The following is a 46458-nucleotide window of genomic DNA, read 5'->3' on the forward strand; positions in this document are numbered from 1 at the left end:
GGCCCGGCCGGCACACCGCCGCCCTCGCCGCCCGCGGCCGCCGCGTCCTCGGCGTCGACGTGAGCCCGCAGGCGGTGCGCTACGCCCGGCGGCGCGGCGCCCCGGTGTTGTGCCAGGACCTGTTCCAGCCGCTGCCCGGCGAGGGCGCCTGGCGGGGCGCGCTGCTCGCCGACGGCAACATCGGCATCGGCGGAGACCCGGTCCGGCTGCTGGGCCGGTGCCGCCACCTGCTCGGCCCGGCCGGCGAGGTGCTGGCCGAGCTGGACCCGCCGGGCGCCGGCAGCTGGAGCGGCCCGGTCGCCCTCGCCGGCCCGGGCCGGACCAGCGCCCCGTTCGCGTGGGCGTTCGTCGCGGCCGACGACATCGCCGCGGTCGCCCGGCGGGCCGGGCTGCACGCCACCGAGACCTGGACGGAGGCCGGCCGATGGTTCGCCCGCCTGACCCCGGCGCGCTGATACGCCGCAACCTCGTGCTGCTGCTGGCCCTCGTCGCGGCGGCCGGCGGCGCCTGGGCCACGGTTCGCGTCGCCCGCGAGCGGCGGTGGGCCGATGACGCCGGTCCTCCCATCGCCGGGCCGCGGTCCCTGTCGCCCGCGTCCGGGGGTGGCGGATGATGCCGGTCCTCGGCCCCGCGTCGCCCGGGGGCGGCGGTGCCGATGACGCGGGTCCTCCCGCCGCCGGGCCGCGGTCCCTGTCGCCCGCGTCCGGGGGTGGCGGATGATGCCGGTCCTCGGCCCCGCGTCGCCTGGGGGTGGCGGTGAGCCGATGACGCCGGTTGTCGGCCTACAGCCGGGCCGCGGTTCGCGTCGCCCGCGAGCGGCGGCGCCGAGGAGCCCGGTCATCGTGGCCGCGGCGCTGTGCCTGGCCGCGATCCTGGGCGCGCTGCTGCTGCCGGGCCGCTGGTACCTGCTGTCGTGGCTGCCCTTCGCCGTGGGCGCCCGGCTCGTGCCGCGGGTGGACCGCCGGGCCGCGCTGGTCCTCGTCCTGCTCGGGGCGGTCGTCCTGCCCCTGACCGCCGCGAGCCACCCGCCGGACAGCAGCGACGACGTGTACCGCTACGTCTGGGACGGCCGGGTGCAACTCGCCGGCGTCGACCCGTACCGGTACCCGCCCGCCGCCCCCGAGCTGCACCGCTTCCGCGAGCCCGGCCTGTGGCCGCCGTCGTCGCACTGGTGCGTCGCCGACGGCTGCACGCTCATCAACCGTCCCGCCGTACCGACGATCTACCCGCCGGTGGCCGAGGCGGTGTTCGCCGGCGTGGTCCTGCTGTCGCCGCGATCGGCTCGGCAGCACCCGATGCAGCTCGCGATGGCGCTGTGCGCCGCCCTCGTCGGCGCGCTGCTGTGGCGGGCCCTGGCGGCGCTGGGCCGGGATCCGCGCCGGGCGGTGCTGTGGGCGTGGTGCCCGGCGGTCGCCCTCGAGGCCGGCAACAACGCCCACGTCGACGTCGTCGCGGCCGGCCTGGCCGCCGCCGCGGTCTGGGTGCTGGCCGCCGGTCGCCGCCCGGCCCTCGGCGGTGCACTGCTCGGCCTGGCCGTGGCCACCAAGCTGACCCCGGCCCTGCTGGCCCCCGCCCTGTTGCGCCGCCCGCCCCGCCCGGCGGCGATGGTCGCGCTGTGCGCCGCGGGGGCGCTGGCGGTGGTGTACCTGCCGCACGTGCTGGCCGCCGGCCCCGCGGTGCTGGGGTACCTGCCGGGTTACCTGCACGAGGAGGGCTACGCCGACGGCTCGCGCTTCGCGCTGCTCGATGTCGTCCTGCCCCCGGCCCTGGCCCCCGTGGCCGCGGCGCTCATCGTGGCCGCGACCGCCGTGCTGGCCTGGCGCCGCGCCGGCCCGGACCGCCCGTGGGACACCGCGGCGGCGACGGTGACCGTCACGCTGCTGGTCGCCGCGCCCGCGTATCCGTGGTACACCTTGCTGCTCGTCATGCTCGTGGGCTATGGCGCCCCGGCCGAGTGGCTGGCGGTCGCCCCGGCCGCGTACCTGGCCCAGTTCGCCCCGGACCTGGGCCTGGCCACGGCGACCGCCCAGCGCACCGGCTACGGCCTGGCCCTCCTGGCCATCGCCGCCGGCCTGCTGCGCCGCCGGCCGCGGTCGCTCACGCCATCTCGCCGGGTCACCGGTGGCGGGTCGTGGTGTCGGCGTAGCGCAGCAGCGTGGCGACGCTGATGTCCCCCGGCAGGTCGTCCGGGGCGACGAAGAGCAGGTGGGCGTCGGAGCCGACGATGGCGCGGACCAGGGCGGCGTCGGCGCGGGCCCGCTGCGGGGCGGGGACGCCCATGCCCTCGAGCTCGGCCCGGTCGAACGACAGCTGCAGGGGCTCCGGGCCGATCCACACCCGGCCGGTCGCGGACGGGTCGTCGGCGATCAGGACCGTGTCGGCCTGGCCGCGCTGCAGGGCGTGGACCACGGCCGGGAGGCCGTCGGCGGCGGCGCCGCCGGTGCCGCGGTGGCTGTGGTAGCGGTCGAGCACGCCCGTGGCGGCCTCGGCGGCGCGCTCGGCGACGGCCTCGGCGGTGGCGTCGTCGAGGGCGGCCAGGTCGGCGCCGGGGGCGCGGGCGCCCTCGGTGGTCTGCACGACGCGCTCCTGCCAGTGCTCGGGCAGCTTGGCGACGAGCATGGGGCGGGCCTGCGGGTCGCCGGCGACGACGATGACCTCGGCGCCGCACTGCCAGGCCGCCTCGGCGACCGCGGCGGCCACGTCGCCGGCGTTGCGCTGCCAGGTCACATGGGCGGCCCGCTGGTAGCGCGGGGCCGACCAGCCGCCCGGCTTGCTGCGGTGCATCGGGAACACCTCGCCGCCGGCCACGCTCTCGCGGTGCACGACCCGGCCGGTGCCGACCGCCTCGACGTCGCCGCCGGTGCGGTCCAGCAGCACCCGCACGTACGGGATCCCCTCGCCCAGCTGCGCCAGCAGCGGCATCGCGTGCGGCAGCGGCTCGAACACGGCGATCTGGCGGCGCGGCGGCCCGTCGAGCACGCGCATCAGCTCGACCCGGCCCGCGCAGGCGAACCCCGCAACGCCGCGCGGACCCTCCCGGCCGCGCTCGGCGAGCAGGGCGGCCCCCAGCGCGTCCGCCGTCGCGCGGTCGCACCCGGCCCGCTCCAGCCCGGTGCGCGCGTTGCGCCAGCGCAGCTCGACGGCGGCGGTCACGTCTTCGCGCTGCCGCGTCCCGTCCAGGTACACCGAGGCCCACCGCCCCGGCCGCTCGTACAGGGGGCGCAGGAACGACACGTCCATCTCGTCCTCCTAGCTGGGCTGCACCCGCGAGCCCGCGAGGGGGCGAGCCGGCGGGCGGCGGCTGGACGGCGGCCCTCCCGGGTCACGGCTCGGAGATGTCCGGCACCGTCCGGCCGTGCATCTCTGAGTACCCTCTCCCACCGGCCGCTACCCAAAAATCGCGGCGCGGGGCGGTGGTTAGACTGCCCCGGTGTTCGTCATCACGCTGCGCTACCTGGCCCCGATGGAGCAGATCGACGCCGTCCTGCGCGAGCACCAGGACTGGGTCGACGCGCAGTACGACGACGGGGTCTTCATCGCCTCCGGGCCGCTGGTCCCGCGCACCGGCGGGGTGATCCTGGCCGCCGGCCTGCCGCGGGAGCGGCTGGAGGCACTCCTGGAGACGGACCCGTTCCGGCGGCTGGAGCTGGCGGAGTACTCCGTCGTGGAGTTCGCGCCGCGCCGGGTGGCCGCCGGGCTGGAGCGCCTGCAGGGGTGACGACGCCGGAGTACTGGGGCGCGCGGACCGTCCGGGTCGAGGGCGGCCTGCGGGCCCGCAGCACGCGCGGGGCGATCGGCGAGAGCTGGTGGTCCAAGCGCTTCCTGGCCGTGCTCGAGTCCTTCGCGCTCGGCACCCGCCTGACCCGGGGCCGCAACTACGCGCGGGCCGGCCAGGTGCTGCGCCTGGACGTCGCGCAGGGCCTGGTGACGGCCAGCGTGCAGGGCTCGCGCCCGAAGCCGTACGAGGTGTCGATCGGCCTCGCTGCCTTTCCCGACGCCGTCTGGTCCGCGGTCGAGCAGGCCCTGGCGGCCGAGGCCCTCGGCGCCGCCAAGCTGCTGTCCGGCGAGCTCCCGCCGCACGTCGAGGACGTCTTCGGGGCGGCCGGGGCCCCGCTGTTCCCGGCCCGCTTCGCCGACCTCGCGATGCGCTGCTCGTGCCCCGACCAGGCCGTCCCGTGCAAGCACCTGGCCGCCGCGTGTTACCTGCTGGCCGAGCGTTTCGACGCCGACCCGTTCCTCATCCTGCTCTGGCGCGGCCGCACCCGCGACGCCCTCCTGACGGCGCTGCGCACCCTGCGCGGCGGCGGGGAGGGCGAGCCCGACCCCGGCGAGGCCTCCGCCGCCGACGTCGTTTCCCCCGTCGGTACCGCGAGTGCCCTGGCCGGCCTGACGGAGCCGGACGTGGAGATCGAGCGCTTCTGGCTCCCGCCGGTCCCGCTGAGCGACCCGGCCCCGTCGTACGTCACCGAGCGCGACCTCCTGCTGCGCCAGCTCCCTACCCCGCCCCCGGAGCTCGGCGGCCCGGAGGTCCTGCGCACCCTGCGCCGCTGGTACCGCTGATCCGCCGCCGCGGCGCTCAGGAGCCCGATCGCGGCGAGCCCAGCGCGGCGAGCGCCGCCAGGTAGCGGGGCGGGACCACGTTCGGGGCGTCACCGCGGAACGCGGCGCCGACCTCGGCGTCGGCCGGCAGGCTCGGCACCTCGGCGGCGAGGGCCTTCACGATCGGGGTGTCGCGCCAGTCGGGGTGCTCGGTGAGCAACCGCAGGGCGACGAGGGACTCCTCGATCTCGCCGACGCACTCGAAGGGCTTGTGCGCGGTGAGGCCCATGAGTTCGCGGTACCCCGGCAGCTGCGTCAGATCCGAGAACACGTCGGCGCCGAAGATGTGCAGCAGGCGCTCCCGGCCGGTGAAGGGGGCCAGGGCCAGGAAGACGAACCGGCACTTCGGGCAGTGCCCGCACCACCGGTCGCTGGCGCCGGTCAGCTTGAACGCCGCGTTGCAGCTGGTCACCACCTCGTCGTAGGCGGTGAACTTGGCGAACAGGGCGGCGATGTGCAGCTCGGACAGGCCGCGCAGCAACGAGAAGTACGCATCCTGGAGCCCCGCGTGCGACAGCAGCGCCTCCCGCAGGTGCACCTCCGCCGGCAGCCCCTTCGACCACTGGTGGTTGATGTCGCGGCCGAGCCAGTTGAGATTCGGTACCGAGGCGGAGCTCTCGTTCGACATGACCACCGGGCCGAGGCCGTGCATGAGCGAGGCCGCGACGGCGATGAGCGAGTTGATCGCGGTGACCGGGATGTGCCCGTTGTAGGCGCCGGCCTCGTTGAGCTCGCGCATCCGCGGGTCGAGCCGGCGGCGCACCTCGCGCACCGGCTGCGGCGACACCGCCATCACGCTGCGGATGATCGCGTTGGGGTTCACGGCGAACAGCACCGGGTCGAGCCCGGCCCGCTGCAGCGCCTCCATGGTCACGATCGAGTCCTTGCCGCCCCCGACCGCGGCCAGCGGCGGCCCGGACGGCACGTGCCGCCAGTCGGCCGGCTCGGCGAACCGGGCCGCCTCGATCGGGAGCTCGAGCACGTACTCCAGCTTGTTGCGGTACGCGAACTCGCCCAGCCCGTCGTGGTAGAGCGCCCGGACCCACGGCAGCGCGCCCTCGGCGAGCGCCACCCCGTCCAGCTCGACCCTCGGCGGCGCGGCGATCTTGTAGTAGGACGTGGAGGCGGCGACGTACAGCAGGTCGAGCACCCGCTCCAGGGCCGGGTGCGCGACGGACGGCGGCCCGAAGTCGACGGTCTCGGTGAGGACCAGGTCGCCGAGCGCGTAGTGGAAGCGCGCCACGCCGGTCGAGGGGTCGAACTCGCGCCCCGGGAACCGCAGCGCCTCGACCTGCTCCCACGCGTTCAAGCCCTGGCTCCGTCCGATCGGATGTCCGTTACCAACGCGCAATGGTAACGTTCGGCCGGCCGCGATCCGTTTTGCGCCGATATGTGATCGGTGCCGGTCCGGTCCGGTGTTGCCGGCCCCGGTGCGGTGGTCAACGGGTGATGCCGAGGGTGGCGATGAGGTCCTCGTGCAGCTCGAACCAGACCTTGTGGCACGAGTCGACCTCGATGCCGGTGATCCATGCCGGGTCGTCGGAGGCCCGGGCCAGCGCGGTGGTGAACCGGTCGTGATAGCCGGCGAACCGGCTCAGGCGCTCGGCGAGGGGCCGTTCGAGGTCGCGCAGTTCGCCGGCGAGGCCGGCGAGATCGTGGAAGGTGCCGGCGGGGCTGCCCGGGCTCAGCTGCCACGCGGTGAAGATCCGCGACGCTCGGGCGTTGCGCGGCAGGAACTGTTCGTGCACGGCGGTGACGGTCCCGCGGGCGCCGGTGCGGTCGAGCTCGTCGCGCAGCTGTGCCTCGTTGTGCCGGTACCCGGCCTGGGTGAGTGACCATCCGGCCAGGTCGGCGAAGGAGGATCGGCTGACCCGGCCGTGTGCCTGGGCGTCCAGGAGGTCCTCGCGGGTCCGGTCGGTGTCGAGGCCGAACCGGCCGGCGACGGCGGCGGTGCCGGCGAACCCCTTGAGCCGCACCGCGTGGAGCACGAGCAGGTCGGCCGGGGACGGGTGGGTCATCAGGCAGATCCTTCGGTGACGGTGCCGGCGGTGCCGTCGACGGTGACGATCGCGCCGTCGGTCAGGGTGGCCATCGCCCGGCCGGCGCCGACGACGGCGGGGATGCCGAACTCCCGCGCGACGATGGCGGCGTGGCTGAGCACGCCGCCGGTCTCGGTGACGACGGCGGCGGCGAGGCGGAACAGCGGGGTCCAGGCCGGGTCGGTGGTCCGGCACACCAGGACGTCGCCGCGCCGGACGCTGGCGAAGTCGTCGACCGAGCGCACCGGCCGGGCCGGTCCCTTCGCCCGGCCGGGGCTGCTGGGCACGCCGGTGACCAGCGGGGGTGCGCAACGCCGGCCATCCGGGGCCGCCGGCGGGCCGAGGGCGGTGATCGGCCGCGACTGCAGCAGCCAGATCCGGTCGCCGTCGATGGCCCACTCGACGTCCTGGGGCCGGCCGAAGAGCTCCTCGCATCGCCGGCCGAGCGCGACGAGGCGGTGCACCTCGTCCGGCGTCAGGCAGTGGCGGTCGCGGTCCGTCGCGGGCACGAGCGTGCGGACGAGGCCTTCCTCGCGCAGGTCGAGCCGGGTCTGCTTGGCCCCGACGCCGACCCGGACGGTGTCCGCGGGTGCGGTCACGACGACCTCGTCGGGCACCACGGCGCCGGCGACGACGGACTCGCCGAGGCCCCAGGACGCGTTGATCACCACCGCGTCGGCGCCGGTGCGCGGGTCGCGGGTGAACAGCACGCCCGCGCGGTCGGCGGCGACGAGCTCCTGGACGATCACCGGCACCTCGGCCTCGGCGTCGAGGCCGAGGTGGGCCCGGTAGCTGCGGGCCCGGTCCGTGCGGGCCGAGGCCGCGCAGCGCCGGACGGCGGCCAGCACCTCGTCGCGGCCCCGGACGCCGAGGACGGTCTCCAGCTGCCCGGCGAAGGACGCCGCCGCGGAGTCCTCGGCCAGCCCCGACGAGCGCACCGCGACGGCCGGGCCGCGCAGCAGGCCCAGGTGATCCCCGATCGCCTCGGCGTCGCCGGTCGGGTCGACGACGACGAACCCGGCCGGGACGGGCAGGCCGGCGCGCAGCAGGACGGCGAGCCCGTGGGCCTTGCCGCCGCACGCGGGGCCGGCGTCGGCCAGCGCAACGACGCTCACGGGCCGGCTTCCTCGCCGAGGCGGGCCAGCACGCGCTCGTGCCGCTGCTGTGCCGCCTGGGCGGTGCGCAGCCCCAGCGGCTGCGCGACCTGGGCCCAGGTGAGTCCCTCGGCGCGGGCGACGAACAGCAGCCCCGCCTCGAGCTGGTCGAGCTCGGCGCGGGCCGACGCGAGCAGGGTGATCGCGGCCAGCAGGTCGTCGGGCAGCTCCAGCGCGCCGCGGTCGGTGCCGGCCCGCCACAGCGCCTGGCGGATCAGCGTGAACGCGTCGTGTGGCTGGCCGTCGGCAAGCCAGGGCAGCCGCGGCAGGTCGTTCCCGCCGCGGCCGGTCAGCCGGGCCAGGGCCCGCCGCTCGTCCGATCCTTCGTCGTGCATGGCCCCAGCCTGGTCTTCAACAATCTGTTTGTCAACAAGCTGTTGAAGTGCTCGGCCGTGGCGGGTTATGGTCGGGCCTTGCACACCGCTCTCGTGCTCGACATCGATGGCGTCGTCTGCCCGGCGTCGGGGTCCAGCCCGTTCGGCGCCCTCGTCGAGGTCGGTGTCGTCCTGCGGCCGGTGCGCGTCGCGCCGGCCCTGTGCGCGGCGCTCGCCGGCCTCGGCGCCTTGCCCGGCGTCACCCCGCTCTGGCTCACCAGCTGGCTGCCGCAGGCCCGCCGGGCCATGCGCGGGCCGTTCCCCGGGCGGGACTGGGAACAGGCCGAGGTGCTCCCGGCCGGCGACGCGTGGCCCAAGCTGCCGGCGCTGCTCGCGTGGCTGGCCCGCAACCCGCATGTCACGCGGGTCGCCTGGGCCGACGACGACCTTGGCGGCACCGCACCCCCGGACCGCGCCCGGCACTGCGCCGGGGAGCTGTCCCGCCTCGGCGTCGACGCCCTGCTGATCGCCCCCGCTGCCGCGCACGGGCTCGGCCCGGATCACCTCACGTGCCTGCGACGCTGGTTGCCGCGCGACGGCACCCCCGAGCCGCGGCGGCGGGCCCGCGGCGTTACGGGGCGGCCAGGAACGGGGTGATCACGTCGACCGGGCCGGTCGCCGGGGACTCGTCGCCGTTCGCGTCGAGCGCGGTCAGGCGGTACTGGTGGCGCTCGGCGCCGCGGGTGCGCAGGGTCACGGCGCTGCCCTGGTACGTGCCGACCACCGCGGCGCCGTCGTACAGGCGGTAGGCCAGGCCGGGGGACGGGGTCCAGGACAGCGGGACGTCGGCGTCGTAGGTGCCGGCGATCGTGGGCTGGGCCGCGTGGAAGCCGGCCGGGGCCGCCGGGCGGCCGGCCTGCCCCGGCAGCGTGGTCACGGTCAGCGGCGCCGAGGCGGGCGTGTCGGCGCAGCCGGGCAGCGAGCCGACCACGCGCAGGGTGTGCTGGGAGGCCGGCGCGAGGCCCGTGAGCACCGCGGCCGGGTCGGTGACCGTGGCGACGGCGACGGCGCCGTCGAGCACCGTGTAGGAGCCGGCGGTCGACTCGAGGGTCCAGTCCAGGCGCAGGGTCGAGGCGGTGACGGCGGTGGCGGTCACCCGGGAGGGCGGCGGCGGGCCGGCCGGGCACGGGGTGGTCGAGGGGGACAGGACGGTGCTGTGGTCCGACTCGTTGCCGGCCACGTCCAGCGCCGCCACGGTGAAGCGGTGCGCGGTGTTGTGGAACAGGCCGGTGACCGTCGCCGACGGGGTCCAGGTCGTGGCGACCAGGTAGGCGCCGTCGTAGACCGCGTACTGGTGGATGTAGGAGCCGTCGGACGGCCCCGACCAGGTCAGGCCGATCGAGCGGTCGGCCTGGGCGGTGACGGCGAGGTTGCGCGGCGCGGCGGCCGCGTTGGTCGCGCCGGGCAGCGTGCGGGTGGTGGCGTAGCCGACCGTCGGGTTGCGCGGGTCGCAGTTTACGCGGCGCAGGGCGATCGCGTAGGCGGTGTCGGGGGTGAGGCCGCCGACGCGCAGGCTCGTGCCGCCCACCACGCCGTAGTCGCGGCCGTTGACCGCCAGGGCGAGCTGCGGCGACGACCGGCCCACCGACCAGCGCACCGACAGGGCGGAGGACGTCACGTCGAAGACGGTGAGCGGCGCGGGCTCGTCGCACTGGGGCGCCATGCCGGGCGTCCACGTCGTCCCCGTGAACGGCGCCGACGGGGGCGACTCCACGCCGGTCGGGGAGACCGCGGTCACCGTGTAGGTGTGGGTGGTGTTGACGCCGATGTACTGCATCGGGGCCGACGTCGTCGCCGTGCGCCGCACGACCGCGCCGCCCTCGTGGACGCGGAACGACGCGACCGCGGGGCCGCCCGCCGGCTGGCGCCAGGACAGGGCGATGCCGGTGGCGGCGACCGAACCGGTCAGGTCGGCCGGCGCCAGCGGAACCGGGCCGGCAGCGGCGGCCGCGGTGCCGGTGCTCACGACGAGCACGGCCAGGGCGGCGACCGGGGCGACGAGCATGCGCATCGACGATCCTCTCTGCGGGACGCCGAAAAACGGTAAACAAAGTTACCTGTTCATGTCAACGTCCCGAACCGGACCACTCGCTGCGGCAGGCTTCCTGGTGGGGTCGGCCGAGGTGGCGCCGTGCGTGGGGCGGCGGGTCAGGACCCGGGGGCCGGACGGCGTGACGGCGACCGTGTGCTCGGAGTGGGCGGTGCGCGAGCCGTCGGCGGAGCGGATCGTCCAGCCGTCCTTGTCGTACCTGATCTTGTCTGTGGAGCGGCAGAACCAGGGCTCGATGGCGATGGTGAGGCCGGGGTCGAGCTTCATGCCGCGGCGGGCGCGGCCGTTGTTGGACACGTGCGGGGCCTCGTGCATGGTGCGGCCGATGCCGTGGCCGCCGAACTCGGCGTTGACGCTGTAGCCGTAGGAGCGGGCGACCTCGCCGATCGCGGCGGAGATGTCGCCGAGGCGCCCGCCGGGCTGGGCGGCGGCGATGCCGGCCTCCAGTGCGGCCTCGGTGGCCTCGACCAGCTTCAGGTCGGCCGGGTCGGGGGTGCCGACGATGACGGAGAGCGCGGAGTCGGCGACCCAGCCGTCGATGCCGACCGCCATGTCGATGCTGAGCACGTCACCGTCGCGCAGCACGTAGTCGTGCGGCAGGCCGTGCAGCACCGCGTCGTTGACCGACAGGCACAGCACGTTGCGGAACGGGCCGCGGCCGAACGACGGGGCGTAGTCCCAGTAGCAGGACTGTGCGCCGCGTTCCTTGATCCGGCGGCGGGCGTGGTGCTCGAGGTCCATCAGGTTGACGCCGACCGCGGCGACGCCGCCGAGCTCGGCGAGCAGCTCGCCGACGAACTGGCCGGTTACCGCCATCCGGCCGATCTCCTCGGCGGACTTGAGCTCGATCACGACAGCCTCCCGTTCCATGCGAGGTATTTTTATACCACGCCGGGCCGGGGCCGCCGCGGGGGGTTGAGAATAAGTCTTTGCATAGATATCTTCTCATGCGTGCGAATCCTGACTGATGTCGATGCGCTCAAGGCGCTCGCGCATCCGCTGCGCCAGCAGATGCTCACGCGGCTGCAGCGGGCCGGTTCGGCCACCTCCGCGGAGCTGGCCGTCGAGTTCCAGGTCGACCGCGGGGCGGCCAGCTACCACCTGCGGCAGCTGGAGCGGTACGGGTTCATCGAGGAGGACGCCGGGCGCTCGGCCGGGCGGCGCAGGTACTGGCGGGCGATCCCCCAGGACGTGCGGCTGCCGCGCCGGGCCGAGGACCCCGAGGTGGCGGCGGCCGCGGACGAGATCGGGCGGCAGTGGCTGGCGCGGGCCGAGCGGGAGCTGGCCGGGTACCTGGCCGACCGGGACGCGTTCGGCGCGTTCGCCGATGCCGCCCAGCACTCGTTCGGCAGCACCGTGCTCACCGAGGCGGAGCTGACGCAGTTCGCCGAGGAGTACATCGCCCTGCTCTCGAAGTGGCACCGCGAGCCGGACCGCGCCTCGCCCGGCGGCCGGCCCATCTCGGTGGTCTTCCACGCGTTCCCGACGCCGTGACCGCGCTGTGGCGCAACCGGGACTTCACCGTCCTGTGGGGTGGCCAGGTCGTCTCCACGCTCGGCGCCCAGGTGAGCGGGACCGCCATGCCGCTGCTCGTGCTCGCCACCACCGGGTCGCCGGCCGACGCCGGGCTGGTCGGGGCGGCCGGCACGCTGCCGTTCCTCGTCGCCAACCTGCCGGCCGGGCCGCTGGTGGACCGGTGGGACCGGCGGAAGGTCCTGCTGGTCAGCGAGGTGGTGGCGGGGCTGGCGATGGGCAGCGTGCCGGTCGCGATGTGGCTCGGGGTGCTCACCGTCACGCAGCTCGTGGTGGCCGCCTTCGCGCAGGGGCTGTGCCTGGTGTTCTTCGGGCTGGCCGAGCGGGCCGCGCTGCCGCTCATCGTGCCGGCCGCGCAGCTGCCCACCGCGATCGCGCAGAACGAGGCGCGCGGGCGCGGGGCGGGGCTGGCCGGGCCGCCGCTGGGCGGGCTGCTGTTCGGGCTCGGCGCGGCGCTGCCGTTCCTGGCCGACGCCGTCTCCTACGCGCTGTCCGCGATCGGGCTGCTGTTCGTGCGCAGGCGCCTGAACGGCGGGGCGCCGCCCGAGGACGGCGGCGCGCCGCCCGAGCCGTTGCTGCGGGCCGCCCTCACCGGCCTGCGGTGGGTCTGGCGGCACCCGTTCGTGCGGACCGCGATCCTGCTCATCGCGGCGAGCAACCTGGTCTTCCAGGCGCTGCTGCTGGTCCTCGTGGTGCTCGCCCAGCGCCGTCACGCCGGGCCGGGCGGCGTGGGGCTGATGCTCGGCATCTACAGCGGCGGCGGGCTGGCCGGCGCGCTGGCCGCGGCCCGGCTGCACCGACACCTCACGGCGCGGACCGTCATCGTCGGCGTCAACTGGGTCTGGGCGGCGCTGCTGCCGCTGTTCGCCGTCGCCGCCGGGCCGGTCCAGATCGGCCTGGTCGGTGCGGCGTGCGCCTTCGTCGGTCCACTGTGGAACGTCGTGGTGGTCGCCGAGGCGACCCTCCTGGTGCCCAACGAGCTCCTGGGCCGGGTCACCGGCGCGGCCATGACGATGTCGTGGGGAGTCATGCCGCTGGCGTCGCTGCTCGGGGGGTACCTCACCAGCTCCCTCGGCCCGGTCGGCGCCCTGTGGCCGCTCGAGGCGGTGCTGATCGCGGCCGCCGTAGCGGCACTCAGGACGAGGATGGCATGACGCGGGGGAGCGCCCCGTGCGCTCCCCCTGACACGGGATGGGCTCAGACCGGTAGCAGCGAGGCGTCGGCCTCGGTCAGGACGAGCACGTCGCTGGTCAGCGGCGCGTAGACGCGGCGCAGCAGGGCCGGGTCGCAGGCGCTGGCCACCACGGCGAACACGGCCCGGGCCAGGCGCTGCGCGGCGGCCGGCGCGACATCGGCGCGCGCCGCGACGTCGGCGAGGAAGTCCACGTGTACCTCCTGGTCGTAGAGGTGCTGGAAGGACCACAACGGCTCGGCCAGCGTCGGCGGCAGCTCGGCGGCCAGCTGGTGCACCCAGCCGTCGGGCAGGCGGTTGGCCAGCGCGTGCAGCACGCCGTGCAGGGCGCGCCGGGCGCGCTCGGGGTCGGTAATGCCGGTCTTGTCGCGTACCTCCGCGATGAACACGTCTTCGTACATGCCGCGAACGCTGCCGGGCGTCCAGGTGAGCGGCCATCACTCGGCGCGGACGGGGCGGTGGCGCGAGCCGGGTCACCCGCTCCGGGTGGGACCGCCTCACCCGCGCCTCGCCCAGCATTGCGGCGTACCTGCAGCTCAGCCTTGTGCTCAGCCGGCCGGGGCCCGCGCTTTTGGAGGCGTCACCATGACACTGCTGGTCACCCATCCCCGCCGGTCGCTGGGCATGCCCGTGACGGTCGGCGCGCCCGTCGACGTCGAGGAGACCGGCGACGTGTTCCGCATCGAGCTGGACCTGCCCGGCGTGGCCGCACACGACGTCCAGATCGAGCTGCGCGAGAGCGAGATCCGGGTGTTCGGCACCTTCGGCGAGCGGCGCCGGGAGGGGATGCTGCGCCACCACGCGCGGCGGACCGGCGAGTTCGAGTACCTCGTCGGCCTGCCCGGCGGCGTGGAGGCCGAGACGGTGACGGCGGACCTGGACGGCGGCGTGCTCACGATCGTGGCGCCCAAGGCGCGCGGCCAGCAGGCCCGCCGCATCGAGCTCGAGCCGCCCGGCGCCAGGAAGGCCCACACCAGGAAACCGGAAGCGACGGTCACCGACGCCACGATCCCCGACGAGGGCAGTCCCGGCATCGTGACACCCGACAATCCGGCGGCGGCGGCCAAACAGATGAAGGAGGGCCAGTCGCGGCCCGGTGCGGCCGGGCCGTCCGGCACCGGCAGCACGGGCCAGGTCGGCCGCACCTCGATGGGCTGACCCGACCGGCCTCCCGAGAGGACGGGCCGTCATGGCCGTCGGCGTCCGCGACCCCTACGAGGTGCTCGGCGTGGCCCGGGGCGCGGGGCGGGATGAGATCCAGCGCGCGTACCGGCGCCTGGCCCGGCTCCACCACCCGGACGTCAGCGCCGAGCCGGGCGCGGAGGAGCGGTTCAAGGAGATCACGGCGGCGTACCGGGTGCTGGCCGACCCGAAGCGACGGCGCGAGTACGACGCGGGGCGGCGCAGTCATCAGCGGTACCACGGCGGCATCGACATCGACCTGTCGGGCGGGCTGTTCCGTGGTGCGCGCGGCGCCGACGCCCGGGCCGAGCTCACCATCGGCGTGGAGACCGCCTACACCGGGGGGCGGCGGCGGGTCACGCTGCCGGGCCCCGCGGGACGGCCGAGACAGTACGACGTGGACGTGCCGGCCGGCGTCGTCGAGGGCGAGCGGCTGCGGCTGCCCGGCCAGGGCGCGCCCGGCACCCGGGGCGGGCCGTCCGGCGACCTTCTCCTGGTCGTACGGCTGGCTCCGCACCCCCGGTTCAAGGTGTCCGGCCGCGACGTCATGGTCGAGGTGCCGCTCAGCCCGTGGGAGGCCGCGCTCGGCGCGGTCGTGCCGGTCGGGCTGCCGACCGGGCCGCTGCGCCTGGACGTGCCTCCGGGCTCGTCCTCGGGCCGCCGCCTGCGCCTGCGCGGGCAGGGGCTGCCCAACCCGCACGGTCCGGCCGGGGACCTGTTCGCGGAGATCCGCATCGTAGTGCCGGAGCGGCTCACCCCCGGCGAGCGTGCCCTCTACCGGTCGCTCGCCCGCGAGTCGCCCTTCGACGCCCGCCTCACATGAACCCGCCGTCACACATGAACCCGCCTCATACATAACCCGCCTCACATAGAAACCCGCCTCACATGACCCGCCTTACATAGTTCGCGGAGCGAGCGGGACGCACCGCCCGCGAAGCGAGCGGGACGAACATTCTGGAGGGGATCACATGCTCAAGAGGGAAGCTTGGCTGATCGGCATCCGCGGTGTGCTGGCGATCCTGTTCGGCATCCTCGCGGTGATCTGGCCCGGCGTCACGGTGATCGCGCTGGCCCTGATCTTCGGCATCTTCGCCATCGTCACCGGGGTGGAGCAGCTCGTGCACGCCGTCCGCCCGACGCCCGGCCCGTCGAACGTGGTGACCGGATTCGCCGACGGCACCAGCCCGCGGCTGGCCCGGGGCGTGGCCGGCGTGGTCGGCATCGTGCTCGGCGTGATGGCCATCGTCTGGCCGGGCCTCACCGCCGTGGTGCTCGCCATCCTGGTCGGCGCCTGGGCGGTGGTGACGGGCCTGTCCGACCTGTGGCTGGCCACCCGCCAGCACGGCGGCTGGTCGCTCGCGCTCATCGGCGCGCTCGCCATCGTGGCCGGCCTGTTCATCATGATCCGGCCGGCCGCCGGTGCGCTGGCTATCGCCTGGGCGATCGGGATATACGCGATCGTCAGCGGCGTGCTGCTGCTGGTCGCCGCCTACCAGCTCACGCACCAGGGCACGGGCCGCGGGCACATGGCCGCGGCGCACTGACGGCCCGGGGCATTGCGGGCGGCGCGGCCGGCAAGCGCAGGCCGCGCCGCCCGCGAGCCGTTGCGGCGTTACGGTGCCGCCGGCTCAGCGGGGCTGTCCGCGGCGGGGCGGTCCATGGCGGGGCGCAGCAGGAGCAGGACGACCAGCCCGGCGACGCCGGCCAGGGCCGCGCTGGCCAGGAAGATGCGGTCCAGCCCGGCGGCGTAGGCGGCGCGCAGCGCGGCGGCCGGGGCCGTGCCGAGCAGCTCGCGGTAGCCGCCGCCGGTCAGGCGCCGGCCGGCCGGGTCGTCGCCGAGCACCTCGCCGGCCCGGCCGGCGACGACGGTGGCGAAGACGGGCAGGGCCAGGGCGTAGCCGAGCTGGCGGAACGTGTTCGACGCGCCGTTGGCCATGCCGGCCCGCTCCGGCGGCACCACCGACAGGGTCGCCGACGCCAGCACCGGCGTGCTCAGCCCCACCCCGACGCCGGTCACGCACAGGCCCGGGGCCAGCGCCGCCCAGCCGGAGTCCGGCCCGACCAGCATGCACAGCGCGGTGCCCGCGGCGACCAGCAGCAGGCCCCAGCCGATGCTGTGCCGCGGCGCCACCCCGTGCAGCAGCCGCCCGCCGGCCCCGGCGACCACGAACGCGACCACCGCCATCGGGGCCAGCACCAGGCCGGCGGCCATCGCCCCGAGGCCGAGGACGGACTGCGCCCACAGCGAGACGAACACCAGGTTGGCGAAGGCGGACGCGTTCATCGCCGCCGCCCCGAACATCAGCGCGGCGAAGGACGGCCGGCGAAACAGCCGCAGGTCCAGCATCGGCTCCGGGCGGCCGCGCTCGATCAGGACGAACCCGGCGGCCGCGGCGGCACCGGCGGCGAGCGCGGCGACGGTCCACCGGTCCGACCAGCCGTCGGCGCCGGCGCGGATGAGGCCGTACACCACCAGCGCCGAGGCCACCGTGAAGCTCACGACGCCGGGCGCGTCGACGCGGCCCGAGTTGCGGCCCCGCCCGCCCGGCAGCGCGGTGCGGGCCAGCACCGCGGCGACGGCCGCGATGGGCAGGTTGACCAGGAAGATGGAGCGCCAGCCGGCGTGCTCGGTGAGCAGGCCGCCGAGGATCGGGCCGGCCGCGGCGGCGGCCCCGTTGGCCGCGCCCCACACGCCGAAGGCCACCGAGCGGTCCCGGCCCGTGTACGTCAGGCCGAGCAGGGCGGCGTTCGTGGCGTACATGGCGGCCGCGCCCAGGCCCTGCACGCCCCGGGCGGCGATGAGCACCCCGGCGCCGGGGGCCAGCCCGCAGGCCAGCGACGCGGCGGCGAAGACCACCAGGCCGGTGACGAAGACCCGCCGGTGGCCGAGCCGGTCCGACAGCGAGCCGGCCGCCATGAGCAGCGCGGCCAGCACCAGGACGTACAGGTCCACGGTCCACTGCAGCGCGGCGAACGACGAGTGCAGCTCCCGGGCCAGGTCCGGGGCGGCGACGCTGACGATCGTCAGATCGATCAGCAGCATGAAGGTGCTCAGCGAGACCGTGAGCAGGGGGAGCCATTTGCGCATGATCGCCACCGTGCCGTTCGCCCGGCCCGGGCGGCGGTTCCGCGACCGTTTCCGGCGGAATCCGGCACACTGCTACGGTCTGGCGGTGGATCCACTCACGATGGACGAGCTCGACCGCGCCCTCGCGCACGCGCTGCAGGTCGACGGGCGGGCCCCGTTCAGCCGGATCGCCGAGGTGCTCGGCACCTCCGAGCGCACCCTCGCCCGCCGGTACCAGCGGCTGCGCTCCGCCGGCGCGCTGCGCGTCGTCGGCCTGCCGCACGCCGCCGCGATCGGCGCCGTGGACTGGATGGTGCGGATGCGCTGCACGCCCGACGCCGCCGGCCCGGTCGCGCACGCCCTCGCGCGGCGGGCCGACACCTCCTGGGTGACGATCATGTCCGGCGGCACCGAGATCAACTGCATCACCCGGACCCGGCGGGCGGCCCGCGAGAGCGAGCTGCTGCTGCAGAAGCTGCCCCGCGCGCCCCGCGTCACCGACGTCTCCGCGCACTGCATGCTGCGCGTGGTGGCCGGGGTGGGCGGCTGGCCGGGCCGCACCGCCGCGCTGGATGCGGCCCAGATCGCCGCACTGCGGCCGCAGGACGGACCGCCCGCGCGCCCGGTCACGCCCAGGGCGGCCGACGAGGCCCTGTTCGCGGCCCTCGCGCGCGACGGGCGGGCCGCGCTGCCGGCCCTCGCCGCGGCCACCGGCTGGTCGGAGACGACGGTGCGCCGGCGCCTCGAGGAGCTTCGCCAGGGCCGGATCCTGTACTTCGACGTCAACGTCGATCCGGTGCTGTTCGGCTACACCGCGCAGGCCGCGCTCTGGCTCACCGTCGCCCCGTCGGCGCTCACCCCGGTGACCGAGGCCCTCGCCCGGCACCCGCAGATCGCGTGCGCCGCCGCCGTCACCGGGCCGGCCGGCGTCGCCGCGGTCGTCGTGTGCCGGGACCTCGACGCGCTGTACGAGTACCTGGCCGAGGGCGTCGGCGGCCTCGACGGCGTGCTCTCGGCCGAGCTGGCCCCGATGATGCGGCTGGTCAAGGGGGCGGGCGCGCTGCTGCTGCCGTGACGGGGCAGTGGTGGCCCGCCGCCGGCGCCGCGGCCCTGGAGGGTGGCCTCGCCCGCTGCGAGTCCGGAAGCCGGCCACTGCGTCGGCCCGGACCTCGGCCGGCCGGTCATCTCGTATTCATCCGGCCCGCCGGGGTGGGCGACGGCCCGCCGGGTCGGTGACGGGCCGGCGGCAACCGTCAGTTCGGGCGCAGCGGGCGGCCCTGGCCGTCGACCGGGCGGCCGGCGAGGATCATGATGCCGTCGATGACGAACCACAGCCACAGGCCGCCGGTGACCAGGAACGGGACCAGCAGGAAGAAGCCGCAGATGAAGGCGACCCAGCCGACCGCGATGCTCAGGATCAGCTGCGTCACGCCGAGGGCGATGTTGCCCGCGTAGAGCCGGCCGATGCCGCCGATGGCGAAGAACAGGGCCGGGAGCAGCTGCAGCAGGCCGGCGATGAGCTTGGTCTTGTCGGAGTACGGCTGGCCGGTCAGCGGGTCGTAGGCGGGCGCCATGCCGAAGGGCTGGGCATAGCCGGGCTGGGCGTAGCCGGGCTGCGCGTAGGGGTTCTGACCGTAGGGGCCGTAGCCGCCCGACGTCGGCGCGCCCGAGACGGGAGGCATCTGGTAGGCGGTGTTGTACGGCTGGCCCGACGCCGGCGGGCTCGACATCGGCGGCGGCAGGGCGGGCTGGCCATAGGGGTCCGACTGGTTGTAGGGCACCGGTTGGCCGTACGGCGACGGTTGGCCGTACGGATCCTGCTGCCCATACGGATTGGGGGATCCATACGGTGGCTGCGTCATGACGTGCAGGCTACAACGCTTGCCCGGCACTTTCCGCCCCCGCATCGGCTGTGACGCGGTCGACGGCGCGCCCGGCTTCCCTGGCCAGGGCGTGGCCCAAAAGAATGATCGGCATGGACTTCGACGGCCGCCGGCCGGTGCGCACCACGCTGCGCCTGCTCGCCCCCGGCAAGGCACGACTGGCCCTGGCGACGCTCGCGTTCGCCGTCAAGGACAGCCCGATCTGGCTGTTGCCGCTGCTCACCGCCAACATCATCGACGTGGTCGTGCAGCACCGCCCGGTCGCCCAGCTGTGGCTCAACGCCGGGGTGCTCGCGGTGATCCTGCTGCAGAACATCCCGATGCACATGCTCTGGGTCAGGCAGATGAGCCTGATCGTCCGGCACCTGGGCACGGACCTGCGCTCCGACCTGGCCGGGCGGCTGCAGCAGCTGTCCATCGGGTTCCACACCAAGGCCGGCGCGAGCCTGCTGCAGACCAAGCTCGTGCGCGACGTCGAGAACGTCGAGATGATGCTGCAGCAGGTGGCGGCCAGCGGTACCTCCGCGATCCTGACCCTGCTCGGCGCGCTCACGCTGACCGCGGTGCGGGTGCCGCAGTTCGTGCCGCTGTTCCTGCTCGTGGTGCCGTGCACCGCCGGCCTGGTCGCGATGGTGCGCCGCCGGTCCGGGGCGCGCAACGAGGAGTTCCGCCGCCGGGTCGAGGAGCTCTCCGCGCGGGTCGACGAGATGGCGCACCTGATGCCGATCACCCGGGCGCACGCGCTGGAGCAGGAGGCGGTACACCGGATGCGCGGCACCGTCGAGGAGGTCCGCGCCGCCGGCCTGCGCCTCGACATGGTCAACGGCCGCTTCGGCGCCATGTCCTGGGTGACCTACCAGCTGCTCGGCGCCGCCTGCCTGGTCGCCGCCGGCTGGGCTGCCTGGTCCGGCTTCGCCCCGGTGAGCGCGGGCGACGTCGTGCTGCTCAGCACGTACTTCGCGGTGCTCACCAGCTCGGTCATCGGCCTCTTCGGCCTCGCCCCGATCATCACCAAGGGCCTGGAGTCGATCCGCTCGATCGGCGAGGTCCTGTCCGCCCCCGACCTCGAGCTGAACGAGGGCAAGCAGCGCGTCGCCACCGTCCGCGGCGCGATCGCGCTCGAGGGCGTCGGCTACCGCTACCCGGACTCGCCCGCGCCCGCCCTGGCCGGCATCGACCTGACCGTCGCCGAGGGCGAGACCATCGCCTTCGTCGGCCCGTCCGGCTCGGGCAAGTCGACCATGCTCAACCTGCTCATCGGCTTCATCCGCCCCAGCGAGGGCCGGGTCCTGCTCGACGGCGAGGACATGGAGCGCATCGACCTGCGTTCCTATCGCAAGTTCGTGTCGGTGGTACCGCAGGAGCCCGTGCTGTTCGACGGCACGATCTGGGACAACGTCACGTACGGGCTGGCCGGCCAGACCGAGGAGACGGTGACCCGGGCCCTGCGCGACGCCAACGCGCTGGAGTTCGTCGAGGACCTCCCGCACGGCTGGGACACCGTGGTGGGGGAGCGGGGCGCCCTGCTCTCCGGCGGCCAGCGCCAGCGCCTGGCCATCGCCCGGGCCCTGGTCCGCGACCCGAGGGTGCTGCTGCTCGACGAGGCCACGTCGGCCCTCGACAGCGAGTCCGAGGCGCTGGTCCAGGAGGCGCTGACCCGCCTGATGCGGGGCCGCACCACGTTCGTCGTCGCCCACCGCCTGGCCACCATCCGGGGCGCCGACCGCATCGCCGTGCTCGCCGGCGGGCGCCTGGCCGAGCTGGGCACGCACGAGCAGCTGCTGGCGGCCGGCGGGCTCTTCGCCCGGCTGCACGGACTCCAGTCGGTCTGACCGCAGCAGCAGGCAGCTAAGGCCGCACGCCCCGGATCGAGGCGTCCAGGACCTCCGCCGTGTGGGCCAGGCGGATCGAGCCGCCGAGTCGCCGTACCGCCGCGGAGATCTGCATCAGGCAGCCGGGATTCGCCGTGACGAGCAGCGAGGCGCCCGTCGACAGCACGTCGCGCGCCTTGCGCTCGCCCAGCTGCGCCGCCGGAGCGGGGTTGAGCACGTTCCAGATCCCGGCCGAGCCGCAGCAGATCTCGCCGTCGGGGATCTCGCGCAGCGCCAGCCCCGGGATCTCGCGCAGCAGGGCGCGTGGCTGCGCCCGCACCCCCTGGGCGTGGGCGAGGTGGCAGGCGTCGTGGTAGGCCGCGGTCACGGGGACCGGGTGCCGCGGCGCCACCGTCCCCAGCGCGGCCAGGAACTCCGAGAGGTCACGGACCTTCGCCTGCAGCGCGGCGGCCCGCGGGTCGTCCGGCAGCAGCGAGGCGATCTCCTTCAGCGCCGACCCGCACCCGGCCGCGTTGACCACCAGGGCGTCGACGCCGGCGAAGGCGTCCAGCAGCGCGCCGGCGAACCGGGCCGCCTCCGCGCGGCGGCCGCTGTGCAGGCTCAGCGCGCCGCAGCAGCCCTGCTCCGGCGGGATGACCACGTCGCAGCCCTCGGCGGCGAGCACCCGCGCGGTCGCGGCGTTCACCGACGGGAAGAACGCGTGCTGCACGCACCCGGTGAGCATGCCGACGCGGGCCCGCCGCGGGCCGATAGCGCTCACCAGCGAGGGCAGCGGCGCCGCGCGACGCGGGGGCGGGGCCAGGTCCACCAGCGTGCGCAGGGCCGCGGGCAGTCGCCCTTGACCGGGCAGACCCAGCCATCGGTACGTCACGAGCGGCGCCTTGGCCAGCGCCAGCCGGCGGCGGTAGGGGAACAGCGCGAACACGGCGGCCCGCAGCGCCCGGCCGGCGGGTGAGCGCACCTCCTCCACCATGGCGCGGGTCTCGGTGATCAGCTTGTCGTACTGCACGCCCGACGGGCACGCCGTCACGCAGGCCATGCAGCCCAGGCAGGCGTCGAAGTGCCCGGCCATGGCGGGGCCGAGCGGCTCGCCCTGGGTCTGCTGGAGCATGAGCTGGATGCGCCCGCGCGGCGAGTCCATCTCCTCGCCCCACAGCACGTACGTGGGGCAGGTGGGCAGGCAGAATCCACAGTGGACGCAGTCGCCGATGAGCTCGGCGCGTGACCCGGTCATCAGATGCCCCCGACGAAGCGGCCCGGTGCCAGCGTGCCGGCCGGGTCGAACTGCTCCTTGACCCGGCGCATGAGGTCGAGGCCGTCGACGTGGCCCCAGACGTCGACCCGGGCCCGTACCGCGGGCGGGGACGTCAGCACCACGCAGTGCCCGGCGCCGGCCCGGGTCGCGGCGCGCAGGTCGCTCACCACGCCGGCCACCACCCCGGGGTCGGTGCCGGCGGGCAGGCCCGCGTAGAGCACCCCGGTGCCGGCCGAGCCGCGCACCCACAGCGGCACGTCGTGCAGCTGCGCGGTCACGCCGGCCGCGGTGAGCAGATACGGCACCCGCGACAGCGCGCAGGTCAGCTTGAGCCCGATGTCGCCGGCCGCCCACGGGTAGGCGCCCCAGCCGGGCGGCGGCGTCTCGTCCTGCGCCGCGTCGCCGCCGAGCAGCTTCTCCAGGTCGGCGGCGCGCCGCTCGACGCCGGCCGGCACCCCCTCGACGAGCGCGGTGACCGTGAGCGGGGCGCCGCCGGGCGGCATGTCGACCTCGAGCGCGCTGGGCACCACCTGCGCGCCGAGCACCGCGGACACGGCCCGGCCGGCCTCGTCCACGCCGTCCGCGCGGGCCGACACGAAGCGGGCCGCGGCGGGCAGGGGGTGCAGCCGGAAGGCGCACTCGGTGATGATGCCCAGGGTGCCGTACGACCCGGCGACGAGCTTGCCGAGGTCGTACCCGGCGACGTTCTTCACCACCTTGCCCCCGGCCCGGGCCACCACCCCGTCGGCGCGCACCACCGTGACCCCGATGAGCAGGTCCCGGACGGTGCCGTAGAGCATCCGGCGGGGGCCGGAGACGTTGACCGCGACGGTCCCGCCGACGGTCGCCCCGGGCAGCGGCTCGTCCAGCGCCAGCTGCTGGCCGGCCGGGCGCAGCGCCTCCTGCACCTCGCGCAGCGGCGTGCCGGCCCGCACGATCGCCACGAGGTCCCCGGCGGCGTGCTCGACCAGGCCGCGCACCCCGCCCATGTCGAGGATCAGGTCGAGCCGGTGCGGCGGCAGCGCCCAGTCCTGCCGGGTGCCGGCGCCCCGGGCGACCAGCGCCAGCCCGTCCTCGGCGGCGCCGCGGACCACGGCGGCGACCTCCGCGGTGGAGGAAGGGGCGGCCACGGCCGCGGCGGGCACCCCGGCGATCTCGTCGACGACCGTCACCGTCAGAACACCTCCACGCCTGCTTCGTGCCAGGGGTTTGGGCCCTTGCGCCGGCCGGGCACCTCGCCGCACAGCCGCGGCGTCGGGAACACCTTGCCCGGGTTGGACAGGCCTCGGGGGTCGAACGCGCAGCGGAGCAGCTGCATGGTGTCGAGGTCATCCTCGGAGTACATCCGCGGAAGATGCTTGGCCTTGTCGACCCCGACCCCGTGCTCGCCGGTGATGGAGCCGCCGTGCTCCACACAGATGTCGAGGATCGCCCCGGACACCGCCTCGGCCCGCTCGGCCTGGCCCGCGACCGCCTCGTCGAACAGCACCAGCGGGTGCAGGTTGCCGTCGCCGGCGTGAAAGACGTTGGCCACCCGCACGCCGTGCTCGCGGGCCAGCTCGCCGATGCGCGTGAGCACCTGCGGCAGCGCGGTGCGGGGGATGACCCCGTCCTGCACGATGTAGTCGGGGGAGATGCGCCCGACCGCGGCGAACGCCGACTTGCGGCCCTTCCAGAACAGCGCCCGCTCGGCGTCGTCGGCGGCGATGCGGATCTCGAAGGCCCCGTGCCGGCGGCAGAACTGCTCGACCGCGGCGAACTGGGCGTCGACCTCGGCGGCTGGCCCGTCGAGCTCGACGATGAGCACCGCGCCGGCCCCCGCGGGGTAGCCGCAGTGCACCGCCGCCTCGGCCGCCTCGATGGCCAGGGCGTCCATCATCTCCACGGCGGCGGGCACCACCCCGGCGGCGATGATGGCCGAGGTGGCCGCGCCGGCCTCGTCGGGGCCGGCGAACGCGGCGAGCAGGGTGCGCACGGTCTCCGGCAGGCGCACCAGCCGTACCGTCACCTCGGTCGCGATGCCCAGCGTGCCCTCGGAGCCGACGAACGCGCCGAGCAGGTCGTAGCCGGGGGCGTCCGGCGCCCGCCCGCCCAGCCGGACCAGGTCCCCGTCCGGGGTGACGATCTGCAGCCCGGTGACGTGGTTGGCCGTGAAGCCGTACTTCAGGCAGTGCGCCCCGCCGGAGTTCTCGGCCACGTTCCCGCCGATCGAGCAGATCTGCTGGCTGGAGGGGTCGGGCGCGTAGTAGTACCCGTGCGGGTTGGCCGCCCGGCTCACCTGCAGGTTGATGACGCCGGGCTCGAGCACGGCCCGCTCGTCCTGCGGCGCCACCTCGACGATGCCGCGCAGCTGGGAGGTCACGATGAGCGCCCCGTCGGCGTGCGGCAGCGCCCCGCCGGACAGCCCGGTGCCGGAGCCGCGGGCCACGAAGGGCACCCCCTGCGCGACGCAGGCGCGCACCACGGCGGCGCACTGCGCGGCGGTGCGGGGCAGCAGCACGATGCCCGGCACGACCCGGTAGTGGGTCAGGCCGTCGCACTCGTACGTGCGCAGCCGGGCCCGGTCCGTGATGATCTGGTCCGGACCCAGCACCTCCCGCACCGCCGCGGCGAGCGCATCGACGGTCATGGCATACGTTCGTACGCCGGAATCGTCAGGAAGTCCACAAAATCGTCGGCCACGGCCACCTCCATGAACAGTTCGCGGGCGGCGCCGAGGTCCCCGTCCAGCCTGGCCAGCTCCTCGTCCGCGATCCGCTCGACCAGCTCCCGGGTGACCCTCTCACCAGTATCGTCGAGCGTGACGTCGTTGTGCAGCCACTGCCAGACCTGCGAGCGGGAGATCTCGGCGGTCGCCGCGTCCTCCATCATGTTGTGGATCGCCACCGCGCCGGTGCCCTCGAGCCAGGCGGCGAGGTACTGCACGCCGACGCTGACCGCGTTGCGCAGCCCCTCCTGCGTTCGCCGCCCCGGCGTCGCGCCCACGGCGAGCAGGTCGGCCTCGGTGACCGAGACGTCCTCGCGGAGCCGGTCGAGCTGGTTGGGCCGGTCCCGCAGGACGCCATCGAAGATCTCCCGGCAGACCGGCACCAGGTCGGGGTGGGCCACCCACGACCCGTCGAAGCCGTCGCCCGCCTCCCGCCGCTTGTCCGCGCCCACCTTCTCCAGCGCGACCCGGTTCACCTCGGGGTCGCGCCGGCTCGGGATGAACGCCGCCATCCCGCCGATCGCGTGCGCGCCCCGCTTGTGGCAGGTCTGCACCAGCAGCTCGGTGTAGGCGCGCATGAACGGCACCGTCATCGTCACCGAGTTGCGGTCCGGCAGCAGGAAGTCCCGGCCGCGGGTGCGGAACTTCTTGATGACGCTGAACATGTAGTCCCACCGTCCGGCGTTGAGCCCGGCGGAGTGCTCGCGCAGCTCGTAGAGGATCTCCTCCATCTCGAAGGCGGCCGGGAACGTCTCGATGAGCACCGTGGCCCGGATCGTGCCGCCCGGGCGGCCGAAGCGCTCCTCGGCGAAGGCGAACACGTCGTTCCAGAGCCTGGCCTCGAGGTGGGACTCCATCTTCGGCAGGTAGAAGTACGGCCGGGTGGCGAGGTGGTTGTGGAAGAAGTACAGCCCGAAGTCGGTCAGCGAGCCCGACGTCGGCGCCCCGTCGACCAGGATGTGCTTCTCCGGCAGGTGCCAGCCGCGCGGGCGCATCACGATGGTCGGCCGGGGGCCGTCGCCCAGCCGGTACTCCTTGCCCTCCGGCGAGGTGTAGGACAGCGAGCCCGCGATCGCGTCGCGCAGGTTGAGCTGCCCCTCCACCACGTTGCGCCACAGCGGCGTGTTGGCGTCCTCGTGGTCGGCCAGCCACACCTTGGCCCCGGAGTTGAGCGCGTTGATCGTCATCTTCGCGTCGGTCGGCCCGGTGATCTCCACCCGCCGGTCCTGCAGGCCGGGTGCTGGCTCGGCCACCCGCCAGTCGGCCTCCCGCACGTCGCGCGTCTCGGGCAGGAAGCCGAGCAGCCCGCCGGCGGCGAGCGCGGCCTCGCGCTCCTTGCGCAGGGCGAGCAGCTCCAGCCGCCGCCCGTCGAACCCCCGGTGCAGCTCTGCCAGGAAACTCAGAGCTTCCCCGGTGAGGATCTCGGCGAAGCGGTCGCCGAATGATCCGGTAATCTCGACGCCCGTAGCGTTGCCCATACGACCGACCTTAGGCCATATCGTCCCGCACCCCGTGCGTGCCGATCGGCGTGTGGTATGGGAAGCTCTGCGCGAACGAATCTCAGGTCCGTCTTCGTAACAGGGCCGTCCACCAGGGGAGTCGACGAACGTGAGCGATCGGGGCAGGAACCGCCGCCCGGCAGCAAGGTCGACCAAGGCCACCTCGCCGAAGGCGGAGGCTGCGCCGGAGGAGTCGACCGAGCGCGAGGAGCCCGTGGTCGAGGAGCCGTCGGCCGAGCAGGAGTCCTCGCCGGTCGCCGAGGCCGATGCGGACGCCGCGTCGCCGGACGATGCGGACGAGGCGTCCGGCGAGCCGGACGACGGCGATGAGGACAACGGCGACGAGGCCAAGGCCAAGAGCAAGACGCCGCCGCCGCTGTCCAAGGCCGGGAAGCGCGCCGCCGCGCGGGTCGCCGCCAACAAGGCCGCCCGCCGCCGCCGCGTCGGCCAGGCGATCGCCGGCGGGCTCATCGTCCTGCTCGCCATCGGCGGTGCGTTCGCCGGCGTGTACTACTTCGGCAACCGCGCCGAGCAGAAGAAGACCGAGTGCAAGAAGCCCGACCAGCAGAGCTTCCCGCCGATGCTGGGCGGCTTCGACAAGCGCCTCGCCGACGAGCCGACGGTCGAGCCCGGCGGCGACAAGCGCGTCGGCGTGCGTGACGTCAAGGTCCTCATCCAGGGCAACTGCAAGACCGTCAAGCCCGGCGACACCGTCGTGGTCAACTACGTCGGCGCCACCTACAAGGACGGCAAGGTCTTCGACGCGTCCTGGACCCGCAAGCAGACGTTCCCGGTGGCCGTCGGCATGCTGGAGTCCAATGGGCAGCAGCAGGTCATCGAGGGCTGGGACCGCGGCCTGGTCGGCCTGAAGGTCGGCAGCCGGGTCATCCTGGACATCCCGGCCAGGGAGGGGTATGGCGACACCCCGCAGCAGCAGGGCGCGCCCGCCGGCGACCTCCGGTTCGTGGTCGACATCCTCGACATCCAGACCGACCCGACCGGCGGCCTGAACATCGGCGGCAACTGACCCGGCACCCAAGCGACAGCACCGCCCGGCAGGCTCGCTGCCGGGCGGTGCTCGTGTTTTGCGGCATGCCCGAAAACTCGCGTTCACCGACCTTTCGGGCATGAGCCCGTTCACGCCGGCCAGGCGCGCAGGGCCGCCTGCGCGATGAGCTCCAGATCCTCGCGCGTCGCCCCGTCCCGCGCCTGCTGCGACATCCCCTGCACCACCGCCGCCAGGTACCGCGCGAACCCGGCCGCCCCCGCCACGCCCCCCGCCGAGAGCCGCCGCGTCAGCTCCGCCACGTTCACCTCCCGCAGCGCCCGCAGCTCCGCCTCGATGTCCGCCGAGTCCGCCGTGCAGTTGGTCGCCGCGCTGATCACCAGGCACCCCCGCGGCCGCGATGGTTCGGTGTAGGCCCGCGCCACCCCCAGCAGCAGCCCCCGGATCCACTCCCGCGCGTCCGCGTCGGCGGCCACGGCCCGCAACGGCTCGCCTCCCACCGTCTCCTGGTAGTGCCGCACGGCGGCCCGGAACAGCCCCTTCTTGTCCCCGAACGCCGAGTACAGCGACGGCGGCGTGATGCCCATCGCCGCGGTCAGCTCGGCGATGGACGTCGCCTCGTACCCGTGCTCCCAGAACGCCAGCATCGCCCGCTCCAGGACGGTCTCCCGGTCGAAGCCGCGGGGCCGCCCGCGTGTCGCCTGTGCCACAACCCGATTCTATAGCGCTCACTACGAAAGCTAGTTTATTTTCATAGTGGGTACTACGAAAAGGAGCGAGCATGCGCACAGCACTCGTCACCGGCGCCAGCCGGGGCATCGGCCGGGCCATCGCGCGACGGCTGGCCGCCGACGGAGCCCTCGTCGCCGTGCACTACGGCACCAACACGGCGGCGGCCGAGGAGACGGTCGCCCTGATCGAGTCGGCCGGCGGCCGGGCGTTCACCCTCGGCGTGCCGCTGGGCGACCCCGGCGACGCCGAGCGCCTGTGGGAGGCCTTCGACGCCGGCCTGGCGGCGATCGGCGCCGAGCCCGGCGTCGACGTCATCGTCAACAACGCCGGCATCGCCCGCTCGGGCGGCCTGCAGGAGGTCACGCCCGAGGAGTTCGACCGGGTCTTCGCGGTCAACGTCCGCGCGCCGTTCTTCATCGTCCGCCACGGCCTGTCCCGCCTGCGCGAGGGCGGCCGCATCGTCAACATCTCCTCGGGCGTCACCCGGGTCGCGATGCCTGGGATCATCGCGTACTCGATGACCAAGGGCGCCCTCGACACGTTCTCGATGACCCTGGCCCAGGACCCCGCCGTCGCCCGCCTGGGCGTGACGGTCAACTCGGTCTCCCCGGGCGTCATCGACACCGAGGTGAACGCCGAGTGGCTGGCCGACCCGCAGGCCCGCCAGCACACCGAGCAGATGTCCCCGTTCGGCCGCCTCGGGCAGCCCGGCGACGTCGCCGACATCGTCGCCCTGGTGGCCTCGTCCGGCGCCCGCTGGCTGAGCGGCCAGGACATCGACGCCACCGGCGCCGCCGCGTACACGGCCTGACCGCCTGGTCAACGACACCGGGCGCGCGGCTCCTGGAAAATGCGGCCGCGGCTCAGGGGTGCGTCGCGACCCGTCGCAGCCGCTCGACCACGCCCGGGTGGGGCCACGCGCGCAGCCGGAAGCGCTCCGGCTCCACCCCGGGCTCCGGCTCCAGGTCGACCTCGCGGGCCATGTCGTCCCAGGCCACGAAGAACGTCTCGGCGTCGGCGGCCGCGAAGGCCACGAAGTCGGCCCGCGGGAGCAGCGTGTCGACCCCCTCGCCCCAGGTGGCCACCGAGAACACCGAGCCGTCGGTGCGCTGCGCGACCGTGCAGGCGCCCACGAACGCCTCGGAGCGCAGGTGCTGGGCCTGCGCCGCGTACTCCGACGACGCCGCCAGCACCAGGGCGCGGTGCGTGGTCTCGTACATCGGGTCGCCGGGCGGAGCGAGGTACGCCACCACGGCCCCGGCGTCGTCGACGGTGAACGCCATCGGTGAGATCGGCCGGGCGGCCTCCCGGTACTCGGTCTCGGCCAGCTCGAAGACCTTCCCGAGGGAGTCCGGGGAGTCCTGCGCGCCGCGCCCCACGAGCAGCACGCCGGTGGTGTCCGGCACGAACAGCAGCGGCGGCCCGCCCACCCTGGAGCGCTGGGCGGCCAGCCAGCCGTCGACGAAGAGGTGCGAGGCCCAGTACGCGTCGCCGGACTCGACCATCCGCACGAGCGTGCGCGGCCCGGGCGCGGGCCCGTCGCCGTCGTCGGCGGTGCGCTTGGCCAGTTCGGCCATGTTGCGCCGGGCCCGGTCGTACACGGTGGGCTCGGTGACGCCCCACTCCTGCACCTGCCGCGTCGTGACGTACATGATCGAGGTGGGCTGGTCGACGACCACGAACTCGGCGAGGTAGGGCCAGGCGGGGCGGCGCACCGGCACGGCCGCCTGCCCGTCCACCCCGGCGCCGAACGTGACCGTGCGCAGCAGCGGCCGCAGCAGCGGGGCGACCTCCTCCCACGTGCGCGGCGCGCCCGGGTTGAAGATCACGGCGGCGAGGAACGCGGCGATGCGCTCCCGGCGCTCGGCCCGCCCCGCGCGGGCGCACTCGCGGTAGAGGTTGCCGAGGTACGTGATGCCCGGCGAGTCGGACGTGGAGTCCCGTCGCACCTCGATCGCGAACTGCTCCGGCATGTACCGCGCCTGGGCCACGCCGGCGTCGCGGATCGCGGTGAGCACGCGGCGGGCGAAGCGGTCCTGCGGGTTGCCGCGCAGCCGGTCGAGCAGTCCCATGGGGCAGCACGCTACCGGATCAACGGCCGGAGGTTTGGACGTCTCGGATGCGGCAAGGCGGAAGGTATGGCGAAGCAGACTGTGGGCGAGGCGATGATCTCGCGACTGGCCGCCTGGGGGGTCGACACCGTGTTCGGCCTGCCCGGCGACGGCATCAACGGGTTGATGGAGGGGCTGCGCCGCAACGCGGACCGGGTGCGCTTCGTCCTCGTGCACCACGAGGAGGCGGCCGCGTTCATGGCCGTCGCCCACGCGAAGGCCACCGGCCGGCTGGGCGTCTGCCTGGCCACCTCGGGCCCCGGCGGCATCCACCTCGCCAACGGCCTCTACGACGCCAAGCTCGACCACGCCCCGGTGCTCGCGATCACCGGCATGCAGGAGTCCGGCGTCCTCGGCACCGGCTATCAACAGGAGGTACACCTGGACCGGCTCTTCGCGGACGTCGCCGAGTACAACGAGTCGATCGTCAACCCGGCCCAGGTCCCGGCGCTGGTCGACATCGCGGTGCGCACGGCCCTGGCCCGCCGCGGCGTGGCCCACCTGACCGTGCCCAACGACGTGCAGGTCGCCGAGGCCGGCGACAACCCGTACGAGGAGATCGGCCCGGTCCGCGAGCCGGCCACCAAGCCGGTGTGGGTCCCGTCCCCGGTCCGCCCGGCCGACGACGACCTGCAGGCCGCCGCCGACCTGCTCAACGTGGCCGAGCGCCCCGCCATCCTGGCCGGCATCGGCGCCCGCAAGGCCGGCGCCCTGGTCGAGCTCACCGCCGACGTCCTCGGCGCGCCCGTGGTGAAGTCGCTGCTGGGCAAGATGGTGGTGCCGGACGACTCGCCCTTCGCCCTCGGCGGCCTCGGCCTGCTTGGCACCGCGCCCAGCGAGGACCTCATGGCCGACTGCGACGCGCTGCTCATGGTGGGCACGAACTTCCCGTACACCAAGTTCCTCCCCGAGCCCGGCCGCGCCCACGTCGTGCAGATCGACGCCGAGCCGACCCGGGCCGGCACGCGCATCCCGACGGACGTCCCCCTGGTCGGCGACGCCGCGGCCACGCTGGAGTCCCTGCTGCCCCGCCTGACCCGCCGCGAGGACCGCCGCCACCTGCGCAAGTACCAGGAGAAGATGCGCGACTGGCGCGGACGCATGGCCGCCCTGGAGAACGCCGACCGCACCCCGATCGCCCCGCAGTTCCTGGCCGCGCAGCTGGACCGCCTGGCCGCCCCCGACGCCATCCTGTGCTGCGACTCGGGCACCGTCGCCACCTGGGCCGCCCGGCACTGGCAGATCACCGGCCGGCGCGAGTTCTACCTCTCCGGCACCCTGGCCACCATGGCCCCCGGCCTGCCCTACGCGATCGCGCTGCAGCACGAGTACCCCGGCCGCCAGTGCATCGCCTTCGTCGGCGACGGCGGCTTCGCCATGCTCATGGCCGAGTTCCACACCGCGGCCCGCTACGGCCTGCCGGTCAAGGTCGTCGTGAGCAACAACAACGCCCTGGGCATGATCGTCTGGGAGCAGATGGTGCTGGGCTTCCCGGAGTACGGCGTCCGCTTCGGCGACCCGGCCCCGGACTACGCGTCGTGGGCCCGCGGCTGCGGCGGCCACGGCGCCAAGGTCACCGACCCCGCCGACCTGCCCGGCGCCCTGCGCGAGGCCCTGGCGTACGACGGCCCGGCCCTGCTCGACGTCGCCGTCGACGCCAACGAGCCCCCCATGCCGGCCAAGGTCACCTACCAGCAGGCCGTCCACTTCGCCGAGTCGTTCCTGCGCGGCCAGCCCCACAAGGCCGCCATCGCCACCACGATCCTCAAGGACAGGATCACCACGTTGAAAGGATGATCGCGATGCGCGCCCAGCCCCGGGGCGCCCGCGGCACCGTGGGCCACCCGTACAGCGCCCTGAACCTCCGTCTCGTCCTGGCCGTCTTCGGCCTCGTCACCTGCGCCGGGCTCGGCGCCCTGGCCCTGGCCGCCGGCTTCACCGTGCTCGCCGTCCTCCTGTTCGTCCTGGCCGCCACCGCCCTGGTCGACTCGATCGTGGTGGAACTGCGCCGCCTGGCCCGCCGCCGCGAGGGCGGCGGGCGGGGCTCGCTCTTCGAGTAGCGGCGCCGGGCAAGGCCGGCTGAACATCGCGTGAACGCGGCTCGCCCCCGGCGGCAGGCGGCCCGGATGCCGCTACCGTCAACCGCCGTGATCGGTTGGATCCGGCGAGTCCTCCTCGCCGCGTCGCTCGTCGGCCTGACCGCCTGCGGCCCCGGCCGGGTGTCCCCGATGCCCGCGCAGTCCCCGCCGCTCCTGCCGGTCCCGTCGGCCCCGGCGGTGCCCGTCGCCGCGACCACGGCGTCGGCGCCGCCCCCTGCGCCATCCGCCACGCCGGCCCGCACGTGCCGGGCGGCCGACCTCGCCGCCACCGCGCAGGATCGGGTGAGTCACCCGCCGAGGGTCGACACCCGCTGGGCGTGGGCCGTCAACATCCGGCTGACCAGCCACGCGCGGACCGCCTGCACCCTGACCGGCTGGCCCGAGCTCACCATGGTCGGCGTCGACCTGATCTGCGTCGACGGCTGGTCCGGCAAGCCGGACTGCCCCGCGGACCACACGGCCCGCCGCGAGCAGAAGGTCACCAGATTCGACCTGGACCCGCCGACGGTGTACGCCGTCAAGCCCGGCGAGTACGTGGCGTTCTCGGTGCTGTGGAGCCAGATGCTGGACCCCGTGGGCTGCCCGACCGGCATGTACCTGGACCCCTATGAGGCCGACATCCGAGTCCCCGGCGACCAGAGCCCGGTCGTCCTGCGGCCGGTCCCCATCCAGCCCTGCAACGGCGACGTCGGCATCACCGCGCTGGGCGTCCTCGTCTGAGGCAGCGCCGCCCCCGGCGGCGGGTCGTCGAGGCGCCGGTGGACGCGTTACTGATCAGTTCCGTCGCCGAGGCACTCGACCAGCCGCACTCGGGGACGGACCAGCGCCCGCGCGCAGCCCCGAATCCGTGTCCTGCAACGACTCGAGCGCACGGGGAAGCTACGGGGCGCGGTGGCCGCCGATGCGGCGCACCGAGCGGTACCAGAGGCGGGAACGGGCCACCGTCATCGACACGCCGCCCGGGACGCGCAGGCCGCCCAGGCCGATGACGCCGCCGACCAGGACGATGCCGCCGAACGACAGCAGGCCGGAGGCGGCGATCGCGTACAGCACCTCGCCGCCCGGCTGGGCCGGGTCCGGCCCGCCCGAGCCCGGCCCGCCCGGGTCGATGGTGGTGGTGCTGGAGCGCTCGACCATCGGCGGCGGGTCCGGCTGCCGGGCCGCCTCGGCGGCGCTCAGGGTGCCTACCACCAGCGCCGCGCCCGCGACGCACTGCCATGCCCTCGTCTTCATCGGCGGGGACGCTATGGCGTGGGAGGGTGAGGCGGAGGGCACCCACCTCGGGTGAAACCTGGCACAGTACGGCTGTGACGATCTACAAGATCCTGCTGCCGGCCGAGTGGGACGCGTTCGAGGCGGCCGGGGTGTTCGACGGGTCGCCGCTCGATCTCGCCGACGGCTACGTCCACCTCTCCACCGCCGAGCAGGTGAGCCGCACGGCGACGCGGTTCTTCGCCGGCGCGGGCGAGCTCGTCGTGGTGGCGGTGGACGAGTCCGGGTTCGGGGGCGCGCTCAGGTGGGAGGACGGCTTCCCGCACCTGTACGCGCCGCTGCCGATGTCCGCGGTGCTGGGGGCGCGCCGGTTCGACGGGCCGCAGGCCGTCACGGCGCCGTGACGATCAGGACGCGCAGCGGGGCGATCTTGGCCACGACGCGGTCCACCAGGTCCGCGGCGACGTCCAGTTCGGCCAGCACGGCCAGCAGGTGGGCCACGGTCGCGTCCCAGGCCTGCGGCGTGATGCCCAGCGGGGCGTGGGCCGAGCGCAGGTCCCGGCCGTGGTAGATCTCCGGGCCGCCGAGGGCGACGGTCAGGAACACGCGCAGGTGGCGGTTCAGGCGGCGCAGGTCCACGCCCTCGAAGTACCCGGCGGTGCGCGGGTCGGCCAGCAGCCGCTCGTAGAGGCCGTCGACCGCCGCGGCTATCGCGTCGGACCCGCCCAGCGCGTCGAAGATGCTGCCCTGGCGCAGTTCACGGCTCATTCCTCCCCCTTCATCGGTTGTCCCCGCCGGCCGGCGGGGACGATGCAGAGTCTTCATGAACCGCGCGCGCCGGCGCAGGGCGTGCGCACCAAGAGTCGCCGGGGCACGCAGCGAACCCCGATGTGGTGCTGTCACTACACCGGGATGCGCGCCCGCACGACGGTGCCCTGGCCGGCGGGGCTGTGCACCTCCAGCGAGCCGTCCAGCATCGCCACGCGGTCGGCCAGCCCGCGCAGGCCCGTGCCCAGCCGCGCGTCCGCGCCGCCGCCGCCCGCGTCGGCGATCGCGATGACCAGCACGCCGTCCTCGACGGCCAGGCTCACCTCGGCCACGTCGGTGCCGGCGTAGCGGGCCACGTTGGTGAGGGCCTCGCTGACGACGAAGTACGCCGCCGCCTCCACCGCCGCCGGGAAGCGCCGCTGCTGCCAGGGCGCCACCCGCAGCTCCACCGGCGCGCGGCGGCCCAGGTCGGCCAGGGCCGCGTCGAGGCCGTAGCGGGTCAGGCTGCTCGGGTGGATGCCCCGAGCCAGGTTGCGCAGCTCGATCGCGGCCTCCTCCAGGGCGGCGATCGCGTCGTCGAGGATGGCCGAGGCGCGGGCCGGCTCGTCGGGCAGGGCCGTGCGGGCGCGGGCCAGGGTCAGGCCCAGGCCGACGAGGCGCTGCTGGGCGCCGTCGTGCAGGTCGCGCTCCAGCCGCTGCCGCTCGACGGCCGCGGCCTCCATGGTGCGCCGGCGCGACGCCCGCAGCTCCTCGTCGGCGGCGTGCTGGGCGCTGAGGTCGCGCAGGTAGCCGCTGAAGACGGGCGCGCCGCCGCCCAGGACGCGGGTGATGGTGAGCTCGACCGGGAACTGCGTGCCGTCGCTGCGCATGCCGGTGGTCTCCACGCGCTGGTCGAGCACGCGGGGGTGGTGCGTGTGGAGGTACCGTCGCAGGCCCTCGCGATGCGTGTCGCGCAGCTGCGGCGGGATGATCAGCTCGGCCAGCTCGCGGCCGACCGCCTCGTGCCGCGCGTAGCCGAAGGTCCGGCAGGCCGCCGGGTTGAACTCGAGCACCATGCCGTCGGCGTCGGCGATGACCACGCAGTCCAGGGCCGAGTCCAGCACCGCGCGCAGCCGGGCCTCGCTGCGGCCCACCGCGTCGGCCGCGCGGGCCCGCTCCAGGGCGCCCCCGATGCGCCGGCCCAGGCTGCGGGCCGTGCCCAGCAGCTCGGCCGGCGGGTCGTCGAGCCGGCCGGTGAAGAACTCGACGATGCCCTCGACGGCGTCGCCGGCCGACAGCAGCGGGAAGCAGAAGGCCGCCTCCAGGCCGGCGCGCGCGGCGGCGTGTGCGCGCGGGAAGGATGCCTCGCGGCCGAACTCGCGCACCCAGGCCGGCTCGCGGCTGTGCCAGACGGCGCCGGGCAGGCCCTCGCCGCGGGACAGGGCCAGCCCGCGGGTGGCGGCCTCGAACGGGCCGCCGTCGAAGCCGGGCGCGGCCCAGGTGGCCGAGCAGTGCAGCCGGTCGTCGTGGACCTGCCACAGGGTGCCGGCCTGCCAGCCGAGGGCCTGGCCGATCGCGGCCAGCGCGAGGCCGTCCGAGTGCGGGGCGGCAAGGATCTCGGCGACGGCGTGCTCCAGCCGCAGCAGGAGCGCGACGTCGACCTCAGGGCGCTGTGTCACGCGCTTCCCCCGGGTAGGTTACGGACCCATGGAGATCCGGGTCGTGGTGGCCGATGACAGTCTGCTCGTGCGGGAGGGTGTGCGGGCACTGCTCAGTGATCAGCCAGACCTGTCGGTAATCGGACTGGCCGCCGACCACGACGAGCTTTTGTCCACTGTGGAGCTGTTACGTCCGGATGTGGTGGTCACCGACATCTGCATGCCGCCGACCAACACCGACGAGGGGGTGCGGGCGGCCCTCGCGCTGCGGGCCGGCCATCCCGGGGTCGGCGTGGTGGTGCTCAGCCAGTACGACGACCCGGCGCACTCCACCGCGCTGCTGCAGGACGGCGTGGCGGGCCGCGCGTACCTGCTCAAGGAGCGCGTCGCCCAGCCCGGCCAGCTCGCCGACGCGGTGCGGGCGGTGGCCGGCGGCGGGTCGGTCATCGACCCGCGGATCGTCGAGTCGATGCTCATCGCGCGCAGCCGCCCGGCCGGCTCGGCGCTGCGCCACCTGACCGCCCGCGAGCGCCAGGTGCTGTCCGAGATGGCCACCGGCGCGAACAACGCGACGATCGCCGAGCGGCTCTTCGTGACCGTCCGCGCGGTCGAGCGGCACATCAACTCGATCTTCGCCAAGCTCGGCCTGGCCGAGGAGGGCGAGACCCACCGCCGGGTCGGGGCCGTGCTGCTGTACCTCGCCGACCGGTAGGTCACTGGTGCCCGCACCACGGATCTTGTGGTGCGGGCTGCGTGGCCTCGGCCCGCCCGGCGCGGGATCGTGAGCTGGTGGAAGGGCTGGCGCGGGTCGAGGAGGACGTTCGGGTCCGGCTGACCGGCGTGCGGGCCGGCCGGCAGGTGGAGGTCCGGGCGACCGGCGGCGTGGTGGTCACGTGGGTGCGGGCCGCGGTCGCCGACATCCAGGCGCTGGGCGGCTCGGCCGGCGTGTTCGTGGTCGACGCGGGCGCCCCGCCGGCCGGGGTCGCCGCCCTGGCCGCGCTGCCGCCGGACCCGGCGGCCTGGCGCGACGTGCGCATCCGCGGGGGCGCCGAGGGACTGGTCGCGGTGCGCCGCTCCGGGGCGTCCGGCTACCGGCGCGACCTGTGGCTGCTGGAGCTGCTGGCCGAGGCGCTGGGTGCGGTACCGCTGCCGCCCATCGACACCGCCGCGGCCGAACCGCCGTAGACGCGCGCCCGTTGTACCGTGTGGCCATGCCAGACGCGCCGCCGGTCTTCATCGTCATGGGTGTGGCCGGGACCGGCAAGACGACCGTGGGCGCGATGCTGGCCGGCCGGCTCGGCTGGCCCTATGCCGAGGCCGACGACTTCCACCCCGCCGCCAACGTGGACAAGATGGCCGCCGGCGTCCCGCTCACCGACGCCGACCGGGCTCCCTGGCTCGCCGCGATCGGGCGCTGGATCGACGAGCGCGCGGCGGCCGGCGAGCCCGGCGTCGTGTCGTGCTCGGGCCTGAAGCGCGCGTACCGCGACCGGCTCCGCCAGGGCCGCCCGCAGGTGCGCATCGTGTTCCTCGAGGGCTCCCGCGAGCTGATCGCGCGCCGGCTCGCGGCCCGCCACGGCCACTTCATGCGCGTGGAGATGCTCGACAGCCAGTTCGCCGCCCTGGAGCCGCCGGAGCCCGGCGAGGGGGCGACCGTGGTGTCGGTCGAGCCCTCGCCCGCCGAGATCGTGGAGACGATCCTCGAGGCGCACCCGGACGCGTGACCTGCCGGTATGGCCGCTGGGGGTCGGCCGTGTAGGACGGGCGTAGTACATTGGGGGCATGCCCTACCGCTGGTGGCCGGCGACCCTGGCGGCACTCGTCGGCATCACGGCCGACGAGGTCCTCCAGGCGCTCGGCGCCGAGCGGCGCCGCCCGATCCCGGGCCACGCCCTCGGCATCCCGGCGCTGAGCGTGTGGGCCCGCACGGCCGCTGGACGACCACTGATCGTGATCGTCAAGCACCAGGGAGAACTCGAGTGGGGCATCATCGGCGCGCGGCAGATGGGCGCCGAGGAGCTCGCCGAGTTCGAGCAGTGGGAGGGGACAGCGTCATGAGCAGCGAGCCACTGACCGAACGCCAGATGGACGAGATGGTCGCCGCGGTCGCCGCGGGCGGCTTCGTCTTCGACCGCGCCGCGCCCGCCCCCGCCCTGCCCCCGAAACCCGACGCCGAGGTGATGGCGGTCTACTCGACCCGGCTGCCCACCTCGCTGGCCGAGCGCATCGCCGCCATCGCCAAGGCCAAGGGCGTCAAGCCGTCGGCGCTCATGCGGGAGTACATCGAGATCGGGGTCGCCGCCGAGGAGAACGACCGCCCGATCTCCCTGACCGACGCCCTGCGCGCCCTGGCCCAGCTCCGCCCCGCCGCCTGACCGGTTCGCCCTGGCGCCGGGCGGCTCAGCGGTCGCCGCGGATGCGGCCGCGCCGGCCGTTGTCGCCGAACACCGACGCCCTGCGCGCCTTGGCCCAGCTCCGTCCTGGCGCCTGACCGGCCCGCCCTGCGCGCCCTGGCCCGGCTGCGGCCCGCCGCCTGAGCGGCCCGTCCCGGCGCCGGGTGGCTCAGCGGTCGCCGCGGATGCGGCCGTAGATGAGCACGTCGCGCCAGCCGCCGTCGCGGAACTCCGCGGAGCGCAGGATGCCCTCGCTCAGGAAGCCGACCTTCTCCAGGGCCTTCTGCTCGGGAATGTTCTCCGGCTGGATGCGGGCCTCGATGCGCTGCGCCGGGGTGCTCGCGAAGAGGTAGTCGCACAGCAGGGTCTGCGCGCGCCAGCCCACGCCCCGGCCGCGCCACTCCGGCAGCAGCACGATGCCGATGCCCCAGTACTGCGCCATGCCCGAGCCGATCGCGAACCAGTTGACGAAGCCGGCGGCGGTCTCGTCGGCCTCGACCATCAGGCGGCCGTCCTCGGCGCCGAGGTAGCCGTCGTTGGCGAAGCGCCGGGCCGGGCCGTTCGGCTCCTGGTAACCGGTCCAGGACGCGCCGGCCAGGCCCGGCTCGGTGGCGAAGCGGCGGAACATCGCCAGGTCGCCGTCCAGCACCGGTCGCAGCCGCACCCAGGTCTTGTTCACTCGGCCCCCAATGTCGACGCAAGATCGCCCGCCATCTTCGCCCAAACCGGCGGGGGATGCCATCGGGCATGTCGCCGTAATGTGAAGAAAACTAGCGCGACGGCCGCAGCAGCGCCGGGGCGACCTCGGTGCGGATCAGCTCGAAGGAGCGGGCGCGGGCCTCGATGTCGTACACCATGCAGGTGAGCATGAACTCGTCGGCCCGGGTCGCCTCCAGCAGCTCGCCCAGCTGCTTGCGGACCGTGGCCGGGGAGCCCAGGGCCTGGCCCTCGCGCCGGGACAGGACGAACTCGCGCTCGCGGTCGCTGTACGGGTACGCCGCCGCCTGCTCCGGCGTGGCGAGCGGCTCGGGGCGGCCGGAGCGCAGGCGCAGGAACGACAGGGCGCTCGGGCCGGACAGGAACTCGGCCTCCTCGTCGGTCTCGGCCGCGACCGCGCTCACCGCGACCATCGCGTAGGGCTCGGCGAGCCATTGCGACGGGCGGAAGTGGGAGCGGTAGAGGGCCAGGGCCGGCAGCGTGTTCTGGGCGCTGAAGTGGTGCGCGAACGCGAAGGGCAGGCCGAGCGTGCCGGCCAGCTGGGCGCTGAAGCCGCTGGAGCCGAGCAGCCACACGTCGGGCTTGTCGCCCTTGCCGGGGGAGGCGAGGATGCGCGCCGCTCCCTCGAAGTACGCGATCAGGTCCTGCAGCTCCTCGGGGAAGTGCTCCGCCGACAGGCCCTCCATCGTGCGGCGCAGGGCGAGGGCCGTGTACTGGTCCGTGCCGGGTGCGCGGCCGATGCCGAGGTCGATGCGGCCCGGGTGCAGCGCCTCCAGGGTGCCGAACTGCTCGGCCACGACCAGCGGGGCGTGGTTGGGCAGCATCACCCCGCCGGAGCCGACCCGGATGGTGGAGGTGGCCGCGGCCAGGTGGGCGATCAGGACGGCCGGCGACGAGCTGGCGATGGCCGGCATGTTGTGGTGCTCGGCGACCCAGAACCGGCCGTACCCGAGCGCCTCGACGCGGCGGGCCAGCTCGGTGGTGTACCGCAGCGCCTCGCCGGGGGAGCCGTTGACCGAGACCGGGGCGACATCGAGCACGGAAAGCGGGAGTTCACTCACGAATCATGGTCAACCGCGTCCGGGCCCGGAGTATTCCACCTAGGATCCTAGGATGTCCACGCCGCGTGGCCCGGCGCGCCGACCTGGTTGGGCGTACCCTTCTCGCGTGACAGCTGACCCCACGGTGTGGCGGGTCAAGGGCATGCCGCTGGCGCCGGCCACCGGCCACGGCCCGCTGGACGGGATGCGGCTCGCGGTCAAGGACCTCTTCGCGGTCACCGGCTTCGCGGTCGGCGGCGGCAACCCGCAGTGGCTCGCCGCGGCGCTGCCGGCGGCCGAGGACGCGCCGGTGGTGGCCCGGCTGCGGGCCGCGGGCGCGGTCGTGCAGGGCATCGCGCACACCGACGAGCTGGGCTACTCGCTCTCCGGCACCAACCCGCACTACGGCACGCCGCCCAACCCGGCCGCGCCCGGCCTGGTCACCGGCGGCTCCTCCAGCGGCCCCGCCTCGGCCGTGGCGACCGGGCACGCCGACATCGGCCTCGGCACCGACACCGGCGGCTCGATCCGGGTGCCGGCCTCCTGCTGCGGACTGTTCGGCCTGCGCCCGACGCACGGGGCGGTGCCGGTCGAGGGTGTGCTGCCGCTGGCCCCCTCGTTCGACGCCGTCGGGTGGATCACCCGCGACGCGCAAACCCTGGCCGCGGTGGGCGACGTGCTGCTGCCGCCGGGCCCGCAAGGTCCGCCGTCCCGCCTGCTCGCCATCGGTGGTACCGCGGCACAGGCCGCCGAGTTCGGCCTCCCCGTCGCCGAGGCGTCCCTGCCCACGTGGGACGACCCGGACCCGCTGCTGCTGGCGTTCCGCCAGGTGCAGGCGGCCGAGGCGTGGCGGGGCCACGGCGCCTGGATCGAGGCCCACCCGCGGGCCCTGGGCGCCGACGTCGAGGGCCGGTTCCGCTTCGGTGCCCACGTGTCGCCGGCCGAGGAGGACGCGGCGCGGGCGCGGATCGCGGCCTGGCGGGCCGAGCTGCTCGACCGGCTGGGCGGGGACGCGTGGCTGGTGCTGCCGGCCGGTGGGCCCGGCCATCCGCGCGAGCTGAGCCCGGCCGGGCGCGACGCCTGGCGCCGGGAGACGCTGCGCTGCGCGGTGCCGGCCAGCGCGTTCGGCCTGCCGAGCGTGTCGGTGCCGACGGGCGCGGCGCCGCCGGCCGGGATCGCGCTCGTCGCCCCGCCCGGGCACGACCGCGCCCTGCTGGGGCTGCTCGGCGGGCGATGAAGCAGCATCCAGGCCGGCTGCCCGGCGGTCCCGGCCACGACCGCGCTTTGCTGGGGCTGCATCCGGGCCCGCCGCCCGGCGCGACCCTTATCGACGCCTGACAGCTCATGACCCGTCGGCGGCCGCGCGGGTCGCGCCGACCGCCACGGCGGCCTCGGCGAAGGCGCGGATCACCGGGTGGCAGCGGGTGCCGTCGCCGGCCAGCTCCGGCTGGAACAGCGTGCCGAGCATGAACGGGTGGCCGTCCAGCTCCGCCACCCGGACCTCGCCGTCGTCGTCGTGCCCGGTGAAGCGCAGCCCGTGGGCCTCCAGCACCGGCAGGTAGGCGTGCTCGAGGCCGTAGCCGCAGTGGTAGCGCTCGAGCGCGCGCTCCACGCCGAAGATGCGCTCGGCCAGGCTGCCCCGGGCCAGGTTGACCGCGCCCTCGTGCCCGACGAGGGAGCAGGCCAGCGCCACGATGAGCGGGTCCCGCCCGCCGGGGTCGCTCTCGGCGTGGGCGGCGCCGGTCAGGCCGCACACGTTGCGGGCGAACTCGAGCAGCAGGTGCTGGAAGCCGCCGCAGGTACCGAGGAAGGCGAGCCGGTGCTCCCGGGCGGCACGGGCCGCGGCCAGGGCACCGGCCTCGTCGCGGTACGGCGACCCGGGCAGCAGCCACACACCGTCGAAGGCGTCGACGGAGGTGGCGGACACCTCCTCGGTCGGGATCCAGTACGCGTCCAGGCCCAGCCCGTACCGCTCGCGCAGCACGTCGATGAGGCCCGGGACGCGGGTGTGCGAGCGCACGTGGGCCGAGCGGTCGCCGACGAGCGCGACCCGGGCCGTTCGGGTTGTCGTCATGCCCTCAAGGCTCCCGTGAGCTGCCCGCATCAGTCCAACGAGAGTTTGCGGTACCGGCATCAGCAACACTGATGTCGTGGACCCGCACCTGCTGCGCACCTTCGCGGCCGTGGCCCGGCTCGGCTCGTTCTCCGCCGCCGCCGACGAGCTCGGTTACACCCAGTCGGCGGTCTCCCAGCAGATCGCCGCGCTCGAGCAGGACGTCGGCGCGCCGCTGCTGCGCCGCCGCCCGGTCGCGCTCACCGACGCCGGCGCCCGGCTGCTGGAGCACACCGGGCCGATCCTGCTGCGGCTGGCCGCGGCCCGCGCGGACGTGGCCCGGCTGTCCGGCCCGCCGCCGGCCGCCGTGGTGCTCGGCGCGACGCCGCTGGCCCGCCTCGACCCGGGCCGGCTGGTCGAGGTGCAGCGGGCCATGCCGCGGGTCGCGTTCACGGTGCGGGTCGGCGGGCGGGCCGAGATCGCCACCGGCGTGGCCACCGGGCGGCTCGACCTCGGCCTGGTCGACGGGGTCACCGCGCCCTCCGACCCGCTGGCGCTGCCGGACACCGGGCAGCTGGACGCGACCGCGGTGGCCGAGGGGCCGGTCGTGGTGGCCCTGCCGGCCGGCCATCCGCTCGCCGGGCGGCGCGGGGTGTCCCTGGCCGATCTCGCCGACGCGGTGTGGCTGGACGCGCCCGAGGCGGCCACGCCACCGGCCCAGCTGCGGGCCTTCGTGCGCGGGGACGGGTTCCGGGGCGGGCTGGCGTATCCCGGCACCGACACCGGGGTGCTGCTCGCCCTCGTCGCGGCCGGGGCGGGGCTGGCGCTGCTGCCGGCGGCGGCGCTGACCCCGGCGCTGCGCGGGGTGCCGGTCGTGGCGCCGCGCCTCGTCCACCGCACCGAGCTCGTGCACGGCTCCCTGACCGCCCCGGCCGCCGCGCTCGCGGCTGCCCTCACGACCAGATCCTGACGACCCGGGCCCACTGCGGGCGGTCACCGAGCCCGTGCACGGCTCCCCGACCGCCTCTGCGGGCGCCCTCACGACCCGATCGTGACGACCCGGGCCCACTGCGGCGGGCGCTCCTCCCAGTCGTCCCGGTGCGCGGGGCGGTTGCGGTGGAAGAGCCCGATCACGGTGCGGCACGGCGGTCGCCGGTCCGGCCACGGCGTCTGCCCGTCGGTCAGGACCACCACCACGTCCGGGCGCGGGGCGGACCGCAGCGCCCGCTGGAACCCCTCCCGCAGGTCGGTGCCGCCCCCGCCGATCAGCTCCAGACCCTCGCCGCGGCACAGCGGGACCACCGTCCGCGCGGCGGCGTCGCAGGACTCCACGCCGACCTGGTCGCGGCGCCCGCCGACGGCCCGGCCGATCGCCGCGACCTCCAGCAGGGCGCTGCCCAGCTCGGCGTCGCTCACCGAGCCCGACGTGTCGACGACCACGCACACCCGCGGCGGCCGGCGGCGCAGGCTCGGCAGCACCACGCCCGGCAGTGCCGCCGAGCGCCGGGCCGGGCGCCCGTACACGTAGTCCTCGCCCGCGCCCGGCGCCGACGCCGCGGTCCGCACCGCCGCGCCGAGCAGCTCCCGCCACGGCTGCGGCGGGTGGAAAGCCTCCTGCGCCCAGCGCCGCCAGCCCCGCGGCACGTCGCCCGGGCGGCCCCGGATGCCCTCGGCCACCCGGAAGCGCACCGCGTCGCGCTCCTGGTCGCTGAGGCCCCCGGCCCCTCCCGGCCCGAGCTCCCAGGGGCGGTGCAGGCCATCGGCCCCGCTGCCGCAGTCGAGCCACATCACATCCCGGTCGTACCGCCCGAGCCCGAGCCGCCCGAGATACTCCTCCATGAGCTCGCCGGCGGGCAGGCCGAGCGGGACGGGGTGCAGGGCGCCCTCGGGGGAGGGCAGGCCTTCGCCGTACGCGTCGTCGTTGATCTCGCAGTCGGCGGCGATGTTCATCCGCAGCCGCTCGCCGGGCCCGTCGGCGCCGTGGCGGGCCGCGTACCGGTCGCTTCTTCCGTGGTGGTCGCGCAGCAGGTGGGAGACCTCATGGACCCACACCGAGGCGAGCTGATCGAGCGGCGTCCGGGCGACGAACGCGGGCGAGACGTAGCAGCGCCAGTGCCGGTCCACGGCCATGGTCGGCACGCGCGCGGACGCGACCGGCTGGAGGGCGAAGAGGGCGGTGGCGAGGTACGGCCGGACCCGGCTCGCCCGCAGCCGCGCGGCGAGCAGCTTCTCCATGTCCAGCTCCATCATCGGGCCGCCGCGAGGTCGGCGCGGCGGGACAGCGTGATGGCGCCGGAGAGCCGCTCGACGGCGGGCGGCACCTCCCAGCCGTCCTCGCGCAGCGCGGCCAGCGTCGAGGCCGGAACGACGACGAGGTCCGGCGGGCCGGTCTGCGCCGCCCGGGCCAGTAGCTCCCAGGCCGCCTCCCAGCGGTCCCGCAGCGGCCGGCGGCGCACCGCCTCGACGACGGCGTCGAGGACGGCCTGGCGCAGGTCGCCGCGCTCCGGCAGTACCGCCGCGGCCGGGTCCTGCAACACGTCCTCCGGGTCGGGCAGGTCCAACCGGTCGAGGCTGGCCAGCAGCTCCAGCCCGGGACCGTCGCCGACCGTGCCGCGGACCAGCATCGACAGCACGTCCCGGGAGGTGTCCGCGGCGGTGGCGAACGCGAGCAGCCGCAGCGTCATGTCCCAGCTGCGCGGCGACGGCCACGCCCCGCCGCGGTTGGCCTCGGCGCTGGGTATCCGGTGCACGAGGGTGGGCCGGGCCGACAGCAGCCCGCAGACCGCCCGCCGGGCGCGCGCGACGGCGGGCCGGAGCCGCTGGGGGTCCAATGTGGGCAGTGCGGCCCGCGGCCAGACCCCGCCGAGCCCGCGCACCACCACCTCGTGGTCGTAGGTCCACTGCAGATGGACGAACCGGTTGGCCAGCGGCGCGCTGAGCTCCCACCCGTCCGCGGCCGACGCCCGCGGGTTGGCCGCGGCGACGATGCGCACCCCGGGCGGCAGCTGCAGCGCCCCGACCCGCCGCTCCAGCACCAGCCGCAGCAGGGCGGCCTGCACGGCCGGCGGTGCGGTGGACAGCTCGTCGAGGAACAGCAGGCCCTGCCCCTGCCGGACCAGCCGGACGGCCCAGTCCGGCGGCGCCATCGGCACGCCCTGCACGGCCGGGTCGTCGCCGAGCACGGGCAGGCCGGAGAAGTCGGACGGCTCGTGCACGCTGGCGATGACGGTGGTGAGCGGGAGGCCGAGCGTCTCGGCGAGCTGGTTGAGCGCGGCCGTCTTGCCGATGCCGGGCTCGCCCCACAGCAGCACGGGCAGGTCGGCCGCGACGGCCAGGGTGAGCGCCTCGAGCTGCGCGTCGGCGCGCGGCTCGGTGGCGGTGTCGCGAAGGAGGTCGAGGAGTTCGGCGGCGGTATCGAGCGTAGGCATGCGGCATCACCTTTGGTGTTGTGTCGTGACGTTCAGGGAACAGCGGGTGTCGGGTGCCGGCGTGTCGGTGTCAGCGCAGGACGTTGCGCGGGCGTCGTCGCGGCGGCGTGGGGCCGGCCAGCCCCGCGTGTCGGTGTCAGCGCAGGGCGTTGCGCGGGTGTGGTCGAAGCGTGTGGTGCCGGTGTCAGCGCAGGGCGTTGCGCGGGTGCGCGCGGGCGTCGTCGCGGCGGCGCGGCTCGCCCCGCGGCGGCGCGGGGGGCGTGCGGCCGGCCAGCCCCGCGCGGAACAGGCCGTGGCTAACCCGGCGCCGCACCGCGGCGTCGAGCGCGTCGCGCAGCGCGCCGTCGCGCAGCACCGCGCCCGGCCCCAGCAGCGCCTCGACCGCGGCGAGCGCCCCGTCGGTGTCGCCGTGCTCGAGCCGCGCGGTGACGTCGTCGAGGCACGCCGGCCGGCGGTGCGCCGCGTCGATCGCCTGCAGGCAGGGCAGCGGCGGCCCGCCGAGCGCGGCGAGCAGCTCCTCCCGGCGCAGCTGCTCCGGCCCGTGGTCGAGGGCGACGAGGACCCCGCCGGCGAGCCCGAGCCGGTGCCGTTCGCCCCGGCACTCGACGATCCGCTCCCGGCCCGCGGGCACCGCCGGCGCCGGCGTGGCCGTGGCCCCGGGCGACAGCGCGGCGGCGACGAGCGGGTGCAGGGCCGCGGCGTCGATCAGCCCGGCCCGCAGCAGCTCCAGGTCGGGCGGCACCCAGGTGGCCGCGTGGGGCAGCACGGGCAGCCGGGCGTCGCGCCGCCGGGCCGGCTCGGCTCGAGGACAACCTGCGCATCCCGTCCGGGGTGTCGTACGTCATCGAGAACCGCCGCGCCCTCACCCACACCATGCCGGCCCTGTTCGCCGACGC

At 75.3% G+C, this 46458-nt stretch carries 51 protein-coding genes and 1 pseudogene; 27 read left to right on the top strand and 25 right to left on the bottom strand.

Features of this window, described 5'->3' with window-relative positions:
- The 3 genes from AB0M46_RS36915 to AB0M46_RS36925 all read left to right on the top strand — a co-directional run.
- The coding region (locus AB0M46_RS36915; protein WP_363343945.1) for a class I SAM-dependent methyltransferase at window positions 1-455 on the top strand (455 nt) is incomplete at its 5' end.
- Complete coding sequence (locus tag AB0M46_RS36920; RefSeq protein WP_363343947.1) at window positions 425-613, top strand: hypothetical protein; 189 nt, start codon at window positions 425-427, stop codon at window positions 611-613. The genes AB0M46_RS36915 and AB0M46_RS36920, both read left to right, overlap by 31 nt.
- 229 nt (window positions 614-842) lie before the next feature.
- Window positions 843-2168, top strand: a complete 1326-nt coding sequence (locus tag AB0M46_RS36925) for a glycosyltransferase 87 family protein (RefSeq protein WP_363343949.1) — start codon at window positions 843-845, stop codon at window positions 2166-2168.
- Here the strand turns inward: AB0M46_RS36925 and AB0M46_RS36930 are convergent.
- Window positions 2116-3240, bottom strand: a complete 1125-nt coding sequence (locus tag AB0M46_RS36930; RefSeq protein WP_363343951.1) for a Vms1/Ankzf1 family peptidyl-tRNA hydrolase — start codon at window positions 3238-3240, stop codon at window positions 2116-2118. The genes AB0M46_RS36925 and AB0M46_RS36930 overlap by 53 nt on opposite strands.
- A 190-nt stretch (window positions 3241-3430) precedes the next feature.
- Here AB0M46_RS36930 and AB0M46_RS36935 point away from each other — a divergent pair, with 190 nt between their 5' ends.
- Both AB0M46_RS36935 and AB0M46_RS36940 read left to right on the top strand, forming a co-directional pair.
- On the top strand, window positions 3431-3718 hold the full coding sequence (locus AB0M46_RS36935) for a YciI family protein (protein WP_363343953.1): 288 nt from the start codon (window positions 3431-3433) through the stop codon (window positions 3716-3718).
- Entirely contained in the window at window positions 3715-4560 is an 846-nt protein-coding gene (locus tag AB0M46_RS36940) for a hypothetical protein (RefSeq protein WP_363343955.1), read from the top strand. Before AB0M46_RS36935 ends, AB0M46_RS36940 begins: the two co-directional genes overlap by 4 nt.
- A gap of 16 nt (window positions 4561-4576) precedes the next feature.
- On the opposite strand, the gene AB0M46_RS36945 is transcribed toward AB0M46_RS36940, so the two are convergent.
- From AB0M46_RS36945 to AB0M46_RS36960, 4 genes are all read right to left on the bottom strand, one after another.
- Window positions 4577-5908: a hypothetical protein gene (locus tag AB0M46_RS36945; RefSeq protein WP_363343957.1), complete on the bottom strand. Its 1332-nt coding sequence runs from the start codon at window positions 5906-5908 to the stop codon at window positions 4577-4579.
- Window positions 5909-6038: 130 nt separating this feature from the next.
- On the bottom strand, window positions 6039-6617 hold the full coding sequence (locus AB0M46_RS36950; protein WP_363343959.1) for a transcriptional regulator: 579 nt from the start codon (window positions 6615-6617) through the stop codon (window positions 6039-6041).
- Window positions 6617-7753, bottom strand: coding sequence for a PEP/pyruvate-binding domain-containing protein (locus tag AB0M46_RS36955; RefSeq protein WP_363343961.1), 1137 nt, complete (start codon window positions 7751-7753; stop codon window positions 6617-6619). Before AB0M46_RS36955 ends, AB0M46_RS36950 begins: the two co-directional genes overlap by 1 nt.
- A complete protein-coding gene (locus AB0M46_RS36960) occupies window positions 7750-8127 on the bottom strand; it encodes a DNA-binding protein (RefSeq protein ID WP_363343963.1) in 378 nt (125 codons plus the stop codon). The genes AB0M46_RS36955 and AB0M46_RS36960 overlap by 4 nt, the downstream gene beginning before the upstream one ends.
- A gap of 78 nt (window positions 8128-8205) precedes the next feature.
- On the opposite strand from AB0M46_RS36960, the gene AB0M46_RS36965 reads away from it, so the two are divergent.
- A complete protein-coding gene (locus AB0M46_RS36965) occupies window positions 8206-8763 on the top strand; it encodes a hypothetical protein (protein WP_363343965.1) in 558 nt (185 codons plus the stop codon).
- Here AB0M46_RS36965 and AB0M46_RS36970 read toward each other — a convergent pair.
- On the bottom strand, window positions 8738-10177 hold the full coding sequence (locus AB0M46_RS36970; RefSeq protein WP_363343967.1) for a fibronectin type III domain-containing protein: 1440 nt from the start codon (window positions 10175-10177) through the stop codon (window positions 8738-8740). The two genes, AB0M46_RS36965 and AB0M46_RS36970, sit on opposite strands and share 26 nt — an antisense overlap.
- 42 nt (window positions 10178-10219) lie before the next feature.
- Window positions 10220-11068: a type I methionyl aminopeptidase gene (gene map, locus AB0M46_RS36975; protein ID WP_363344041.1), complete on the bottom strand. Its 849-nt coding sequence runs from the start codon at window positions 11066-11068 to the stop codon at window positions 10220-10222.
- A gap of 99 nt (window positions 11069-11167) precedes the next feature.
- Between map and AB0M46_RS36980 the strand changes: the two genes are divergently transcribed.
- Window positions 11168-11710, top strand: a complete 543-nt coding sequence (locus AB0M46_RS36980) for a helix-turn-helix domain-containing protein (RefSeq protein WP_363343969.1) — start codon at window positions 11168-11170, stop codon at window positions 11708-11710.
- Window positions 11707-12903, top strand: coding sequence for an MFS transporter (locus AB0M46_RS36985; protein ID WP_363343971.1), 1197 nt, complete (start codon window positions 11707-11709; stop codon window positions 12901-12903). The genes AB0M46_RS36980 and AB0M46_RS36985 overlap by 4 nt, the downstream gene beginning before the upstream one ends.
- A gap of 43 nt (window positions 12904-12946) precedes the next feature.
- On the opposite strand, the gene AB0M46_RS36990 is transcribed toward AB0M46_RS36985, so the two are convergent.
- Window positions 12947-13342 (bottom strand): DUF2267 domain-containing protein, encoded by a 396-nt coding sequence (locus AB0M46_RS36990; RefSeq protein ID WP_363343973.1) that lies wholly within the window; start codon window positions 13340-13342, stop codon window positions 12947-12949.
- A gap of 184 nt (window positions 13343-13526) precedes the next feature.
- Here AB0M46_RS36990 and AB0M46_RS36995 point away from each other — a divergent pair, with 184 nt between their 5' ends.
- From AB0M46_RS36995 to AB0M46_RS37005, 3 genes are all read left to right on the top strand, one after another.
- Window positions 13527-14099 (top strand): Hsp20/alpha crystallin family protein, encoded by a 573-nt coding sequence (locus AB0M46_RS36995; RefSeq protein ID WP_363343975.1) that lies wholly within the window; start codon window positions 13527-13529, stop codon window positions 14097-14099.
- A gap of 31 nt (window positions 14100-14130) precedes the next feature.
- Window positions 14131-14946, top strand: a complete 816-nt coding sequence (locus AB0M46_RS37000) for a DnaJ C-terminal domain-containing protein (RefSeq protein WP_363343977.1) — start codon at window positions 14131-14133, stop codon at window positions 14944-14946.
- A 145-nt stretch (window positions 14947-15091) separates the two neighbouring features.
- Window positions 15092-15667 carry a DUF308 domain-containing protein gene (locus AB0M46_RS37005; protein WP_363343979.1) on the top strand — a complete coding sequence of 192 codons (576 nt, stop codon included), beginning with the start codon at window positions 15092-15094 and terminating at the stop codon, window positions 15665-15667.
- A 68-nt stretch (window positions 15668-15735) separates the two neighbouring features.
- Here the strand turns inward: AB0M46_RS37005 and AB0M46_RS37010 are convergent, their stop codons facing one another.
- Window positions 15736-17211 carry an MFS transporter gene (locus AB0M46_RS37010; RefSeq protein ID WP_363343981.1) on the bottom strand — a complete coding sequence of 492 codons (1476 nt, stop codon included), beginning with the start codon at window positions 17209-17211 and terminating at the stop codon, window positions 15736-15738.
- A gap of 85 nt (window positions 17212-17296) precedes the next feature.
- Here AB0M46_RS37010 and AB0M46_RS37015 point away from each other — a divergent pair, with 85 nt between their 5' ends.
- Window positions 17297-18265: an Lrp/AsnC family transcriptional regulator gene (locus AB0M46_RS37015; protein ID WP_363343983.1), complete on the top strand. Its 969-nt coding sequence runs from the start codon at window positions 17297-17299 to the stop codon at window positions 18263-18265.
- 178 nt (window positions 18266-18443) lie between these two features.
- Here the strand turns inward: AB0M46_RS37015 and AB0M46_RS37020 are convergent, their stop codons facing one another.
- Window positions 18444-19052 carry a hypothetical protein gene (locus AB0M46_RS37020; protein ID WP_363343985.1) on the bottom strand — a complete coding sequence of 203 codons (609 nt, stop codon included), beginning with the start codon at window positions 19050-19052 and terminating at the stop codon, window positions 18444-18446.
- 113 nt (window positions 19053-19165) lie between these two features.
- Between AB0M46_RS37020 and AB0M46_RS37025 the strand changes: the two genes are divergently transcribed.
- Window positions 19166-20905, top strand: coding sequence for an ABC transporter ATP-binding protein (locus tag AB0M46_RS37025; RefSeq protein ID WP_363343987.1), 1740 nt, complete (start codon window positions 19166-19168; stop codon window positions 20903-20905).
- Between the two features lie 16 nt (window positions 20906-20921).
- Here AB0M46_RS37025 and AB0M46_RS37030 read toward each other — a convergent pair whose 3' ends face one another.
- From AB0M46_RS37030 to aceB, 4 genes are read right to left on the bottom strand one after another with little or no spacing between them, the layout of a single operon-like run.
- On the bottom strand, window positions 20922-22139 hold the full coding sequence (locus AB0M46_RS37030; protein WP_363343989.1) for a heterodisulfide reductase-related iron-sulfur binding cluster: 1218 nt from the start codon (window positions 22137-22139) through the stop codon (window positions 20922-20924).
- Window positions 22139-23332 (bottom strand): FAD-binding oxidoreductase, encoded by a 1194-nt coding sequence (locus AB0M46_RS37035; protein WP_363343991.1) that lies wholly within the window; start codon window positions 23330-23332, stop codon window positions 22139-22141. The genes AB0M46_RS37030 and AB0M46_RS37035 overlap by 1 nt, the downstream gene beginning before the upstream one ends.
- A gap of 2 nt (window positions 23333-23334) precedes the next feature.
- Complete coding sequence (locus tag AB0M46_RS37040) at window positions 23335-24789, bottom strand: FAD-linked oxidase C-terminal domain-containing protein (RefSeq protein ID WP_363343993.1); 1455 nt, start codon at window positions 24787-24789, stop codon at window positions 23335-23337.
- Complete coding sequence (gene aceB, locus AB0M46_RS37045) at window positions 24786-26345, bottom strand: malate synthase A (protein WP_363343995.1); 1560 nt, start codon at window positions 26343-26345, stop codon at window positions 24786-24788. The genes AB0M46_RS37040 and aceB overlap by 4 nt, the downstream gene beginning before the upstream one ends.
- Window positions 26346-26475: 130 nt before the next feature.
- On the opposite strand from aceB, the gene AB0M46_RS37050 reads away from it, so the two are divergent.
- The gene (locus AB0M46_RS37050) at window positions 26476-27393 is read left to right on the top strand and encodes an FKBP-type peptidyl-prolyl cis-trans isomerase (protein WP_363343997.1); all 918 of its coding nucleotides are present in this window, start codon (window positions 26476-26478) and stop codon (window positions 27391-27393) included.
- A gap of 110 nt (window positions 27394-27503) precedes the next feature.
- Here AB0M46_RS37050 and AB0M46_RS37055 read toward each other — a convergent pair whose 3' ends face one another.
- Window positions 27504-28082: a TetR/AcrR family transcriptional regulator gene (locus tag AB0M46_RS37055; RefSeq protein WP_363343999.1), complete on the bottom strand. Its 579-nt coding sequence runs from the start codon at window positions 28080-28082 to the stop codon at window positions 27504-27506.
- Window positions 28083-28153: 71 nt separating this feature from the next.
- On the opposite strand from AB0M46_RS37055, the gene AB0M46_RS37060 reads away from it, so the two are divergent.
- Entirely contained in the window at window positions 28154-28915 is a 762-nt protein-coding gene (locus AB0M46_RS37060; protein WP_363344001.1) for an SDR family oxidoreductase, read from the top strand.
- A gap of 52 nt (window positions 28916-28967) precedes the next feature.
- Here AB0M46_RS37060 and AB0M46_RS37065 read toward each other — a convergent pair whose 3' ends face one another.
- Window positions 28968-30176 carry a hypothetical protein gene (locus AB0M46_RS37065; RefSeq protein ID WP_363344003.1) on the bottom strand — a complete coding sequence of 403 codons (1209 nt, stop codon included), beginning with the start codon at window positions 30174-30176 and terminating at the stop codon, window positions 28968-28970.
- Between the two features lie 66 nt (window positions 30177-30242).
- On the opposite strand from AB0M46_RS37065, the gene AB0M46_RS37070 reads away from it, so the two are divergent.
- The 3 genes from AB0M46_RS37070 to AB0M46_RS37080 all read left to right on the top strand — a co-directional run bounded on the left by AB0M46_RS37070 (window position 30243) and on the right by AB0M46_RS37080 (window position 33034).
- The gene (locus AB0M46_RS37070; protein ID WP_363344005.1) at window positions 30243-32012 is read left to right on the top strand and encodes a thiamine pyrophosphate-dependent enzyme; all 1770 of its coding nucleotides are present in this window, start codon (window positions 30243-30245) and stop codon (window positions 32010-32012) included.
- Between the two features lie 5 nt (window positions 32013-32017).
- A complete protein-coding gene (locus tag AB0M46_RS37075; RefSeq protein WP_363344007.1) occupies window positions 32018-32275 on the top strand; it encodes a hypothetical protein in 258 nt (85 codons plus the stop codon).
- Between the two features lie 87 nt (window positions 32276-32362).
- Complete coding sequence (locus AB0M46_RS37080) at window positions 32363-33034, top strand: hypothetical protein (protein WP_363344009.1); 672 nt, start codon at window positions 32363-32365, stop codon at window positions 33032-33034.
- A gap of 159 nt (window positions 33035-33193) precedes the next feature.
- On the opposite strand, the gene AB0M46_RS37085 is transcribed toward AB0M46_RS37080, so the two are convergent.
- Window positions 33194-33547, bottom strand: coding sequence for a hypothetical protein (locus AB0M46_RS37085; RefSeq protein ID WP_363344011.1), 354 nt, complete (start codon window positions 33545-33547; stop codon window positions 33194-33196).
- A gap of 74 nt (window positions 33548-33621) precedes the next feature.
- Between AB0M46_RS37085 and AB0M46_RS37090 the strand changes: the two genes are divergently transcribed.
- On the top strand, window positions 33622-33930 hold the full coding sequence (locus AB0M46_RS37090) for a DUF952 domain-containing protein (RefSeq protein ID WP_363344013.1): 309 nt from the start codon (window positions 33622-33624) through the stop codon (window positions 33928-33930).
- Here AB0M46_RS37090 and AB0M46_RS37095 read toward each other — a convergent pair.
- The gene (locus AB0M46_RS37095; protein WP_363344015.1) at window positions 33917-34294 is read right to left on the bottom strand and encodes a group 1 truncated hemoglobin; all 378 of its coding nucleotides are present in this window, start codon (window positions 34292-34294) and stop codon (window positions 33917-33919) included. The two genes, AB0M46_RS37090 and AB0M46_RS37095, sit on opposite strands and share 14 nt — an antisense overlap.
- A gap of 134 nt (window positions 34295-34428) precedes the next feature.
- The gene (locus tag AB0M46_RS37100) at window positions 34429-35952 is read right to left on the bottom strand and encodes a PAS domain S-box protein (RefSeq protein WP_363344017.1); all 1524 of its coding nucleotides are present in this window, start codon (window positions 35950-35952) and stop codon (window positions 34429-34431) included.
- Between the two features lie 28 nt (window positions 35953-35980).
- Here AB0M46_RS37100 and AB0M46_RS37105 point away from each other — a divergent pair, with 28 nt between their 5' ends.
- From AB0M46_RS37105 to AB0M46_RS37125, 5 genes are all read left to right on the top strand, one after another.
- On the top strand, window positions 35981-36643 hold the full coding sequence (locus tag AB0M46_RS37105) for a response regulator transcription factor (protein WP_363344019.1): 663 nt from the start codon (window positions 35981-35983) through the stop codon (window positions 36641-36643).
- 77 nt (window positions 36644-36720) lie between these two features.
- Complete coding sequence (locus AB0M46_RS37110) at window positions 36721-37116, top strand: hypothetical protein (protein ID WP_363344021.1); 396 nt, start codon at window positions 36721-36723, stop codon at window positions 37114-37116.
- A gap of 26 nt (window positions 37117-37142) precedes the next feature.
- Window positions 37143-37655 carry a gluconokinase gene (locus AB0M46_RS37115; RefSeq protein ID WP_363344023.1) on the top strand — a complete coding sequence of 171 codons (513 nt, stop codon included), beginning with the start codon at window positions 37143-37145 and terminating at the stop codon, window positions 37653-37655.
- A gap of 58 nt (window positions 37656-37713) precedes the next feature.
- Window positions 37714-37989: a hypothetical protein gene (locus tag AB0M46_RS37120; protein ID WP_363344025.1), complete on the top strand. Its 276-nt coding sequence runs from the start codon at window positions 37714-37716 to the stop codon at window positions 37987-37989.
- Complete coding sequence (locus AB0M46_RS37125; protein WP_344621075.1) at window positions 37986-38306, top strand: hypothetical protein; 321 nt, start codon at window positions 37986-37988, stop codon at window positions 38304-38306. Before AB0M46_RS37120 ends, AB0M46_RS37125 begins: the two co-directional genes overlap by 4 nt.
- Before the next feature lie 187 nt (window positions 38307-38493).
- Here AB0M46_RS37125 and AB0M46_RS37130 read toward each other — a convergent pair whose 3' ends face one another.
- Both AB0M46_RS37130 and AB0M46_RS37135 read right to left on the bottom strand, forming a co-directional pair.
- Window positions 38494-39003 carry a GNAT family N-acetyltransferase gene (locus tag AB0M46_RS37130; RefSeq protein ID WP_363344027.1) on the bottom strand — a complete coding sequence of 170 codons (510 nt, stop codon included), beginning with the start codon at window positions 39001-39003 and terminating at the stop codon, window positions 38494-38496.
- 91 nt (window positions 39004-39094) lie between these two features.
- On the bottom strand, window positions 39095-40102 hold the full coding sequence (locus AB0M46_RS37135) for an LLM class flavin-dependent oxidoreductase (RefSeq protein WP_363344029.1): 1008 nt from the start codon (window positions 40100-40102) through the stop codon (window positions 39095-39097).
- A gap of 106 nt (window positions 40103-40208) precedes the next feature.
- On the opposite strand from AB0M46_RS37135, the gene AB0M46_RS37140 reads away from it, so the two are divergent.
- Window positions 40209-41318, top strand: coding sequence for an amidase family protein (locus tag AB0M46_RS37140; RefSeq protein ID WP_363344031.1), 1110 nt, complete (start codon window positions 40209-40211; stop codon window positions 41316-41318).
- A gap of 105 nt (window positions 41319-41423) precedes the next feature.
- Here the strand turns inward: AB0M46_RS37140 and AB0M46_RS37145 are convergent, their stop codons facing one another.
- Window positions 41424-42155: a hypothetical protein gene (locus AB0M46_RS37145; RefSeq protein WP_363344033.1), complete on the bottom strand. Its 732-nt coding sequence runs from the start codon at window positions 42153-42155 to the stop codon at window positions 41424-41426.
- Window positions 42156-42231: 76 nt separating this feature from the next.
- On the opposite strand from AB0M46_RS37145, the gene AB0M46_RS37150 reads away from it, so the two are divergent.
- Window positions 42232-43104 carry a LysR family transcriptional regulator gene (locus AB0M46_RS37150; protein WP_363344035.1) on the top strand — a complete coding sequence of 291 codons (873 nt, stop codon included), beginning with the start codon at window positions 42232-42234 and terminating at the stop codon, window positions 43102-43104.
- A gap of 68 nt (window positions 43105-43172) precedes the next feature.
- Here the strand turns inward: AB0M46_RS37150 and AB0M46_RS37155 are convergent, their stop codons facing one another.
- The 3 genes and pseudogenes from AB0M46_RS37155 to AB0M46_RS37165 form a co-directional block, all read right to left on the bottom strand.
- Entirely contained in the window at window positions 43173-44369 is a 1197-nt protein-coding gene (locus tag AB0M46_RS37155; RefSeq protein WP_363344037.1) for a VWA-like domain-containing protein, read from the bottom strand.
- Window positions 44370-44380: 11 nt separating this feature from the next.
- Window positions 44381-45562: an AAA family ATPase gene (locus AB0M46_RS37160; protein WP_363344039.1), complete on the bottom strand. Its 1182-nt coding sequence runs from the start codon at window positions 45560-45562 to the stop codon at window positions 44381-44383.
- 184 nt (window positions 45563-45746) lie between these two features.
- A pseudogene (locus tag AB0M46_RS37165) lies at window positions 45747-46346 on the bottom strand (hypothetical protein); the annotation flags it as partial.
- Window positions 46347-46393: 47 nt separating this feature from the next.
- Between AB0M46_RS37165 and AB0M46_RS37170 the strand changes: the two are divergent.
- Window positions 46394-46458: hypothetical protein (locus AB0M46_RS37170; RefSeq protein WP_363344042.1), on the top strand; the 65-nt coding region annotated here is incomplete at its 3' end.

This window comes from Dactylosporangium sp. NPDC051485 (assembly GCF_040682015.1).
Taxonomy (GTDB): Bacteria; Actinomycetota; Actinomycetes; order Mycobacteriales; family Micromonosporaceae; genus Dactylosporangium.

Coding starts and splice junctions, on each gene's coding strand:
- AB0M46_RS37000 (WP_363343977.1), top strand. CDS start 14,131: ATGGCCGTCGGCGTCCGCGACCCCTACGAGGTGCTCGGCGTGGCCCGG.
- AB0M46_RS37115 (WP_363344023.1), top strand. CDS start 37,143: ATGCCAGACGCGCCGCCGGTCTTCATCGTCATGGGTGTGGCCGGGACC.
- AB0M46_RS36930 (WP_363343951.1), bottom strand. CDS start 3,240: ATGGACGTGTCGTTCCTGCGCCCCCTGTACGAGCGGCCGGGGCGGTGG.
- AB0M46_RS36970 (WP_363343967.1), bottom strand. CDS start 10,177: ATGCGCATGCTCGTCGCCCCGGTCGCCGCCCTGGCCGTGCTCGTCGTG.
- aceB (WP_363343995.1), bottom strand. CDS start 26,345: ATGGGCAACGCTACGGGCGTCGAGATTACCGGATCATTCGGCGACCGC.
- AB0M46_RS37005 (WP_363343979.1), top strand. CDS start 15,092: ATGCTCAAGAGGGAAGCTTGGCTGATCGGCATCCGCGGTGTGCTGGCG.
- AB0M46_RS37105 (WP_363344019.1), top strand. CDS start 35,981: ATGGAGATCCGGGTCGTGGTGGCCGATGACAGTCTGCTCGTGCGGGAG.
- AB0M46_RS37155 (WP_363344037.1), bottom strand. CDS start 44,369: ATGGAGAAGCTGCTCGCCGCGCGGCTGCGGGCGAGCCGGGTCCGGCCG.
- AB0M46_RS37095 (WP_363344015.1), bottom strand. CDS start 34,294: ATGAGCCGTGAACTGCGCCAGGGCAGCATCTTCGACGCGCTGGGCGGG.
- AB0M46_RS37070 (WP_363344005.1), top strand. CDS start 30,243: ATGGCGAAGCAGACTGTGGGCGAGGCGATGATCTCGCGACTGGCCGCC.
- AB0M46_RS37060 (WP_363344001.1), top strand. CDS start 28,154: ATGCGCACAGCACTCGTCACCGGCGCCAGCCGGGGCATCGGCCGGGCC.
- AB0M46_RS37075 (WP_363344007.1), top strand. CDS start 32,018: ATGCGCGCCCAGCCCCGGGGCGCCCGCGGCACCGTGGGCCACCCGTAC.
- AB0M46_RS37160 (WP_363344039.1), bottom strand. CDS start 45,562: ATGCCTACGCTCGATACCGCCGCCGAACTCCTCGACCTCCTTCGCGAC.
- AB0M46_RS37085 (WP_363344011.1), bottom strand. CDS start 33,547: ATGAAGACGAGGGCATGGCAGTGCGTCGCGGGCGCGGCGCTGGTGGTA.
- AB0M46_RS37065 (WP_363344003.1), bottom strand. CDS start 30,176: ATGGGACTGCTCGACCGGCTGCGCGGCAACCCGCAGGACCGCTTCGCC.
- AB0M46_RS36990 (WP_363343973.1), bottom strand. CDS start 13,342: ATGTACGAAGACGTGTTCATCGCGGAGGTACGCGACAAGACCGGCATT.
- AB0M46_RS36960 (WP_363343963.1), bottom strand. CDS start 8,127: ATGCACGACGAAGGATCGGACGAGCGGCGGGCCCTGGCCCGGCTGACC.
- AB0M46_RS37120 (WP_363344025.1), top strand. CDS start 37,714: ATGCCCTACCGCTGGTGGCCGGCGACCCTGGCGGCACTCGTCGGCATC.
- AB0M46_RS37025 (WP_363343987.1), top strand. CDS start 19,166: ATGGACTTCGACGGCCGCCGGCCGGTGCGCACCACGCTGCGCCTGCTC.
- AB0M46_RS37145 (WP_363344033.1), bottom strand. CDS start 42,155: ATGACGACAACCCGAACGGCCCGGGTCGCGCTCGTCGGCGACCGCTCG.
- AB0M46_RS36995 (WP_363343975.1), top strand. CDS start 13,527: ATGACACTGCTGGTCACCCATCCCCGCCGGTCGCTGGGCATGCCCGTG.
- AB0M46_RS36950 (WP_363343959.1), bottom strand. CDS start 6,617: ATGACCCACCCGTCCCCGGCCGACCTGCTCGTGCTCCACGCGGTGCGG.
- AB0M46_RS37040 (WP_363343993.1), bottom strand. CDS start 24,789: ATGACCGTCGATGCGCTCGCCGCGGCGGTGCGGGAGGTGCTGGGTCCG.
- AB0M46_RS37030 (WP_363343989.1), bottom strand. CDS start 22,139: ATGACCGGGTCACGCGCCGAGCTCATCGGCGACTGCGTCCACTGTGGA.
- AB0M46_RS37125 (WP_344621075.1), top strand. CDS start 37,986: ATGAGCAGCGAGCCACTGACCGAACGCCAGATGGACGAGATGGTCGCC.
- AB0M46_RS37020 (WP_363343985.1), bottom strand. CDS start 19,052: ATGACGCAGCCACCGTATGGATCCCCCAATCCGTATGGGCAGCAGGAT.
- AB0M46_RS37010 (WP_363343981.1), bottom strand. CDS start 17,211: ATGCGCAAATGGCTCCCCCTGCTCACGGTCTCGCTGAGCACCTTCATG.
- AB0M46_RS36920 (WP_363343947.1), top strand. CDS start 425: ATGGTTCGCCCGCCTGACCCCGGCGCGCTGATACGCCGCAACCTCGTG.